The sequence below is a fragment of the Nocardia thraciensis genome (assembly GCF_054782435.1).
In genome coordinates this window covers 115,344-173,014 of the sequence record NZ_BAAGSM010000010.1, presented here as the reverse complement: position 1 = coordinate 173,014, position 57,671 = coordinate 115,344, and the positions used below count along the sequence as shown (strand labels likewise).

Sequence of the window (57,671 nt, the reverse complement as noted above, 5' to 3'; positions counted from 1 at the left end):
TTCAACGAGGACGAGTACCGGCAGGTCGCGCGCGTCCTGCAGCGGTACTACAACATCATCCTCACCGACTGCGGGACCGGGCTCATGCATTCGGCGATGGCGGGCGTGCTGGACCTGGCGCATTCGCTGGTGCTGATCTCGTCCTCCGCGATCGACGGCGCCCGCAGCGCCGCGGCCACCCTGGACTGGCTGTCGCTGCACGGCCACGACCACCTGGTGCGCAACGCCGTCGTGGTGATCAACCTGCCGCGGCCGGGGTCGCCGAATGTGGGCATTCAGCAGTTGCGCGAATACTTCCTGTCGCGCTGCCGCGCAGTGCACATCATCCCGTACGACCCGCACCTGTCCGAGGGCGCCGAGATCGACCTGGCGCAGCTGCACAAGAACACCAAGCGATCCCTGGTCGAACTCGCGGCCACCGTGGCCGACGACTTCGCCACCGACCATCGACGGTTCCAGCGGTATTGATCCCGGCCAAAAGCACGCCGGGAAATACGGAAGCCGGGGCACGCTGGGAAACGGAGGTGTGCTAGGGCGGGCCGTGGCCCTCGTTCCAGGAGAGAGGGGAGGCTCGGACCTCGGCGAGGCTGCGGTGGCGGCGGCGATGGAAGAGCGAGCGCAGGGTGCCCGCGTTGAGGTAGCCGACTCGGGTGGCGACCGCCTCGACGGTGAGCGAGGTCGTGCGTAGGAGGTGGGTTGCCCGCTCGAGGCGGATGTCGTTGGCGAAATCCCTTGGCGACATGCCTATCTCGGCCCGCGTAGCGCGTTGCAGGCTGCGTACCGTGACACCGAGCGCCCGGGCCGCGTCGGTGATCTGGAACTGCTCGGCCAGATGATCGCGCACCCAGCGCTCGAAGGCGGCGACCAACGAATCGCCGCGCGCTACCACCTCCGGGACAGCGATCTGCGCGCGCCGGTCCCCGATCAGGAAGTACCGCGAAACCAGTTCCGCCAGTGCGGGACTCTGCGCGGCGACCACCGACAGCGCGAGATCCAGATGTGACAGCACCGCGCCCGCGGTGGTGATCTGCCCGGCCCGGCACAGCACGCGGCCCTCGTCGAGTTCGACGCTGGGATAGCGGCGGCGAAACGCCGGGCCGAGCCACCAGCTGGTGGTGGCCGCGATGCCGTCCAGCACACCGGACTCGGCCAGGAAGAAGGTGCCGGTGCAGGCCGCGGCAACCTGCGCTCCGTCGCGCCGAACCGCCGAAATCCGTTCCAGCACCGCACTACTCGCCGGAGACGACACCAGATCGATCAACCCCTCGGCATCGGTGACCAGCACGGCGGGCACGATCAGCAGCCCGATACCGCCCGAAATCTCGTCCAGGGGCGTAGTCGGCACGAGGTGGCCGTGGCCGGTGCGGACGCTGGCGCCGAGCGAGACCGTCCGCACCCGCCACGGGTCCGGCGCGGTCTCGAGCTCGCTCAGCAGGCCGTTGGCCGTGTTGAACACCTCGAGCACGCCCGCCAGACCGAAGTCGGCGACACCATCCACGACGAACACTGCGACGTTCATGTCGCAAACAGTACTGAATGTGTCGGTTGCGACACTCAAATACCGACAATCGGACCTATACCGTTCGTGATGACTTTCACGCGACGGCGGCGGAGCCGATCGCACCTAAGCGACCGCGGAGTACTCATGACACTCGTCGCCACCACCGGCATCCACCACGTTCGACTGACTGTCACCGATATCGACCGGTCCCGGGACTTCTATCGCGATGTGCTGGGATTCGAGATCGCCGCCGAATCGCCGGGCCGCCCGGAGGATCCGCAGGTGCGCAGCGATCCGGCACAGCTGTACGGCGGCGTCGTCTTCCAGACCAACGGCATGCTGTTCGGGCTGCGGCCGGTCGCCGCCCGCACCGACCGGTTCGACTCGGAGCGGGTAGGGCTCGACCACCTCAGCTTCACGGTGGCATCGGTGGGCGAATTGTCCGCCGTCGCAGCCCGATTGGACGAAGCGGGCATCGAACACGGCGAAGTCGCCGAGCTGGAGGCATTCGGCATCGCGATCCTGTCGTTCAGCGATCCGGACGGCATCCACCTGGAGTTGACCGCCCCACTGGGGTGACTCCGCGCTCGATCGAGGGTATTACCGATGAGGATCTTCAGTAGCCGCTGTCACCGGTTCGAGTACCGGATCACCGCGGCGAGCCCGTGCGCGGTCGGCCTGGAGCCGTCCGACATCGGGGTCACCAAGCCGTTCGTCGACTGCCTGTTGCTGCTGGTCGGGGTGGAGCGCGGCGATCTGGCGCTCACCGGCGCGGCCGTCGATATCGTCAAACGCATCGCGGCGCACACCGGTTCGTCGTGCATCGTCATCGACGGCTTCGCGCAGTGGGCCGCGGACGACGGACTACTCGGCCCGGCAACCGAATTCGACGTGCTGGCGGGCCTCGCCGACGCCCTGGACGTGCTGGCCGACCTCACCGAGCGGCTGGAGGAACGCGGTGAGCTGGTGCATCTGATGCCGTTCGGCTGGAGCAAGATCCGGCGGGCCGACGTCCTGGACGGGCTGTGGACCCAGCACGTGACCGACGTCCGGCGCGACGCACCGGCCTGGTCCGGGCGGGGCGGTAAGGGATGGAGCCTCGCCCCGCGCATGCGGGTCCACTGCGCCGGGAGCCGCCACTGACGCCCCGCGCCGATCACCAAGCGGGCAGCCGCCGCCTTCCGGCGAGCACATCGCAGACGAGATCGTCGTAGGCGTCGGCCAATTCGGCCAGGTGGTGCCAGGCGCCGTGCAGGATCTCGTCGTTCGCGTGCAGGGTCATCAGGGCGTGATGGGCGCGGACCGAGGACTCGGCCAGGCGATCGATGACCGAGCCGATGGTCTCGGTGTGCAGGGTGGCGCCGAGGCGGTGCTGCGGCACGGTGCGGGCGACCCAGTCGTCGATCGCCATCACCAATTCGGTTCGGCGGCGCTCGATCTCGACGATCGCGGTCGCGTCCAGGTCGGGTACGGAGCCGCCGCGGCCGATCAGCCGGCGCTCGTGCAGCACCGCGAGATCACGGGCGAACCACAGTAATGGGCCGCCGATGACCCGGTGCCCGCGACAAGCGCGCAGCATCAGATCCGAACTCGGCAGTAAACCAGCCGTCAGCGATTGGACCGCCGGGGACGCGTGCTGCGCGTCGGGCAGTGCCACTACCACCGTCTGGGATGTCTCCGAACCAGCCACGTTGCCTCGCCGTCATCGCCGTTACAACACATTTGTTCAGGACGTTCCTTACAATAAACCTCTGAACCCGCGTGTCAAGGGTCACACGCCTGCGGGACCCACGGAGTAGACTTCTTTTTCTTGAAGCAACAACCGAGGAGCGAGATGGCGGACGGTCCGAGGTACCAGCGGATCGCAGACCTCCTCCGCGAGGAGATCCGCAACGGGACATGGAAACCGGGCGATCGACTACCCAGCCACAACGAGCTGGCCGACCAGATGCAGGTCTCGATCACCACCGCTCGCAACGCGATCCAGGTACTCGTCGCCGAAAACCTGCTCTACACCGCCACTTCCCGAGGCACCATCGTGCGCAGCCAGGAAGTGCTGGAATCGGTTGTCACCAACCATATCCGCCCCGACCGGCCCAAGTCGGCGCACGACATCTTCTCCGAGACGGCGCGCGCCGCCGGTCGGGAGCCCTCCAAACAGTTCAGTGCCCGGATGGAACCGGCCAGCGCCGATGTGGCGCACTGGCTGGGAATACCGCGGGATTCCTGGGTGGTGGCCCGCACCGTGCTGCAGTATCTGGACAACGAGCCGTGGTCGTGGGAAGTCAGTTTCTATCCACGGGACTTGGCGGAGGCCACCGGCATCGACTTCCCGCACGACATCCCCGAGGGCACCACGCGTCGGCTGGCCGACCGCGGCCATCCCGAGAGCGCGCACCGCGACACCGTCGTCGCCCGGCCCGCGACCGCCGAGGAGGCGGCCGTGCTCGGTGTCGGCACCGGCACCATGCTGCTGGACCATCTGCGCATCGGCGCCAACGAGGAGCGCATCACCCGGGTGACCCGGCACCGGTCCATCGCCGCGCGCAACCGGCTCGCCTACGAGCTCGGCGACGACGGCGGCACCGACGTGATCCGCAGGAGCCTCGGGACGCCGCATCCCCCGGGCAACTCTCATTCGTTCGGTAACTCCCTGGTGCCCGGTTCGCCATGACATCCCCTTCGCGAAGTAGCCCCCTGGCGGTGGAGATGCTATGACGATCCGCATCCGCCAGGCCCAGATGGCCGATCTCGGCAGCATCTGCCGACTACGGCTTCAGCGCACGGCCTGGCTTGCGGCTCGAGGCTCTGATCAGTGGACGCGACAGGGACGTGGCCTGCCCGTCGAAATATTTGCCCGCGAGGTCGGGCGAGCGGTGCGGGCGGGCGAGACCTGGATCGCCGAGATCGACGGCGAACGGGCAGGCACCATCACCGTGAACGAGCGTGCGGACGAAGGGCTCTGGTCGCCGGGCGAACTCGCCGACGCCGTCATCGTGCACTACATGATCGTGGATCTGCGCTTCGCCGGGCTGCGCGTGGGGTCGGCCCTGCTCGCACACGCCGCGGCGCTGGCACGCGCCCGCAACCGCACCTGGGTGCGCCTGGACGCCTGGACCAGCAACCCCGGCCTGCACACCTACTACCAGAGCGCCGGGTTCCGGCTGGCGCGCGTCGCCGGGCCGTCGGCGCCCGGACCCTCGGGGGCGCTGTTCGAGCGGCGCGCCGACAGCTGGCTGCCGACGCCCGTCCTCACGGTCGCCGGACCGGAACTGCGGGCCCACCGCAGCATCGCGCGCTGAGCGGCGGAAGACGGTGCGGCGCAGGCAGTCTCACAGCGGGGGCAGGTGCGCGATCTGGATCATCTCCTGTCCCCGGCTGCGCGATACCAGGGTGCCGCGGCCGGGCGGCAGCTTGGACGGGCGGACGTCGCCGATCAGCTTGCCCTCGTCGCGGGGGCCGCTCATGATCAGCGCGTCTACCGACAGGTTCTTCATACCGCCCAGGATCGGATCGTACAGCGCGCGGGAGACGCCGCCGATGCGCCGCGTCACCACCATGTGCATGCCGATATCGCGCGCCTGCGGGAGGAATTCCATCAGCGGCGCGAAGGGGTTGCCGCCACCGGCCACCACCATGTCGTAGTCGTCGACCATGATGTAGATCTCCGGGCCCTCCCACCAGCTGCGCTCGCGCAACTGCTGCGGCGTGATGCTCGAATCGGGAATGCGCTTCTGCAGGTACTGCGACACCTCCTGCAGCATCGGCCCGCACGTCTGCGACGAGGTCGAGTATCCGGCCAGGGCATCGCCCTCGATCACGCCGAGCATGGTGCGGCGGAAGTCGATCAGGACGATGCGCGCCTCCTCGGGCGTCGAGTTCTCGACGATACCCATGGCGATGTTGCGCAGCAGCGTGGTCTTGCCGCACTCCACGTCGGCGAAGGCCATGAAATGCGGGTCCGTCCCGAAATCCAGGACCAGGGGCTGCAATTCGGATTCGCCGAGGCCGACCACGACCCGGGTCCGGCTGAGCTGGATGCCCTGGTTCCGCGCGCTCGCCAGCAGTTCCTCGCGATCGATCTGCTGCGGCAGCATTCGGACCTCGGGCGCCCGGCGCTGGGGGTAGAGCTGTTCGAGGCCCTGCCGGGACCGCGCCACACCGTCGGCCAAGGTATCCGGGCTGGTATCGGAGTCCAGGCGCGGCAAGGCGACCAGCATGTGCAGTTCCTGCGGCGTGAGACCGCGGCCGGGGCGGCCCATCGGGACCTGGTGGGCGGTGCGGCGGCCCATCTCCGAATCGGACGGGTCACCCAGGCGCAGCTCCAGTTTGGTGCCGATCTGGTCCTTGACCACCGGCCGGATCTCGGCCCAGCGCGACGCGCCGATCATCAGGTGCACGCCGTACGAGAGGCCCTGCGTCGCAATGGCATTGATCTGCGGCTCCAGGGTATCGAACTCCTCGCGGATGGCCGCCCAGCCGTCGATCACCAGGAAGACGTCGCCGAACCGATCGGCGGCCAGCGGGTCGGCGGCGGCCGACTGCGACGGGGAGGCGAACTTGCGCCGCCTGAATTCGGCCATCGACTCGATGCCGAGTTCGGCGAACCGTTCCTCGCGCGCCCGCATCAGCGTGGTGAGTTCGGCGATGGTCCGCCGCACGCGATCGACGTCGAGGCGACCGGCGACCGAGCCGACGTGCGGCACGCCGACCAGACCGGCCATGCTGCCGCCACCGAAATCCAGGCAGTAGAACTGCACCTGGTCCGGGGTGTGGGTGGCCGCCGCGGCCATGATGATCGTGCGCAGCGTCGTCGACTTGCCGGACTGCGGGCCGCCGACGACGGCCACGTTGCCCTGTGCGCCCGCCAGATTGATGGTGAGCACGTCGCGGCGCTGCTCGTACGGCTTGTCGATCACGCCGATCGGCATCCACAGCTGTCCGTGGCGGTTCACCGGCGAGCGCCAATCCGGGTCGGGCAGCAGCATATCCACGCTCGGCGACTCCTCCAGCGGCGGCAGCCACACCTCGTGCGCGGGCCGCCCGTGCCCGGTCAGGCGCTGCACCACCACGTCGAGCAGGGAGTCCGGAATCCCCTCCTCCGGCATCGGCGGCGCGCCCGCCGCCGTGGGCGGGGGCGGCAGCTCCAGCAGCGGATTCGACAGTGTCGCAGGCGAAGCCACCTCCAGCTCGGTCGACTCCTCCTCGGCCTCGGGCAGCTCCACCGGCCCCGCGGTGAACAGCGCCGGACGTTGCCGTGAGACCGAGCTGCCGTCCTCGGTGACGGTGCCGGTGCGCGGCGCCACATACGGCCCCGAGACGTAGCTCGCGTTGAACCGCAACGGATCCGAGGCGTCGCTCTTCAGGTATCCGGACCCGGGCACGCTCGGCAGATGGTAGGCATCGGTAATGCCGAGCACCGCGCGCGATTCGTTGGCGGAGAACGTGCGCAGGCCGATCCGGTAGGACAGATGCGATTCCAGGCCGCGCAGCTTGTTCTCCTCCAGGCGCTGCGAGGCCAGCAGCAGGTGCACGTGCAGCGAGCGGCCCAGGCGGCCGATCATGACGAACAGCTCGGCGAAATCCGGTTTCTGCGACAGCAATTCGGAGAACTCGTCGACGACGATGAACAGCGCGGGCAGCGGGTCCAGCGGCACGCCCGCGGCGCGGGCCTTCTCGTAATCGGTGACGTTGGCGTAGTTGCCCGCCGAACGCAGCAGCTCCTGGCGGCGGTTCATCTCACCGGCCAGCGCGTCCTTCATGCGGTCGACCAGCGAGAGCTCCTCCTCCAGGTTGGTGATCACCGCGGACACGTGCGGCAGCGTGTCCAGACCGAGGAAGGTCGCGCCGCCCTTGAAGTCCACCAACACCAGGTTCAGCGCATCCGGGGAGTGCGAGGTGACCAGCGAAAGCACCAGGGTGCGAAGGAATTCCGACTTACCCGAACCGGTCGCGCCGATGCACAGGCCGTGCGGGCCCATACCGTTCTCGGCCGACTCCTTGATGTCGATCTCGACCGGCGTGCCGTCGGGGGTGATGCCGATCGGGACGCGCAGCCGTTCCCGCGCGGTGCGCGGGCGCCAGACCTTGGCCGGATCGATCTGCGCCGCATCCGGAATCTTCAGCAGCGCCATCAGTCCCGGATCGCTCGCGGTGCCGTCGCCGAGGCTCACGATCTGCGCGGCGGTCGCCAGCCGATACCGGGCCAGCGCGCGGCCGAACGATTCGGCCTCGGCCACGCTCACCTGATCGGCGGTGGCGAACTTCTCCACTCCCGCAGCGCTTTTCGCGGAGATGTCGCCGCCCGCGGCGACCAGCTGCAGTCCGCGGCGGGCGGCCAGGCCGGTCTCCGGCGCGGTGAGATCCAGCACGGTCACCGAGTCCAGCCCGGACTCGCTGACCAGCCGCTCGTTGCCGTTGACATACCCGTCGTCGATGATCACGACCAGGTGCAGGCGGCCCTGCGTCGGCTGCGGATTGCGCATGAAGCGCCCGCGCTCGAGCAGTTCCGCCGACAGCGCCGTCTCCAGCTCGCCCAGCGACGTGTACATCATGCGCGCCGAGCCCATGCCGTCGCGGTGGGTCGGATGCTGCAGGTGCGGAATCCATTTCGCCCACGCCCAGTTCGGGCCGTCCGGATCGGCGCAGACGATCGCCACCGCGAGATGGTCGGGACCGTGGAAGGCGACCAGCTCCATCAGCATGGCCCGTGCCAGCATGCGCGAATCCTCGCCGGGCCCACCGATATTGATCGCCGGGAAGGCGCGCAGCGAGACGGCCGTCGGCAACCGGTGCACCACCGAGTGGGTGCGCACGAACCGGCGCAGCGCCACCGTCGACACCGGCTCCAGATCCTCCAGCGGCCCGGTCTCCGGGCGGGCCAGCTTGGTCGCCAGGCGATGGCTGCCGACGCCCACCCGCACATGCCCGAAATCCGGGTCGTTGGGGCGGCGTTCCCACATCCGCCGGGTCCCGATCATCGACGGCAGGTCGGCGGGCTCCGGATGGCTCCAACCCAGCGTCTCCCACTGCTTGCTGCCGGTGCGGCGGACATCCTTGCGGATCTGGTCCAGGTAGCGGAAGTAGTCCTTGCGCTCCTCGTTGAGTTCGACCGCCCGCTTGCCCGACCCGCCGCGGAAGCCCGCCATCATGCCGACCATCGACATCAGCATCATCATCGGGAACATCAGCATGAACGGGTTCTGCAGCATGTTGCGACCCATCATCGCCATCATGGCGATCATGCCGACGACGGCGACCACCATGACGACCGGCATCAGCTTCATCATCAGCGGCGCGGGGACATTGCGCGGGATCTCCGGCGGGGAGGTCAGCGCCACCTCACCGCCGGGCGCACGCGGCGGCGCGATGCGCGGGCGACGGACGAAACCTTCGGTAACCATGACTCCCTCTACTGCTCCAGATCAGGGTCGAGTTCGGCACGGGAGCGCCGGAACGGAATCGCCAGGGCGACACCGATTCCGAGGCCGACCAGGCAGGTGACGGACCCGATGACCGCGATCCGGCGCGGCCGCGGGTCCGGGCCGGGCGGGGGTGCGGGCGCCGCGATCTCGCGCGGCACGGCGGCCCCGCGGGAGACCGGCTGATCGGGCAGCGGGTCGGTCAGCGCGGCCAGCGGATCGATCAGGCCGTGCCCGACCCGCTCGTCGCGACCGGCCCCCGGCGCGTGCGCGGTCCGGGTGATGCGGTCGATCACCTGTCCGGCGCTCAACTGCGGGAACCTCGCCCGCACCAGCGCGGCCAGCCCGGAGACGTACGGCGCGGCGAAACTGGTGCCCTCGACCGGGCGCACACCCTCGGAGGTCTGCACGCCGTCGACGAGTCCGGCGCCGCCCGGCCTGCTGTCCAGCGATACGATCTTGCGCCCGATCGCGGCCGCCCCGATCCACGGGCCGCGCAGCGACAGTTCCGAGGGGCCTCCCTCGGGATCGACCGACGCCACCGACAGCACATAGGGCGAGAACCAGGCCGGGGTCGCGACGGTGGAGACCGAACTCCAGCCGCCGCCCTCGTTCTGGCTCTCGCAGGGCCCGCCCTGCTGGACGTTGCCCGCCGCCGCGACCACCACGACATTGCGGTCGTAGGCGTACTTCACCGCGGCGCCCAGGGGGGCGTCGGCGCCCTGGGACCCGGCCGGGGTGCACGCGACCTCGGAGATGTTGATCACCCCGGCCCCGAGATCGACCGCGCGCACCACGGCCGCGGCGAGGGTCAGCACACTGCCGTACCCCGCGCTGGCGATCTTGTCGGGCCGCTCGGCCGCGCCGCGGTCCTTCGCCTCGTACGCCAGGCTCAGCTGCCGGATGGTGAGCAATTCGGCATCGGGGGCGACGCCGGAGAATCCGTCGGCCGGATTCGGTTGCGCCGCAATGATTCCGGCGACCAGGGTGCCGTGACCGTCGCAGTCGACGGTGCCGTCGCTGTCGGAGACGAAGTCACCGCCGGGCTGCAGCGCCCTCAGCCGCGGATGCCGCTGCACGCCGGTGTCGATGACCGCCACCTTCTGTCCGGCCCCGCGGCTGAACTCCCAGGCGGCGGGCAGATCGAGCACCTGCTGCGCGACCGGCGGTTCGGTCGGCGGGCCGCCGACGAGCATGGGCTCCGCGCATTCCGACTTCCGCTCGGTCGGTTCCAGCGGCGCCGGGCGGTGGCTCAGATCCAGCGCCGGGCCGAGTGCGCCCATATCTATCACCGGCGGCGAGACGGCCGAGGCCGAGGGCAGGCCCGGCAGGCAGACCGCCGCGCCGGTCAGGGCGGCCGCACAGGTCAGCCGCAGCGTGAGGCGAAAGGGCCTGCCACTCATATGTTCCGGGCCATCGAGTACACGCCCATGATCCACAGCACCAGCGGCATCACGGCGATGATCAGCAGGTACTCGAAGATCTCGATCGCGCGCCGGGTCACCGGTGTGACCTCGATGTGGGGGCCGATCACGCCGAACCCGACGGTGCCGAGGGCGAAGATCACCAACAGCCCGGCCGCCAGCAGTTCGAGGTCGGCGTCGCCGAACGCCAAGCCGACCAGCAGCAGGACGAAGGTCACGCAGCCGCCGACGATCAGGGTCGCCGCCTGGGCGAGATCGGCGAAGGACCGGCCGCGCAGGCACAGGATGATGGCGGTGATCACGGCCAGCGTGATGCCCTGCCACTTGGCCGCGCCCAGCGGATCGGCGGCGCCGAACGCGCCGACCACCGCGGCTGCGGTGAAGGCGCCGACCAGTCCGGTCTGGAACTGGTTGGCCGTGCGGGCCCGCTGCCCGAGTCCGGCGGCCGACGGCAGCGCGGTGGCGCCGATGGCGCCGATGCCCTCGATGGTCGGTCGTGGCTCGTGGTCGGCCGGATCGATCGCGCCACCGGCGGTCGGCACCGGCGGAATCGGCAGCCGCGCCAGCAACGCCGCCAGCCGCGGCACCGCGGACAGCAGCAGGATGCCGCCGACCAGCAGCCCGGCACAGAGCTTGGGCAACGCCGGATGCCACACCATGTAGACGGCGGCGCCGACCAGACCGATCACGCCACCCGCGCCCACGGCGGAGAAGAGCGTCGCGCCACTGCCGACGATGCGGTACCCGACGACCGACGCCACGATCGCTACCGACACGCCCAGCAGCACGTGCGGGCCGCCGAGCTGCCCCGGCACCAACAGCGCCGCCCCGCCGAACAACAGCAGCAGACCGTCCAGCGACACCCAGTTCGCGGTCGTCTGATCGAAGTACTTGCGCGCCGCGATCCCCGCGGCGGCGAAGGCCACCGCGCCCATTCCGAGCAGCGCGAACCCGGGCCACAGCGGATCGCCGTGCCGCCGCGACACCGCCAGCAGCAGCAGCGCGGTCAGCACCGTCAGCACCGACGCCACCAGTCCGGTCCAGCGCGCGGACGTGCCGGACCAGCCCCGGAAATCGTCGGCGACCAGACGCGAGACCGCATCGATCACGTCGTCGAACAGGGCGGGCGCCTCCTTGGCCGACACACTGCGCAGCACCAGCAGTTCGCCGTCGTACACCTCGGCGTCGGTCAGCGAGCGGCTCGGGGCGATCGGATCGCGGCCGAGCCGGGCCAGCGTCCAATGCTGGGCCCGCAGCGGCAGCGCATCCTCGTCGTTCGCGGTGATATCCGGGGTGCGGGACTCGATCAGGGCAACCAGGTCACCGATGAAGCTCGCGATCGGCACGGTCGCGGGCAAACCCACATCGACTTGTGTGTTGCCGCCGATAACCGAGACCCGGCACAGCTCGGGCTCGCTCGCTTTGGTACTCGTTGTCGATGGATCCGTCACCGGAGTCGATCTCCCACCCTCGTCTTTCCGAATGCCCAGCCTTCTAGAATGCCCACAGCGACCGGGACGTCAATGCTCCGTGAGACAGCGTGAGGACGAACATCTTTCGCACTTCGAGAACCCTCATATCTCGACAACGCTCACGTTGCGACCCAACGGCGGCTAACCCTAATCTAACTGACGGATCTCCGGCGTGCGGTCGGTAGTCTGGTCGCACGATGAACGTATACACAACCACAATCGAAGGCTTCGGGGTTCGACAGCAATGAGCGGCAACCGTCAGGCACAACGCGCATTCGATGCCGGAGTCTTATCCCTGGGCCTGCCCATCGAGGGGCAGGAATCGGCCCGCGATCTGGAATACGCGAAGCTGGCCTTCCAGCGCGCCACCGAATGGGATCCGACAATGTGCGATGCCTGGCTCGGCCGGGCCGCCGCCGGCGAGGTCACCAAGGAGGTGCTGTTCAACCTCCACAAGACCAGCGCCAGCACGCTGTACCGGGAACAGCGCCGGGTGGGCCTGTCCGCGCGGGCACTGGCCGGGCGTTTCCTGCCGGGGCTCTACATCGACTACCCGCTGGCCTCCTACACCGAGGTCTGGCTGGCGTGGGCGGCGCATCTGATCTCCGAGAAGGAATACGACGAGGCCGAGCGCACGCTCGACGAGCTCGAGTCCTACCGCAAGACCCTGCTCAGCGACCCCGACCGGGAGGCCGACAACCGCATCAGCGCCTACGTGCGCGCCGTGCTGCACTACAACACGCAGCGCTGGCCGGATGTGATGACCGTGCTGGCCGGGTCCGCGGAGTGGGACGACCCGTACCTCGCCGCCGGGGCCCACGTGATGGTCGGCACCGCGTGTGCCCAGCTGGGATTGTTCGGTGAGGCGATCCGGCGCATGGAACAGGCCGAGGCCGGACCCATTCCGGCCGCCCGCACCACCGCCATGTTCTGCCGGGGGCTGTGCCTGCGGGAGACGGGTGGGGAGGACGAGGCGCAGGCGCTGTTCGAGAAGGTGTATTCGCAGGCGCCGGATTTCGAGGCCAATACCGCCGCCATGCGCGACCGCACCTTCCGGATCACGGTCACCACCAGGGAGTCCCTCAAGGCGCGCACGGATCGGTGGGATCCGGCGTCGGCGCCGTCGATGGAATCGATTCAGCAGGCCGAGGTCGAGGACCGGGCCAAGACGATCCTCGCCGAGGCGCGCGCCGAACTGGACCGTCAGATCGGTTTGGACGCGGTGAAGAACCAGGTCGCGAAGCTGCAGTCGACCGCGCAGCTGGCGAAGATCCGCGCGGAGAAGGGGCTGTCGGCCGCGCCGCGCGGTCAGCATCTGGCGTTCACCGGGCCGCCCGGCACGGGTAAGACGACCATCGCGCGGGTGGTCGCGAAGATCTATTGCGGCGTGGGGATTCTGCGGACCGACAAGGTGGTGGAGGCCAAGCGCGGTGATTTCGTCGGCCAGCATCTGGGGTCGACGGCGATCAAGACCGAGAAGCTGATCGATACCGCGATGGACGGGGTGTTGTTCATCGACGAGGCCTACACGCTGATCCAGACCGGGCTCTCGGGGGGTGACGCGTTCGGCCGCGAGGCGGTGGACACGCTGCTGGCGCGGATGGAGAACGACCGCGACCGCCTGGTGGTCATCATCGCCGGATACGACGGCGAGATCGACCGGCTGCTGCAGGCCAACGACGGTCTCTCGTCCCGCTTCTCCAAACGGCTCCAATTCCCCTCCTACAAGCCCGAAGAACTCGGCCGGATCGCCGAGCTGATCGCCGAGTCGCGGGATTCGGAACTGTCCGAGGAGGCGCAGACGCTGCTGGTGCGGGCGTGTGACCAGCTGTACAACCTGGAGAGCACCGATCAGAGCGGCGCGCCCCGGCGCGGGGTCGACCTGGCGGGCAACGGGCGCTTCGTCCGCAATGTGATCGAGGCGGCGGAGGAGGAGCGCGAATTCCGCCTCGCCAACGACGATTCCCTGGATCTCTCGGCCGCCGACGAAACCCTGCTGATGCGCATCGAGGCAGCGGACATGCGCGCCGCCCTGACGGAGATCATGGCCTCGCTCAACGTGGGGATCACCGACTTCTGAGACTACTGACGTACCCACGCATTTCCGGCGGGCGGCTACCCTCCGGCGACGGCTATCGAGTCGTGGCTGGTCAGGGCCTCTTCGGGGGAGAGGGTGGGGCCCGGGACCAGTTGGCCGATGATGGGCCAGGGGGCCAGGCGGGGCTTGTCGCCCAGGCCCAGGACGTTCGCGGTGGCGAGGTCGGGGACGCCGTAGCGGATTCCGTTGTCCGCCACGTAGAACAGGCTGTCGCGACGGCTGCTGCCCGATTCCATGCCGGTGGCCTGGACGAATTCGCCGTGGCCGGGCGCCAGGTACACCGCGTCCACGCGGTCGCCGGTGCCGTCGGCGGTCACCAGTTCGACCGGCTTCGCCGAGTTGGCGATCGGCAGGCGGGTTCCGGCCAGAATCGAGACCGCGGCCCGCTCGCCGGGGCTCTCCACCGACGAGCTGCCGGTGCCGGGCGTCTTCGACCAGGACACGCAGGCGACCGGGTTGTCGTCGGTGACCAGCAATTTCGGCACCTGCACCGGGAACTGGTCGACGCGCAGGGTGCGTACCTGCGGCACCTCGTCGAGCACGTCGGGGGTCACGGTGGCGGCGTCGCTCATCCCCTGCGAGTTCGAGTTCCGGATCACCTGCGCGGCGAACGGCGTCACCGGCTGCAATCCGTTCTCGAGCACCACGTACAGATCCGGGCGGCCCGCACCCAGGCTGGGCACCGAAACGATGCCGCCCACAGGGATCTTCGACAGCGGGCCTGGCCCGGGCTGACCCGCCTTCTCGATCTGCGGCGGCGCCAGCGGCGGCACCTCGGAGGTGGCGCTGACGAACCCGGCGCCGACCGGGCGCGGACGCGCCGCGGCCAGGCCCAGCGAGCGCGACATCACCGAATTGTTGGTGTCGACCTCGGCGCGCTTGCCGTCGAAGATCAGATAGGTCTTGTCGGCGTGGCGGACCAGCAACGCCGAATCGGCGCCGGTGGGCCGGATCCGATCGCCCAGCTCCGGGGCGCCCGCCACCACGGTCGTCGTGCCGCCGGACGCCGAACGCGCACTGCCGCCGAGGGATTCGCACAGCGCCCACTGCGAGCTGCCGCCCTGTCCGGACCCGGGCAGCGCCGCCGGCGCGCCCGGTATGCCCAGCAGCGGCCCGCGCGCGAAATCGTCGAGCTTGTTGTCGGCCACCGCGTGCGGGGCCGCATTGCTGCCGGTGATCAGCCGCGCCGAGGCCAGGTTCAGCACCGGGTGCAGGCGCGTGGAACCGTCCTGGGAGTGCACCACGACATACAGCGCGCCGCTCTGCTTGCCGGACACGATCAGCTGGTCACCGATCGCGCCCTGCGGCCGCAGAAACGCCAGAATGGCGGCCCCCGCCACGATCAGAATCCCCAGCACCGCGCCGACCAGCAGCGACCGGGTCTGGGATCGCATCGGATCGTGCAACATCCGCACATCGCGGCGGATCAGCGCGTGATCGAGGCGGCGCAGCAGAAATCGGTACCCATTCACCTGGGCACGGGTCGTCAGCTGTGCTGGCACTCGGTCTCCATCAAGCTATCCGTCACTATCCGTAGCCGACACGGTACCGTAATTCCGCATGCGGCCCGAACCGATGAACGGCCGCATCGGTGTTGCGGAGTTCCACGGTGACCGCGCGAATGCGAAGCAGGGCAACAATTGTGAACGACACGATGAATAACGGGACAATAGACAACGTCGGAAGCAATAGCAGCAAACAGGTGGCATCCACCGGTTCGGCATACGATACGTTAAGAGATCCAGAATTCTGGCTGTTCCGAATCTTTCCGCTGCGGGTGGTCATTCCGGTGGCGGCGGCGGCCGCGATCGTCGCCTGGATCGTGCTGGCATTCACCGATCTCCCGCTCGCCGCGGCGGGCGCCGCCGCGGCGGTATTGCTCATCGGTCTCACGCCGATCCGGGGCCGCTCGCTCGCCGGACGCATCGCCTCCCGGCTCGGCCGTCGAAACCGGCCACCGGTCGACCGCGTCGCGGAACCCGCCATCGACGTGCCGCTCGACGAGGGCGGCAGCTACGGCGTGCGCTGGGACGGCGACCTGCTGGTCACCATGCTGCGCATCGATCCGCCGCCGGACACCCTGACCCTGCTGCGCCGCGGCTCGCTGAGCACCGACCAGCTGCTGCCGCTGACCGAGGTCGCCAAGTGCCTGGACCAGTTCGACATCACGCTGGCGGGGATCGACGTGGTGAGCACCGGCGCGCGCACCGCGGGCACCGGCGTCGTCGCCTACCTGTACGACCGCATCCTCGGCCCCCTCCCCGCCATCGCCCACCGCACCGTCTGGCTGGTGCTGCGGTTGAATCCGCTGGCCAGCGCCGAGGCCGTGGAGAATCGCGGCGGCGGGGGCGCCGGCGCGCTGCGTACCGCCATCATCGCCACCCGCCGGGTGGCCAATCGGCTGGCGGCCCTCGACATCGCCGCCTCCGTCCTCACCGCGGCCCAGATGAATACGGCGGTGCGCGAACTCACCCACGGCTTCGACGTCACGCAGTTGCGGGAGACGCCGCACTACCTGGAGGACCGGGGCCGCCATCTGGCGTTCTACCAGCTCGGCGCCGATATGGTCGGTCCGCGCGGGCTCGCCGACATCTGGGCGGTGCCCAGCCTGTCGACCACGACCGTGCTGCGCCTGCGGCCGGGCGCCGACCGCGGCGATCGCAGCGACCACGCCGGTACGGTGGTGCTCAACGCCGTCGTCCGCTTCGACACCGGGGCCCCGCCGGAGCGGCCGCCGCTGCCGGGCCTGCGCGAGCTGACCGGGAACCAGCTGCGAATCCTGTTGGACACCTTGCCGATCGGCGCCGGGGGGCAGTGGGGCGCGGACGTCGCCTACCGCGGGACGCTCGCCGCGCTGACCGACATCACCGTGCCGACGGCCGGTTGCGGGCAGCTGATCGGCGCCGACGAAACCGGCCAGGGCATCGCCGTGCCGCTGATCGGCGAGGGCACCCGGCATCTCGAGGTGATCGGCAACGTCGACCTCGCGCAGCAGATGATCCTGCGGGCCACCGCGCTGGGCGCCCATGCGATCGTGCATACCAACCGGCCCGAGGCCTGGCACACCATGGTGGCCAATCTCAATGCGCCGCATGTGCTTTCGATCGCACCGCGATCGGCCGGGGCCAGCTACCACCCGCCCGCACCGCCGCCGCCGCACGCCGCGGCCTATCCGAGCACCACCGTCGTGGTCTTCGACGGCATCCAGCCCACCGCGCTGACCGGCGGCGCCACCATCGTGCACGTGCGGCAGCCGAATCAGCCGGAGAGCCACTTCGAGGCCGATGTCACCCTGAGGCAGGATCCCGAGGCGCCCAACCGGATCACCGTCCGCACCGCCGCTGCCTCGGCCACGGTATTCATGGTCACCACGCCGGACGAGATGCAGTACATCGGCGAATCACTGGTCGCCACAAGGTAGTTCGAGAAACGACGACAGCCGGTCGGGGCGATCCCCGACCGGCTGTCGTCGTCGGTACCGGCTCAGAAGTCGGCGAAACCGTCGCCGACGCGACCGTCGGCCTCGAGGGCGGCGTGCTTGGCGTTCTCGACCTTCTTGGCCAAAGCGTCGAGCCGAAGCTTGGTGTCCTCCAGCGCCTCGTTCATCTTGTCGCTGGCCTTCTGGAAGTTCGCCTGGGCCTGCTCGCCACCCAGGTTGTCGTGGAACGCCTTGGCGGCCGACTTCAGCGCATCGATCTCGCCGCTGATCTTGCTGCCGTTGGTCTGCAGCTCGTCGAACAGCCGGTCCATGGCCTTGGGGTCGTAAAGAATTTCAGACATGTTCTCGATTCCTCTTGGGTCGAATGGGTCGAATGCAACACACGGGGCAGGTCTAGACGGGGGTCTCGTCCATCTTCACGAGCTGGCTCTTACCCGAGGTGACAGCCTCCGACAGCCGGTTGAGCATGTTGTTGAGCTCGGCCGACTCATCACTCCATTCGTCCATGATCTTCTTGAACTCGTCCTGCGCCTGGCCCTTCCAGCCCCCGCGCACCTCGTCACACGCCGCGTCCACGGCGTTCACGGACTGGCGCAGGTTGTTGATCGACGTTTCCATGTCGTTGACAACCTTGTCGATACCAGCGGTCTGGACACCGACCTTGTCTCCACCGAACATTGACATATCTCGGATCCTTTCGTAACGAATGAGTTGGGTCGGAGATCGACTTGATCTCCGTGAATGGATAGCGGGTCGAGAATCGCTACGGCGGCAGCCACCTCCCCCCGGGCAGCCCGTCGATCAACGCCGTAATCGCCTGCGTGACACGATGTTCGGTGCCCGGCGTAACCGTGGACCAGACCTGCTGATCCGGGGCGACCATGGGCGCGACGACGATCCGCCCGCGGGCGGTGTCGTACACCGCGACGGCCCCCGGGATCCGGGTGGTCAGTCCGTCGTGATGTGTCGACGCGACGATTTCGGCGAAGGTATGGCAGGACCCGAATGCCAGGCCCAGGATTGTGGCGTCGCGGTCGGCGGCGCCGAGCGCGTACATCGCATCGGTGTACTCGCTGGCGGTGGTGGCCGCGTTCAGCCGGTCGGCCAGTTCGGCGGCCGGTGCGCTGACGCTCGCGACATCGGCCGCGGGGCACGGGCCGAGCGCCGCCAGCAGCGGTGCGGCCAGCGCCGGGCCGGAGCCGTCCACCCAGACCGACCGCACCTCGAAGCTGTCGCCGCGACGGACGGCCACCGCGTGGGTGCCGCCGCGGCGCACCAGGCAGGCGCGACGCGTGCCCTGCTCGGAGTAGACGCGGACGGACAGCTCGTATTCGGGCTGCGCCAGCGTGAACAGCGCCTGCGCCAGCTCCGTGTCGACCTCGCCGTGCGAGTCGATCACGCCGCCCGCGATCAATCCGGCGACGGCCTCCTCGTGGGCGCGCTGGAACTCCTCGAACGAATCCTGTTGCGGCCCTACCGACAACGCCAGCGGCAGGGTCTGCACGCCGAGCCGATCGGCCACCGCGAGCAGCGCGTCGTTGGTCAGGGTCGTCATCCGGCGCCCCCGGTCTGCCGTCCGTCGGGCGCGGCGGGCTCGCCGCCGCCGAGGACCGCCGGGGCCGCCTGGATCTCGCCGTCGAGGTAGTCGCCCGCCTCGCCCGCGAGGCTCGCCCGGGGAAATCGCGGGACATCCTGCGACGCACCGCCCATGCCGCCCGGACCGCCCGCGGCCGGACTCATCGGGACGGCCTCGGCGCTGGCGCTCGAGGCGTTCACCGGCACCGGCCGCGCGGTGATCTCGCTGCTCGCCCCCGACTGCGAATAGACCGGCGCCTGATAGGCGGTGCGTACCCGCGGCACCGCGGTCGGCATCGAGGGGATCGCCATCCGGCCCATCGGCGCCATGCCGGGCATGGCGCCGGCCCCCGACGGCACCGGCGTCTGCCGGGCCGCCTGCTCGGCGGCCAGCGGACGCTCCGGCGCCACCGACGGCGGCTGCTCGTGCTGCCACGGCGTCGCCAGCGGTTCCGTGGCCGATTCGTAGCTGCGCATCACCCGCGAGGCCACCGCCTTGGCGACGTCGGCCTCCGCATCGGTCTCGACCGCCACCGCGCGGATCGGCGCACCGAGCATGCCGCCGACCGACTCCAGCACGCGCTGCACCTGCTGGATGGATTCGATATCGGCGGTATTGGGCATCGCCAGCCGCGCCACCTCGTAGGCGGCCACCTGGGCCTGCATTCGCGCGGCATTCTGCGCGGCCGCGCCCGCGGCCTCGGCCAGCCAGTCCCGCAGCGCCGAAACCCGTTGCAGCACAGCATCACTGCGACCGGACTGCCAGGCGCCGCGCAGCGCAGCGAGGATCTGCTCGTATTCCACGACCGCGGCGCCGAATCCCGTAGCCAGCCGCGACCACGCGGCCGCGGCCTCGGCCATCGGCACGGAGCCCGGGCCCGTGGCGAGGTCCTGCGCGAGCCGCTGCGGCTCGCGCGCTTCCCACACCACGCCCGTGAACCCCGGCTGTGGCATCTCGATCATCTGCTGCGCAATACCTTTCAGGCCGAACCTTCGACCGAGCCCAGATTCGCGACGTTGTCGGCCTCCATCCGACCGAACTGGTCCGTATTCAGCCGTAGCGTCGCCGCCAGCTTGCGCATCTCGTGCACACTGGCCTGCGCGCTCGACAGATACGACGTCGCCACCTCGTTGGAGGTCTGCGCGGCGCGGCCCGACACTTCGTCCACCCCGGCGGGTTCGACCGTCAGCGCCTCCTCCGCGGCCCGCAGGTCCGAGGCCAGCCGATCGGCCAGCGCGTCCAGACCCGTTGCCGCCCTCCCGGCCGACGCGGGGTCGAACTGTACTCCGTCGTTAACCTGACCAGCACTCATGACGTCCTCCTGTTGTGCTCGGCACCCGTGTCAGAGAGTGAGTTCTTTATCCGGCGGTGGTTCCGGCGATGTGTCGGTCGCGCCGACCACCGGCAACGTGACCCCCTCGATCCGGCCGACCACCTCGTCGCCGTGCTGGCTGGTGACCATGTTGGCCTTGACCACCGCATCGGAGCCCGCGTCGTCGGCACGGGCCGCACCGGCGGCGCCCGCGGCACCGCCCATCGGCATGTACGGGCTGCTGCCGCCGGACCCGGTGCTCGACATGCCGCCGCCCGGCATCGCCGCACCGGCACTCGCGGCGGCCGCGCCGCTGATGCCGCCCGCGGCCCGGGTGCCCTGCCAGGGGCTCAACGGCTGCGCCGCGGTCCCGGCGGCCGCGCCACCGACTCCCACAGCTCCGCCGCCGCCACCGACGCCGCCGCCCTTGCCGCCCGCCGCGCCGCCGCCACCGATTCCGCCACCGGCTCCCGCCGCGGCGTCCTCCGGTTCGGCGACCAGCGTCGGCGCCGACATCGACGTATTCGCCTTCGCCAGTTGTCCGATCGCCTGCGCGCCCTGGGTGCCCATGCTCATCAGCGGGCCCAGCAGTTGCAGCATCTTCGTCACATCCTGCGAGGACTTGACGCCCTTCGGAGCACCGGTGATCGGAATCTTGGTGCCCGCCTTGGTCATCCGGCCGCCGTGGACGGCGAGCTCACCCTTGGTCTTGGCGGTGATCGCCAGCGCCTCGGTGATCGACTGGATGGTCTGCTGCACCAGGAAGGCCTGGCCGACGCCGCTCACGATGAACAGCGGCGCCATCGCCATGGTCATCGCCTGCTTCGCCACCACGCCGCCGATCTGGATCTGGCCCGTGGCGACGCTCCCGGCCGCGCCGATCAGCACGTCCTTCTGCCCGGCGCTCTGGGCGCCCAGCGCGGCCGAATCCACATCCGCGGCGGCGGCCTTCTTCGACGCCTCCTGTGCCGCCTGCCCCTGCCAGAGGGTCATGGCGATCTGCAGTGCCGAGGTGCCCAGCGACATCACCGTCTGCAGCACGCTGCCCACGTTCGACAGCATCTGGGTGGGGTCCATCGGCGGCGGAGCGGCCACCGGCTGGGCCGCGGGAACACCCGGATCACCCTGTGCCGCACCGCCTTCCGGTGCCGGTGCGGGCGCCGGCGCCACGGCGGGCGTCGGCGCGAACTGCCCGGTGCCGAACGCCGAGGCGAGATCGGTCAGCGGTCGCATCAGTGCGCTGAGATCGATCACCGGAAGCGGCGGCATGCCCGGAAGCGGCGGCAGCCCCTGCAGGTCAGGTAGGCCCGGCAGCCCCATGTCCTGCAGGATGTGATCCACCGGCTTGTCCAACATGGGCGCCAGCGCGCTGCCGCGCAGTAGCTCCAGCACCGTCGGATCCGGTGGCTCCGCGCCCGGCGGCGGAGTCACCCCCGGCAGGCTCATTGCCGCGTGCCGACTGACCCGATATCCGCGCCGGACGCGGCATCGGTGGTCTCGTAGGTGGCGGCAGCCTGATGCGACGTGAGGGCCGTGCCGGCGTGCACGGCGGCCAGCTGCGCCACGGAGGTCAGATGATTGGCCTGCGCGAAGGCGAAGGACAGCAGGAATTCCTGGCCGATGAGCCCGAATACCGGAACCGCCGCGGCCATTGTCGCCGACTGGTCGACCGCACCGGCAGCGGCGACCTCGGAAGCCATCACGGCCGAAGTGTCGCCGTATCGGCGCAACGCGTCCGGCACTACTTCTACGTGATTCATACCCTCATCCAATCTCAAAACGTCGCACGGCGTTTCGGTCTCAACGGTACCTTTACAGGTTCATAGGCTGCGATCTGTGCGGGGTTAACATTCGGTGACTACCCGGCGTTCTCCTCGTTGTAGGCGGTCACCAGATCGGCGCGTTCGGAGAAGGCCTGCTCGGCCGCGGCACGAGCCGTGCCGACCAGCGTTTTCTCGAATTCTTCCGGCGAGAGTTTCGAAATCCGGCCGGAAAAGCTCAGCCCGACCAGTGCGCCGTTGCCGTCCACCTCGGCGGTTATCGCGCCGTCTTCGGAGGTGACGCTGGCCCGCACGCCCTTCATCGCGTCATCGAGATCACGCAGCCGGTACAGCTGCTTCTGCACGCGTGCGATCAGCTCGTCCATCGTGTCGACCATGGCTACCTCGCGTTCCCCTCGACGGTCGGCCGAATCCGCAGCTCAGACCGAGCGCAACCAGCTCTGTGGCTGCGTGTCGTATTCCTGTTCCTCGATGATTTCCTGGCGCGCGACATCCGCCTCGGTGGGCAACCCGGTCAGCGCCAGCATGTCGGGGCTGAACCCCGCCTCCTGCAGTTGCTTCCGACGTTGCAGCCCCGCGCGGTTGGCCGCCCGGCGGCACAGCCTCAGGATCTCCCCCGCCAAACTGTCCGGGTCGCGGCGCAATTCGTCGGCATCGACCCGGATGCCCAGCGGCAGGCCCTGTTCGGTGGTCCGCACCGCGATCGCCCCCGTTACCGAGGCCGCGCTGAACTCGGCAGGAAACTCGTCCTCCGGCCCGCCCTGTCCCTCATGCGGCGCAGTCATCGTGACCTCTCGTGAAAAAAAGTGTCATGGACAGCATCTCATGCACGTCAAGCCTGCTATAGGAATTGCACGCCAGCCGCCGACCACTCCCGTTCACCTGCATGATCTGCGCTCCCTCCCGGTGACACATCCTACCCAGCACCCCGCGCGGGCGCCGACCGATCGGACTGTCGACCGCCTACTGAAGGGTAGGATAACGGTGCCGGAGTGCGCTCGGCAGCGGGTGTTTCGGTGGCAGGCGTCAGGCGCCGATCTGTGCCAGGATGTCGGCGAGGGGTCCGTGGATCGTGAGTGCGCGCGCCGGTCGCGAGTGCCGACCGCGGGCGGCAATACCGGCCGTCGCCGTTGTCGTGTCGACGTGGAGCGTTCACAGTGGGTGACGATGAGGTACGCGATATGAGACGGGGTGGACCACGTGGGTGAGTTGGATGACACCTTCAAGGGGCTGACGCAGAAGGCCGAGGGCAACAAGTTCAGTTTCGACAACACGATCGCCCGCAACATCGCCGAACTGTGCACATCGATGCTCTATACCCTCGATCAGATCGAAAAAGGCATGGAACCGGCGTCCACCGTTCCGGCCTTCAGCTCGCTGCCGTCCGGTCCCAAGCTGGCCGAGAAATTCAAGAAGGCAGCGAAAGACTTCCACGAAGTCTCGATAAAAGGCCATCGAGAGACCATTACGAACATGGCCGATCTTTTCATCAAGGCCGGTAAGGTCATCGTGGATGATGACCGCAATACCGGCGAGGTAATCGGCAACATCAGAGACTACCAGGTCCGCGACAAGAAATACTTCGACTCGCATCAATTCAAAAAGCAGTCCTTCAGTGCGCTGAACTACAGTGGAATTCCGGATGACAGCAAGAAGCTTCTGCCCAAGGATGGGGGCGGCGGACCCTACGGCGCGGCGGCAGATCTCGAGGGTGTCAGCACCAGCGTCCCCTCGACGCCGTATGTGGAACGGTCACCGAAGGCAAACGGAAAATTCGGTGACCAGAAAGAAATCGACGCCCTCAAGAACATTGCAGGCAAGGACCTGGACAAGTCCGGCTATTACGAACCTGAAGACGGTCACATGCTGACCCTGAAAATGATGAAAGAGCATTACACCTTGATGAAGGGAAATATCCCGAAGATCGAGGATGTGGCTCAGGTTTGGAATGGCGGGTTGTCGCTGCTGGCGAATGAGATATCGGATTTCAAGGCCAAGACGGGCGAGGCGATAAACGGAAGGGGCGCGACCACAGCATGGGAGGGGGAGTCTGCCCAGCAAGCCAAGGGAGCGATCCTGCGATACTGTGGCGAGCTGACCAAGCTGCAGAACGCAATGCAGGCGACCTTCGACAACTTGAGAATCTCGGCCGGTTGGCTGCGAGGTCTGCAACCCTACATTCCGGAATATGACGAGGACGATTGGGCTCGAATGGGTTACGAACCCAGTTTCGCCCGATCGATCCGAGATATCGCTGCTGCTAAATGGAATGATTTCTACCTCCCCGGGTATGCGTTTTCCCGGGACACCGTCGTTCAGATGCCCGAACCGGCGCCAAAACCCAAAGCATCGACACCGCCGGAAGACCGACGCCCAACCAGTGGCAATCCCAACAATGGCAATCCCAATAGCGGCAACCCCGGTAGCGGCAACCCCGGCGGCGGTGGCGGCAATCAAGCCTCGCAGCTGGCTGCTCTCGAGAAGCAGCAGCAAGAGAACGACAAGCGCATGAAGGAAGCCCAGGAAAAGCTGGACAGAGAAGCCAAGGAGAAAGCCGCCGAGGACAAGAAGCGGCTGGAAGATTTCAAGAACGAACAAGAAAAGGCCGACCAGCGAAATAGGGAGCAGGCGCAGCAACAGGCCGCGCAGCAAGCAGCACAGCAGGGGATGCAAGCCGCGCAGCAGGCTGTCCAACAAGGCATGCAGACGGCACAGCAAGCGGCACAGCAGGGGATGCAGGCGGCCCAAGCGGAAGCGGCCAAGGCCGGACTACCGTCGATGGGCCGACTCGCCGAGTCGGCGCTCAATGCCGCCAAGGGCGCCGGTAGTGGCGCCGGTAAGGGCGGCGGCGCCGGTGGCGGCGCGGGTGGCGGCATAGGTGGCGGTGCCGGGCCGCGGGAGAATTTGCAGGCATCTCGATTGTTCCCGCGCGCGTCCGTCGCCGCCGAAGGCGGTGTGGCATCGACCGGACGGGCCGGGGTCGCCGCGGGATCCGCGGGCGCGCCCGGCATGGGTGGGCCGATGGGTGGCGGCGGCGCCGGTGGCGCCGGTGGCCAGAACAAGGAGCACAAGCGGGCCGACTATCTGGACTCCTCCGAACACCTCGAAGAGGCACTCGGCGAAGCTCCCGTTGTCGCCAAGCCGGTCGTGGAGCAATGAGGTCCTGGGAACTCACCGAAGCCGAGTTCTTCGTCCTGTGGAAAGACCACACCGATGATGTACTGCCGATACCGATATCGTTCACCTCACGCGCCGAGGTGTACGAGGATTTCGTAAGAGAGAAAGCAACAGCGAGAGCTCGTCTGGACGAGATATTGGAACCGGCGTTACACGATGCGGTTCGCACTATTATTCGGTCGGATTTTTATATTGTCGTGACCGGCTGGGACGAGAGCCGTCCGCTCCGCCACGAGGGGGAGATTCGCGTGCTGGCAGCAAGACAGGGAGCGCACGGCTATACCGCGACCCAGGCGCCCGGTGAATCGTTCTGGCTCGGTGGCGGGATCACCATCACCGAATGTGATCCGCTGCGTTTGGCCGACAAGGCGGTGGCAGCTTTGCCGGATATGGCGGCCGGTAAGCGCGGCCATATCGCGATAACCGACGATGAAAAGGCCGAGCTGGACTACAACTACGGGAGTTCCGCGGTTCACGACTCGTTCAGCGAATCCGTCCAGGTGCGTGCGAAGAATTTCATCGATACGACGGCGATACGCGCAGGGCAGATCACCATAGCCCAGGGGCAGTCGATCTTCGGGCCTCGTGGCCTCACCGAGCACAAGCTGAGATGGCGCGATATCGACAACGACGGACGTTATGTAATCACCGATGAGCACCCGCCGGTGGCGGTGCCCGCAGACACCGGGAAGTTGACGGCGATGATCAACAGCCGGAGCGCCGATATCGTCCGCGCGATCAAGGAAGAGCGAGCGTTGTGATCCCGGGCGGCAATAGCGGCCGGGCAGCCCACGAAACGCTGGGGTAGGCCGCCGGGCCCGCCGCTCACCGAATCGGGAAGTCGGCGGCGGCGCTGGTCCGGCGCTGGTGGAAGCGCTCTTCGAAGCCCTCGGTGTAGGTCGAGGGTGCGACCGAGGAGGAGGACTGTTCGATCACGCCGTCGTCGGCGATGTAGAAGATGGCGCGGCCGACGGCGATCTCGCCGGGCTGGGTGGGGACGAATACCATCCAGCCGACGTTGAGCCGCTCGGCGACCAGTTGGTCGACGGGATAGCGGGAGGTGTCGATGCCCAGGCCCAGGATGTGCTCGCGGACGCGGGTGATCGCGCGCTCCTCCGAGATCGGTTCCGGCACAGTGGTTACCAGCCCGGCCAGCGACAGCTGGTACAGCGCGCCGTCGATATCGTCGGACGGGTCGGTGAACAGCGCCGTGAGGGTGTTGCGGGTGACCACGCCCGCCTCGGCCGCGGCCACCAGATTCGCCGCGGTGGACCGCAGTTCCTCGCTGGGCTCGGCGCTCAGCACGCCGCACACCACGTCGATGACCGTATCGGCGGTCCACATGCCGGGCACGGCCGCGCTGATCCGGTCGGAGGCAGGTGACGCGCCGCGGTACCAGCTCCCGCGCTCCCACCAGTAGCAGAAGGAGAGCATGCCGCGGGCCGCGCGGGGGTTGAGCACCTGGTTGGCGACCCAATCCGGGGCGCCCGCGTACAAGGCGGGCAGCGGGGCGCCGCTGTTGTACGCCGAATCCAGTTCGGGCGAGTCCCAGACGCCGCCGGACAGCACCGCGCGACCGCCCGGGAGCACGTACAGCGTCGAGCCGCTGCGGGAGGAGCCCTCGAAGACGCCCAGCGCGGGCAGTACGCGCGGGCCCCACTCGGAACCGACGGCGACGAAGGCCGCCGCGACCGTCGCCCACCGCGCCCACAGCACCGGCAGCACGGGGAAGCCGTCCGCCGACGGCACCGCGGCGACCCCGGCCTCGCGGTCGGCCCGCGCTTGCTGCGCGGCCTGCTGCGGCGAACGCCACTGCCGGTTGTCGTGGCCTATATATGCGGCGAGCCAAACGGGCAGCCGGTTGCGCGGATAGGTCTCCAGATCGGCCCGGTAGGCCTCGGGGATCAGCAGTTCGTCGTCCGGGAACGGGTCGTCGCCGTAGTCGTAGTCGGCCTCGAGCTGACCGGTGGCCTCGAGCCGCAGTACCAGGCGCCACCACGGACCGTCGCCGAGCTGTGCCGAGACCTCGCGCTGCAGCCGCACCAACTCCACGACCTCTTTCGAGGGGTCCGCCCGGACCACGCGGTCGGCCTCGTCGAAGTACTGCACATACATCACCCCGCCCGCGACGGTGATCGAGAAGACCGCCCGCAGCCTGCGCCAGCCCTCCGGCCCGGCGACCGCGAGTTCTCGCGCGATGGTGTGGGTGAGCTCGGTGGCCTGCTCCTCGACCGACTTTTCGGCCGGAGGCGTCTCCGGGTCCTCCGCAGAATCCTCCGGCGCCATCCGGAAGGCGCGGTCAGGCGCCTCCTCGCCGTCCTCGGGCTTGTTCTGCTGCGGGTCGTTCATGCGGTCAAGCCTTCCTCATCGTTGCGATGGGTGCGCGGCACCGGCAATTTGCCGTGCGGGCAACCACGGCACCAGCCGACAATATCGGGGTTCGAAACGGGGTTGCGAGATGGTCAGTGACGGAAGATCCCCTCTCGTCGCTGGGGATCGGACAGGATCTCGCTGATCATGCGTCCGACGTCGCGCCCCTCGCCCGGGAACGGGTAGCGGGCGTCGACGATCGCCATGCCGCCGCGGCCGACCTGCAGCCAGGTCTGGACCGGGTCGGTGCGGCCCCAGTAGACGTCCACCGCGGGATCGTCGAGGTCGACGACTTGGCCGTCCGCCCACAGCCGCAGCCGATCGTCGCGGCGATAGAACACCACGGAGATCTCGCCGAGCCGCCCGTACACCCCGTTCACCGGGCCGGTCGCTGTCGACAGCCATTGCACGGCACCGGTATTCGGGTCGAACATCGCCGGGCCGCCGCTGCCGTCGGCGGACTGCAGCACGATCCGGCCGTCAGCCGGGCGAGTTCCGGTGTCCCACCGCCGATCCACGCCGCGCGGCCCGCTCCCCAAGGCCGGGGCCTGGGGCGGAACCGGAGGCGGCAGCACCGGAGGAACCTGCGGTTGCGTGTCCGAGGAGACCGATCCGTGAGGCGCGAAGCCGGTCGGCACGTCCGCTGTCGGCGGATACGGATAACCGGGCCCGCCCGCGTGCGGTACGGACCGCTCCCCCGGCGGCACACCATCCCGGACCGATCCCTGAACACCCGGTGGCACAACGCCATCCGAGACCGGAGGCAGATGGCCGGGTGGTTCAGCGGCATCCGGGAGGGATGCCTGGTTGTCCGGCGGCACGCCGTCACTCGGCGACATCGGCTGGGCCGAGGGCGCCGGGGATTCGGAGTTCGGCGGTGGCGTCCCGGGAGGTAGCAAACCGTCTGCGGGTGGCTGCGCGGTTGCGGAGGGGGGCCACGGGCCGTTCGACGACGGCACCTCCGGCGGCGGCATCTTCCACGGCGGCGAGGTCGGCTGCGGTGGGACGGGCGCACCGGCCTCCCCCGTGGCCCATGGCAACCGCGGCTGCTCGGGCGGCTGCCCTCCCGGCCACCGCGGCGGGGTCGACCCAGCAGGCTTCCGATGTGGCGGGTCCTGGGGCTGTGGGTCCGCGGGCGGTTGCGGCGGGGTGGGGTACGGCGGCTCCGGGGTCGGACGCCTCGGCGGTTGCGCTGGGGACTGGTGGTGTGGCGGGTCTTGCGGTTGTGGGTCCGCGGGCGGTTGTGGGTGGGTGGGGTGCGGCGTTTCCGGGGTCGGCTGGTGCGGGTTCGACGACTCCAGCCACTCCGATACATTCACGTCGGGCGCGCCGAGGTGTAGGGGCGGTAGCTTACCGTCGGGCAGTTCGACGTCGAAGAAGTGCGGCGGATGCGGGACCCGCGACATCAGGTATGGCGCAGGGCTTTCCGCACCGTCGGCCGAGGGCGGACCCGCCTCCGGGCCGCGCCTCCCGCCGTCGCCGGTCCCCCCGGACCTGTCCGACCCACCGTCGTCGGTGCGCGACCCACCGAATCCGTCCCCGTCACCGGACGGACGCCACCGCACCTCTACACCCGACGAACCATTTCCGGCGCGACCCGTCCTCTCTCCGGCGCGACCCATCTCGCCCGCGACACGACCCGCCTCATCCCCGGTCGGGCCCGTTTCATCCTCGGCCGCCTCGGCTGGTTGTTGGGCCGCACCGGCTTCCATGGGTGAAGTGGGGTCAGCCGTGTCGTCGCCCGTGCCTGTGCGGATGTCATGCCCGCTGCCGATCGGGCGTCCGCTCCCCGGGGTGGCAGCATCGGCCACAGGGCCGGGCTGTTCCTGCTCGGCGTCCGTGGCCAGCACACGGTTCCGCCCGGTGCCCGGGTGCCGGGAAGTCTTGTCCGCGAGCGATTCCGGAGGTGATTCGTTCGATGCTCGGGGGGTGTGGCGCGACGGAGGTGCGGCCGGTGGCTGTTCCGCTGCGGGCTCGCCCGGTCGGCCGGGGACGGGGGACGGAGTGGCGCTGGAGCGGCTGAAAAGGATTGTTACCGCGGTGTTTTCGCCGAGTGGGCCGCGCAGTTCGCGGAAGGATATCTCGGTGAAGCCGAACTCGGCGACGATGCGGCCGGTGAAGGTGTTGCGGGCGGCGTCCTCGGGCGTCAGCCGCAGCTCCTGGATACCGGCGTTGAACGAGTCGAGGTTGTCCGACAGGACGCCGCCCGCGTGCCAGCCGTCCTCCAGGCATTGCACGCGGTCGCCGAGTTCGCGCAGCACGTCACGCAACATGGTTGCGCCGCTGGGAGTTTCGGGACCCACCCGGACCTCGCCGCGCAGGATGCCCTCGCCGTCCACCCACATGTACACACCGTGGTCGTCGTCACCGCCGTACCGATGCACGTAGGAGACTCCGATACCGGCGTCGGTCACGATCGGCCCCGGCGCCGCCGGAGACGGGTTCGGGTCGGCGCCGAGCGGCGTACCGGCGGTCGCGTCGCGCGCCAGCTCATCGGTCCGCGAGAGCGCCTGCGCGAGTTCGTCTTCCAGGCGTGCCACCGAATCCCGGGCCCGCAGGTATCCCCGGGCGGCGGCCTCCAGCGCACGTCCGCGCTCGCGCCACAGGTCGGGCTGACCGGGCTCGGGCGCCTGCCGGGTCCGGGCCACCAGGTCGTCGACCCATCCGATGACGTGATCCTCATCGGTCAGCCCGGCCCGCGGATCGTCGGTGAAGTACTGCGCCGCCTCGTCGAGCCGAGACTCCGCCTCCCGCAACAGGTCCCGCTCCTCGTCCAGACGCGCCCGCGCCTCCTCGGCCTCGCGCAACGCCCGCGCGAGCGCCACATCACGGTCGCGCGCCACCGCCCGCCACTCCGCATCGCCCTGCGACGCACGTTGCCCACCCTGTCCCTCCCCACCACGCCCCTGACCACCCTGCACCTCACCCCCACGCTCCCGGCCGCCCTGCTGCTCAGACCCGTGATTCTGGCCGCCGCGTGGGCCGGGGCGGTTTTCCTCGTCGCCGGCTCGCGGTCCAGTTTTCGGGTGGGGCGCCGACGATTCGGCCTCGGCCGCGTGCGACTCGGCCGTTTCGGGCCCGAGCGATGCGGCCGGGCGGTGTTCTTGCGGAGCGGCCGTCTCGAGTTCCGGCGCGTCCGCGTCGGGCAGGGCGGACGGTTCGTCGCCGCCCCGGGCGGTGCGCTCCAGCGCCTGCTCGAGAGTCTCGAGATGCTCGTCGGCCGCCGCGTATTCGCGCACCGCGAGCTCGAGCGCGTCGACGCGGTCGCGTCCGGCCGCGTCCGGTTGCCGGTCACGCAGCGTCTCGAACCAGTGCTCGCCACCGACCTCGCGCCCGAGCAGCGCCTCCAGCGCGTCGATGCGCAGCGGACCGGCCGCGGCATCCAGCGCCGCCGACGCCTCCCGCCAACGCTGTTGTGCCGCAGGCAATTCCAGCTCGTATCGATCCCGCGGCAGGAACCCGGCGAGTTCGCGCTGCCCCTCGTACAGCGCCGAGCGCCGCAGATCCCGTTCGACGCGGGCGAGGTGCGCATCGGCCTCCACGCATTCGACGAGCGCGCGGGCGAGCGCGTCGACCCGCTCCCGGCCCGCGGCGTCGGGCTGCCGCCCCCGCAGCTCCTCCAGCCATTGATCGCGATTCGAGGACCGGTGCGCCGCCAGCGCGTCCTCCGGCGCGAAGCGCAGTTCCCGGGCGAGCCCGGCCAGGACGTCCGCGGCCCGGTCGGCGCATTCCTGTGCCCGCGGCAGCGCCAGCAGGTCCGCGAGGTAGGAGTTGTATTCCAGGTCCCGTCGCCAGCCGGTGAACGGGGGACGGGCGGCGTCCCAGTGGTAGCCCGCGGCGATGGCATGCGCATTGGCGTCGTACCAGGTCTTGCCCGACCGCCGGTTGGCCGGATCGCGCTCGTACTCCGATTCGGTCAGCGCGTCGTGCAGTAGCACCAGATCCTGCTGCAGCGGACGGCGCAGCCGATCGATCACCTTGTCCGGCAACGGCTCCACGGTCAGCAGCCGCTGGAACGCCTCGGCCACATCGGCGACCTGACTCATCCGCCGCCACACGAACCGCCCGGCCGAGTCCGCGTGATCGCGAACCAGATGCTTGTCGACCATCAGGTGGTCGATGATCTGCCGCACCTGCTCGCGGGTGAACGTCGGCGGCCGCAGTTCGTCGGCGCCGGTCATGTAGTCCTCGCGCAGCGTCGGCGCCGACGGGTCGTCCACCAACGCCTGCGCCACCCGATTGATGGCCTCGTCGGTGACGCGACCGTTCTCCTGCAGCTCCAGCAGGCGCAACCGGATGTCGTAGACCGCGTCGCGACAGGCCTTGCGGTCGGTGGTGGCGAAGGCCCTGGCCACGGTGCGCAGATCCCGGTCGGAAGCGCGGTGGATGTACTTCCCGATGTAGTGCTCCAGCCGCCGCGCCGCATCGGGACGGGTCAGCTCCAGCGGCACCTCCTCGATCAGGTCCACCTTGACCCGCCGCACCACCTCGCGCGCGGCCAGCACCTGCTCGTTGCGCCGGTGCTGCGCGAGCCCCTCGAGAATCCGGTCGGCCAGCCGCGGATCGGCGCGGAACCGCTCGTACTGCCGATCCGTCCAGGACAGCAGCCGCCACTGGTCGGCGACCTCGTCCCCGGCGGCGAAATCGTTGCGCACGTGGGGAATGAGATCCGACACGATCGCCGCGAGATCCGCGTCCGCGACCCGACCGTCGTCCTGCAGGAGCAGTAGGCGCTGCTGCACATCGGTGATGATCCGGCACATCTCACCGTGGTCGTCGGTGCGGAAGGCATCGGCCAGCTGCCGCGCGGCCGCCTCGATGTATCCGTCGACCCGCTCGACCTGCGCGGGCAGATCGTCACGGGTCGGGTCGATCCGAGACAGCCCGTCCACCAGCTCCCGGCGGATGCGGTCCACGACCTGCTCGGCACACCGCACGCGCTGATCGTCGCGGAACCGGTCCAGGCCTTCGACGGTCCGATCGATGACGCGCCGGGTCGCCTCGGGCAGTTCGGCGCGCTGCGGATCCAGCGAATGTTCGGCCGGGTCGCGCCGCGGGAACATCGGCTGCTTCTCGTACTGGGACTTCAGATGCCATTCCACCGCGGACCACACCGTCGAGAACGGCGGGATCTTCTTCAGCCACGGCCGAGCCTCGAGATAGTCGCCGATCTCCGGATGCCGCTGGATCCACGCCTCGACCCGTGGATCCTGCAGCGTGCTGAGCAGAATGCGGATGGCGCGCTGGGTCGAGTTGATCTCGCTGCCGATATCCAGGCTGTAGATCGCCTCCTCCGGAAGATCGCCCGTGAAGAAGTAGCCCTCGACGCTCATGGCGTTGAAGGGCAGCAGGTCCTTCGCGATCATGCCCGGCGGGATATCCGCGAAAGGCAGCGCCAGCGTGTTGATGTAGTGCACCAGACCGCCCCACCAGTCGGGGTTGCCCGGATCGTAGATGTCGGGTGCGTTGTCTTCCCGGTTGGTGCGCCAGAAGGGGCGGGTGGGGTCGACGTAGTGCCAGTCGCCCGGTTCGCCCCATCGGATGGTCCTGGTCCCGAGGTCGCCGCGGACCCATCCGCTGTCGTGCACCTCGACGGTCGGGCTGCCGCGCAGCGGTTCGCAACGCACCGCGCCCGGGCCACCGATCATCTGCCGGTACTCGATCAGCGGCTCCCGCGTCATGGCATGTGCGACAGCACGATTCGTGTGCGTCGCCTCGATCAGCGTCGCGGTGAAATCGGCCCACGGATGGTCGAAGTCGGCGCGCGGGCCGAGCACGATGATCTTCGGCCGCTCCCCGTCGGCGATCGCGCACAGATCGGTCACCACCCGTGCGCCCTCGGCCTCGAGCACCTCGCGCCAGGTTCCGGCGGCCCGTCCGGTCTCGTCCGCCAGGCGGGCCATGGCGTTGTCGACCCGGATCACGTCGTGCGCGGCCGCCCGCAACGCCCCGAGCCAGCGTTTGTTCTGCGCGCGTATCTCCTCGTCCTGGCGATCGACGAGCTTCTGGCACCGCATCAGCTCCCGGTTCAGGTCCTCCGGAGTCGGCCCGAGCCTGCGACGGTCGACCGGGACGCCGTGCGCGCGCAACCGCTCGCACAGATCCACCATCATCGACCGGCGGGCCTTGTTGTAGGTATCCCGGAACAGTTCGCCGCGTTCGGCTTCCAGCCGCGTGATCTCGCGGGTCGCCTCCGGCGAGAGCGGCCTGCCGCCGCCCACCCCGGCCCGTTCGAGTTCCGCCAATCGCGCCTCGATATCGCACACCGCCTTGTCGACGCGGTTGAACTCCTCCACCGCCTCGACCAGTTTGCGGATACCCCGGCGCCGCAGCGCGACCTCGGCCGGGGGCATCTGCACGTGCACGACCCGTTCCGGGGTATCGAGGGTGCCCGGGATCCGGATGGTCCGGGCCTGCGTCGTCTCGAACAGTTCGAGGATCCTGCGCTCCAGCGCCTCGCCGGTCAGTCCGGCCGCATCGCGCAGCTCGGCACGCTCATCCCGCTTGGCGCGCAGGAACTCTCGCTCGCGCATCAGTTCGTGCCACCGCTCGATCAGCCGCTCGTGCTCGGCCTGCGGCGATTCGTCGCGCCGCACCGCGACGATCTCGCCCTCGACCCAGGCGAGGTACTCCTCGGCGCCGTCGAGCCGGTTGCACACCTGGATCAGCTCGACGACGTGCTCCAGCTCGTCGTGGTCCTGCACGCCGTGGCGCTCGCGCACCTCGCGCAGCGTGTCGCCGAGCCGGTCCGGCCGCAGTGCCACCCATCCGTCGTCGGGCGGCACGCCGAGCAGCTCCGCCAGCGTGTTGCGTCGGCGCAGCAGGACCTCCCGCTCCCGGATCGCCTCCTGCCGCCGCTGATTCAACTCCTCGAGCCGCGCACGCGCCTCGGCGTTGTCCGCCTCGGAGCGGGCGCCGCCCTCGGGAGACAGGTCGGGGGCACGCAGGTCGTAGACGGTGGCCCGGCCCTCGCCGTCCACCCGGACCTGCCGGTAGGAAACCTCGGACCCGTACTCCGCCAAGATGTTTCGCAACTCCGAGTGGGCTGCCAGCAGGCCCTCCGGGTCCGGCGCGACCAGCAGCGCGCGGGGCGGGTCGCCGGGCAGGCGGCACACCAGGTCGTGGCCCGGCAGCGGCGTGCCCCGCGCCTCGGCGAGCAGGTCGCGGGCGACCTCCCGCGCCGCCGCGTCGCGCAACCGCGCCTCCTCCAGCAGCGCGGCGCTGTGCTCCCACAGCTTGTCGGCCACGGCACGGACCTGTTCGTCGGCATCGGCGGCACGGCCGCGGGCGAGCAGGTCGTCCTGCGCCCGCCGCACCACGCGGTCCAACTCGTAGGCGTTCGGGCCGTCCTCCGGCCGCACGCCCAGCGGCCGCGCCAGTTCGGCGGCCTCCGCGAGCAGTCGATCGCACACCGCGCCCTGTTCGGCCACCCGGGCGAGGGCGGCGTTGAACTCCGCGACGCGAATCGTCGGCGTGTACGGGTGGTCGTCCACGACCTCGAGCCGCGACGGCGGCGCGCCGCCGTCGGCCCGATCATCGTCGGAACCAGGAGATTTCGGACGCGGTCTGCGCCCGCCCTCGCCGCCCACCGCGGGTTCGCCGTCGCGACCGCCCCGCGCTTCCGATTCGGATTCGACTGTGCCGGAGTCGGATTCATCGGGGCTCGGGAGACGCTGGGCGCCGCCGCCCGAGCTGGGCGCGTCCGGCTCCGGCGCCGGGGCGAGTTGCGGCGGCTCGTCCGGCGGATCCTCCCGGCGCACCGTGACCCGGCCGTCCTGATCGACGCTGATGCGCAGCACGACGATCCGGTCGCGATCGGGACCGGCCAGCTCGCCGATCACCGGATCCAGCGCGACGGCCCGGTCGAGTGCCTCGCGCGGGTCACCCGATTCGCCCCACACCGCGACGGCCACGCGGCCCGGCGCACCCTCGATGAGGCCGACCCGGGGCTCGCCGACCAGCACGTGCGCCCCGGCCCCGGTCAGCGCGTCGTGTTCGATCGAGCGTGCCAGCTGCTCACCCGCGCCGGTCAGGGCCGCCGCGGCCTCGTCCGACGCCTGTGCCGCGCGCCGGTGTTCCGCCGCGGCGCTTTCCAATTCGTCGAATGCCAGCAGCCGTTCCCTCGCGTGCGGGCCGACGACCATCGTCTGGTCGCGGAGCCTGCCGAGCAGGTCGGCCAGTCGCGCCGGATCCGTCACCGCATCCCAGGTCGGCGCCTCCTGCCCCGCGCGCTCGCCGCGCTGCCTCGCCTCCCGCTCGACCTGTTCCACCCGGTCCATGGCGGTCCGCAGGCGCCGCTCGGCCTCGTTCTGCGCCCACGCCGCCTCCAGCAGCTGCGTCCGCTCGTCCTGCACCAGCGACCGCCGCCGTTCGGCGAGCAGGTCGGCCAGCCGGTTCAGGTCCTCGGCGCGCCCGCGGACCTCGGCGCGCAGCTCGCCGTGCACCTGCGCCAGCTGCTCCGCGGACGGGCGTTCGTGCTCCTCGATCACCCCGTCGCGGAAGGCGTCGTACACCTCGACGTACCTCTCCACCAGCTGCTGAAGTTCCTCGCGCAGTGCGAGATCCACCGCCTCGCGCTGCTCCGGGGTCAAGCCGCGATGCTTCTGGCTGTCGCCCGCGCGGAATTTGTCGTACGCCTCGACCTTGGCGGCCAGATCGCCGATGTCCAGGCCCATGATCCGCGCCCAGTCACGGTTCACGCCGTCCTTGGTGGGCGGCCCGGACGAACCGTCCAGCCTGCCGACGAACTCGACGAGATCGCCGACCACCTCGCGCAGGTGCGCGACGGCGGAATCGTCGCGGATCGGGTGTTCGGCCCGCACCGACAGGCCCGAGTCGGCGCCGGGCCGGGGTGCGGGTTCCGCGGCCAGGATCGCCCGGGTGAACTCCGTGAGGCGGTCGACCACCTGCCGCGACGCCCCGTCGCCGCGCATCAGCTTGTACAAGGCGCGCTTCAGCTTGCGCGTGCCGATGCTGCGCGGATCCGGGTGCCGCCGGTATTCGCGGTCGTAGCGGTGGCCGTAGAGATCCTGCGGCCGCAGGCCCAGCGGTTCCGCCAGCCGCCCGCGCGCGACGATCACCGCACCGCGGTCCCCCTGCCGCAGCTCGTAGAAGCAGTCGGTCACCTTGTCGAGCAACGCGTTTCGTTCCTGCTTGCCCAGCGCCGGATCGGTGAGCAGCCGCGCGACCCGCGCTGGCGTCGGCTCCCGCGTCCCGGCCAGCTCGGCGAACGCCGTGCGCAGGTCCGTGAACGCGGTCTCGCTGCGCATCGGCGACCCGCCGCCCACCAGCCGCGGATCCGCGGCGAGGTCGCCCTTCCACACCCTGTCGGTGGGATCCAGCCGGAGCAGCGCGTCCGCGAATTCCCGCAGGTGGGCCCGCAACCGATCGGTCTGCGGCACCGGCGCGCCGTCGACCTCCGCCGAGCGGTGCACCGGATCGGCGATTGCCCGCGCCAGTTTCTTCGGGTCGATCCCGTCCGGATCCCGCACGACCTTGCCCTGGTCCTCGTCGTATTTGAGCGGACTCATCGCGTTCTCGTCGTGCGCGCGCCCGAGCAGCCTGCGGGCCAGCCGATCTCGGGCGGCGTCGACGGCGTCGGCGTCCACCTTGCGCGCCTGCGTCGCGTAGTCGGCCAGCGCTTTGACCGCCCGGTCGCGCTTGGTCGGGCTCAGCTCGGGATCGCACAGCGCCCGTGCCAGACGTTCCGGGTTCAGCTCGCCCGCAGGGATGTCCAAGCGCCGGGCCAGCGCGCCGCGCGCCAGCCCGATGTCGTTGAACTCCTCGATGGCGCTCGCGCTGCGCACGTAGTCGACCAGGGCCTCGATCTGCACCGCCCGCACCGCGTTCTGCCGCCGCTCGGTCTCGACCGCACCGGGCTCGCGCATCAGCGCCTCCGGGTCCAGGCCGAGCCGTTCGGCCAGCGCCCGCACCTCCCGCTCGACCTCGGCACGTGAGCGCGGCTCGGGTTCGAGGTGGGCGGCGGAGGCCGGATCCGGTTCGGGCGCAACCGGATCCGCGGCGCGCGGCTGTACCGGACGCCAGGGACCGTCGCCCTCGCGCACCAGCAACGCCCGCACCGGGCGGCCGTCCAGCTCACCCTCGAAGAACCGCGCCCGGGGCGTGTCCACCGTGCCGATCCGCACCGCGCCGTCGGCTTCCACCCACCCGATTCGATAGTCGGGCACCAGGTCTCCGCGGTTGAGCGCGACGATCTGCTCGCGATGCCGCGACAGCGCCCCGGCCAGTACCCGGTCGTGGTTCAGCTCGGCATCGATGACTACCAGGCGGCTCGGATCCCCGTCGACGAGCCACACCCCCGGCTCGAGCTGCCGGGCGCCCTGGCCGTGCCGCAGCCATTCGGTGGCGGCCAGGTCGATCAGTGCCGTCCCCGTCTCGCGGTAGCGGTCGTCGACGGCGCGGTACTCCCGCGCCAGCGTCCGCATCCGCTCCAGCGCCTGCTTGCGCGCCTCGGTACCCTCGCGCAGCGCCTGCACCGTCTCCACCAGCCGCACCGGATCGCGGGAGACATCGTCGGGGAACAGGTCCTCCCAGGTAGCGAGCTGATCACGAATCTGCTCCCGCCGCAACGCCTTTTCGAACAGCAGCCGCAGGCCGCCCTGCTTCGGCCTGCCGTCCTCGTCGAACAGCTCGAACCAGCGCGGCGGCGGCGCGGCGGTCTTGTTGTTGACCCCGAGCCACTCGAGCAGGAAGGGGTCGCCGTTGTCGGCACGCACCAGTTCCTGCAGCAGGCGGCCCAGCGGATCGTCCGCGTGCGAGTTGATTTCGCGGCTGTAGGGGACGAACGCGTCCTCGGCGTTGTACCACCGCAGCGCGTCGAGCAGCCCCTCGGTGGCCGCGCCGCGGCGGCAGATCTGATATTCGAGATGGTCGATCGCGCGCCGCACCGACTCGTGGGTCAGGTCCGGCAGGTCCACGCCGTAGCCGCGCGCGAGTTCGACGATGGCCTCGGCCGCCGCGACCCGCTGCTGTTCCAGCTCGTCGATATCACCGAGCCACTCGCGCAGCGCATCGCCCTCCTCGGTGCCCGGGCGGTACTGCTCACCGGCCTCCGGGCGCGCGAAATGCTCTGGCGGCGTAGGCCCTTCCGGTCGGGGCGGCGCGGGCGGTTCCTTGTCGGCGCCGCGGCGACCCCACCGCTCGGCCTGGTCGTAGCTCAGGTCGACCTGCCGGACGAGCCGAGGATCGGCCTGCTCGTGCCAGGGTTCGTACACGGTGCCGTCCGGTCGGCGAGCGGGCGGCAGCTCGCTCTCGTGGTGGCGGCCGAGGAAGAAGTCGCCGAGCCGCTCGCGGTTCTTGAAGAAGGTCAGCACCTCGACGGTGAGGCCGATCGGCAGCTTCTTCACCACCTCCGAGGCGCCGTGCAGCCCGCCGAGATAGTCGCCGACGTCATACCCGTGGCCATGGTGCTGAGCGGGCGGGTGCGCGGTGGACGGCGCGGGCGCCGTGGACTCCGGCTGCTGGACCGCCGACGCCGAACCGGACGGCGCCGCCGGGGTCTCCAGGACGCGCGGCGCGCGGACGAACTCCCACAGCCGGCGCAGCACCGATTTCCTCGTCTGGGCCGGATCCGCTTCCGGCTCCGGGGATTCGGCCGGATGCCTCCGCTCGTCCGGGACCACGCGCCAGCCGCCGTCGCCGTCGGGCTCCGCCCGCAGCAGCACTCGATCCGAGCCGATCTCCAGGACGAGTTCGCGCGATCCCTCCGGCGGTCGCTCCCGCGGTGCGGTCAGGACGGCCAGGTCGGCGAGATCGACGGCCTCCCTCAGGGTTTCGGCACGCAGTTCGGCGAGCACCCGCGCGGTGGCCGCCGGGGGGGCGAGACGTTCCGGATCGACGCCGAGGACCCGCGCCCAGCCGTCGCGGGTGGCTTCGATCTGCGCGCGGTGCTCCGGACTCGTGGCCTCCTCCACGCGGGCCACGTGCTCGGCGAGAGCCTCGATGGCGCCGGCCCGCAACGCGTTTCGGTAGCGTCGCCGCTGCAGGACGCCGTCGCGGTCGGCGCCGGTCAGATCCTCCTCGCGCAGGCCGAACCGGTGCAGTAATTCCTCGCGCAGCTCCGCTTCGAACAGCAGGCGGGGCTCGCCCGGCTCTGCGGTGTCAGGGCGGGGCGCCGGACGCGGTGCGCCGCCGGATTCCGGCGGCCGCACCGCACCCCCGGGCCGGTCAGGGGCCGCGCCGGGCAGCCCGGTACGTGCGGGCCCGGAACCCACCTGCGGCAACAGCTTCGGGTCGGCCTCGAGCAGCCAGTACTGCTCGACCGTGTACGTGCCGTCCGCGTGCTGCCTGCCGTACTTCTCATCGAGGTTCGCCCGGGCCATATCGTCCGGATACCGCATCGCCCGCGGCTGCTCACCGGGGGCGTCGCCGAGGAATCCACGCGCCCTGGCGATTTCGGCGAGCTCCTGCAGGGCGGCCAGCGGGTCCGGGTGACCCGTGAACGCCTCGTCCAGGCGCAGCGCGCGAATCAGGCCGTGCGCGTACTCACGGTCGGAGTCGGTGCGCGACTCCGGTGGCGCGTCGTCGCGGTGCTCGGCGGCCAGGGCGTCCAGGAACTTGCGCACCGAGTCGAGCGGGCGGCGATCGTGCGCGGCCGAATCATCGCCGCTCGCACCACGTTCCGGTACGGGCAGCGCGGCGGAATCGTCGTCCACGCCGTCACGCACCGAATGGTCACGCAGCCATTCGGCGAGTTCGCCGTGCTGCCGCGCCGACCATTCCGCCTGCTCGGCCAGCTGCCGCTTCAGCCAGCTGCCGGGGTCCGCTTCGGCCGCCCGGCGCGCCTGCTCGGCGCGCGCCCGCGCCTCCTGCGCCGCCCGGTCCGCGGGGGTGTCGCCCTCGCGGGCCTGACCCACTGTCTCCCGCCGGGAACCGGCCGGTTCGGCGCGGGCCTCCTGCGCCAAGCGGCGGCGGGTGGCCTCGGCGACCCGATCGACAGGCTGTCCGGTGCCGTCGAACAGGATCGACTCGGTGCTCCGGACGCCCCGCGCCAGCCGGGACAGGTCGCCGGACTCCCTACCGGCGGCGACATCGCGGACGACCACCCGGCCGCCGCCCTGGTGCACGAGCAGATAGGCGTGGCCGCCGACGCCGTGGCGATCGGATCTGCCCGCGTACATGTCGACCACGAGGGCGGCCGCCCCGGGCCCCAGCGTCCGCAGTTCGGCCGCGATCGCCTCGTGGTCGGTGAACGCGCGCAGCCATCCGCCCGCGTCGGCGATCAGCTCGCCGCGCGTCATGCCCTCCGGCCCGATGATCCGGTCGGGCAGGCGGATACCCGACCCGGCGCCGAACATCTCCAGCAGCTCTCGCAACGTCAGCTCGCCGCAGCGGCCGCGATTCAGTTCATCGAGCAGGGCGTCTCGGGACAGCAAGGCACCGTCCGAATCCCGAAGCACCGCAGCATGTTCGGCCTCACGGCGCGCCTCCCAGCCCGGATCGGGAGCGCGGAGCTTCGCCGACCGACCGTCCTGAGGACGCGATCCGTCGCCCGGGTCCGGGCGCGGCGGACGGACCACGTCGTCGTCGCGAACCCGCGCGTGCGCGTCGTCCCAGGCCCGACGGTAGAACTCGATATGCGAGACATCATGCGGCGCATGGTCTTTCACCTGCTCCCGCAGAGCGTCCAGGGCGGCGTCGTTGGCGATGCGATCCAGCACCGGCGCCAGTTCGGCGGGAATCGGGCGGTCGGCGAGTCCGGCGTTGCGCCGAACCTGCGCCCGCGCCTCATAGCAGGTCTCGGTGTATTCGCGGGTGCCGACCGGTTCCGGAACGTCGTGTCCCGCGGCCCGCAGCTGCAGCGCCGCGACGATCTCCATCGCGTGCGCGCGCGTCTCCTCGTCCAGCATGCGGTCGACGTAGGCGTCGCGTTCCAGCAGCATCAGGTCCCGCGCGACGCCGCGAACGTCGCGGTCCCGCGCCGTCTCGACGTGAATGGCGTGGTGCACCAGCGCCGCCATGTATTCGGCGTCGGACATCCCGACGTCCAGCACCAGCCGGTTCCGGTACGGCTGATACCCCTGCGCACCCGGGTCCGTGGTGTGCACGATCTCCACCCCGCGCAGCATGCCCGTGGCCCACGCACCCACCGGGGTCTGTGCCAGCGCCTCATCGGTCGCGCGTAGGCGCTGCGCCGCGGCCGTACCCGCCATATCCACCGGGAAGGTGTTCTGCGGCCGGGCGAGCGGATCTGCCGTATCCGCGGCGACATCCAGATGGATGCGCCCGATCCCGTCCACTTGCACGGTGACGTGGTCCACGTGTTCCGGGCCGAGATATTCCACCTCGTCGGCGATCTCTTCGCGCCGCAGCAGTTCGTGGTGCTCGCCGCGGGCGGCGGGAATCACCAGCCGCTCCGGCGGTCCCGGCAGCCACACCGCACGGTCGTCCACGAGTTCGGCGTCCGGGTCCTCCCGCAGCCTCGCCTCGAGCACGTCGCGGACCGCGATGGAGTTCACCGCGTCGTTGGCGAAATACATTCGCGCCCGCCGGTTCTCGAAATCGATGCGCTGATCGACCAGTTCACGCAGCTCGTGCTGGGCGCGGCGAAGCTCGGCGCGGCGCTCGGGCGAGGTCGCCGGATCGCTCAGTTCGGCATCGGCCTCGGCGATCCGCCGCACCACCTCCTGCCGCAGCGCCAGATGATCCTGCGCGGAATCGAGGTCGTGCCGCTCCGCTCGGCTGTCGATCTCCTGGGCGAGCGCGCTCAGCCGGATCCCTTCGGCATGCCGATGCAGCGCCTCGACGCGCAGCCGCTCGGCGACCTCGGGGTCGCGCGGGCGATACGGCCTCCCGTAGCCCGCCTCCGGGCTCGTCGGCGCGCCGTCGGCGCCCGCCTCCGCGTGCGCCTCGTCCCAGATCTCGGCGGCGATCTGCAGGTAGGTCTTACCCTCCAGGTCCGGATAGAACTCGACGATGTTCCGGACGGCGCGCTCCGCCTCGGATTCGGCCTGGGCCCGCACCTGCTCCGGGCTCAGGTCCGGGTCCTCGCTCAGATAGTCGAGGGCTCGCTCGTACCGGTCGCTGTAGGCCACCTCCACGTCGGCGGGCACCGTCCGCGCGTCGTATCCGAGCGCCTTCAGCTCGCGCGCCAGCTTCGCCTCGCGGACAAAGCATTCGACCTCCTCGTCGATCATGGCGTCGACGAACTCATGGCTCGCCATCGACTCGATACGATCGTCCACCAGCGCCGTGCGGCCCGCGAGGAAGTACTCCGCGTGGACGACCTCGTGCGCCAGCGCCAGCGCCTGCGCCAGATGGTCGCGACCGGCGGTGTACACCGTCGCGGTCAGGTCCCCCGCGGTGAACTCGCCGTGCAGCCCTTCCTCGGCAGCCGACTCCAGCCGTTCGCGGATCAGCCCGTTGTCGAGTGTGCGCAATAGTTCGCGGCCGGTGCCGGTCTGCGACAACAGATCTCGCAGCTGCGTGGGCACGGGATCCCAGGCGCGCCCGATCCGCGGCGCCGGATCCTGCGATTCCGACTCCCGGACCGGCACGGGCTCTCGCGGGCGAGAACCGTCGCCGCCGGATGTTCTCGGCTGGCGCACCAGCTCTCGCACCTGATCCGGCACGCCGTCCAGCGAGCGCCCGACGCCCGCCCACCGCGGGGTGCCGAGCGCGTCGACGGCATCGCGGGCCAGCCGGTCGCGCGTCACCTCGTCGACCCGATCGACCGGGCTTCCGGCCGGGTCGAACAGGATGGCCTCCGGGTGGCCGCCGGGCGGCAGCAGCGACAGGTCCTCGTGCTCCGCGCGCAGCGACGGATCTCGCACCACGAACCGGCCGTCGCCCTCGTTCACCAGCAGGTAGGCGTGGCCGCCGACCCCGTGGCGGTCACTCGGCCCGCCGTAGCTGTCCACGATCAGCGCGGCGGCCCCGTCTCCCAGCGCCCGCAACCGATCCACGATCGCCCGATGGTCGGCGAACACGTGCATTCGACCACCGGCGGCCGCCACCAGTTCCTCGCGTGACATGCCCTCGAGGCCGACCGCGCGACCCGGCAGCCGAATGCCGGTGCCGTCCCCGAACATCCGCAACAGCGTGCGCAGCGACAGCTCGCCGCAACGGCCTCGGGTCGGGTCGTCCACGGGCGTCAGGTCCTCGGCGCCGCGGGGCGCGGCGTCGGGCCGGGCGTGTGCCTCGATCTCCGCCAGGCGTTCCAGCACCAGATCGTGCCAGTCCTCGCGGCCGAACCTGGCGAACTCCGGACGCAGCTTCGCCACCCGCTCGCGATAGGCGGCGACATCCGATCGAAGCATGTCGTTGTCGATGAACTCGACCCGGCCGTCCGGACGAACCCGCAGGAACCGCTCGGCGAACCGGCTGACATCGCCGGGCGTGAGGATCCGGTTCTCGAACGCGCCGCGGTGATTGCTCCAGTTCGCCTTGCCGTCCGGGCCCGCCACCAGCCGCTGTCGCTCCGGTCCCGCCACACCGGTCAGGGCGTCGTGCAGGCCGAGACCGGCGAAGCCGAATCCCGGCCGGGACAACTCGATTCGCAGCGCGCCGCTCGGCGGTTCCAGGAACACCGTGGTGTCCTCGACGTGCGCCCGCGGCAACTGCACGCCCAGCGCGCGGCCCAGCGCCGACGACAGCGCCTCGGCCTGCGCGTCGCGAGAGGAGAAGTACGTCTTGCGGACCAGCTCCAGACCGTTCTTGTAGATCACCGATTCCGCACGCGACAGGGCGGGCACGGCGGACCGTTGCGGCAGCGGACGCACCGACCGCGCACCGATCCGCTCCGCGGAGACCACCCGGTCGCCGAACGACTGGATGCCGTGCACGGCGTCCCAGGCCGCGCCGTAGCTGTCGCGATAGGACTCCCCGTGCGGCGCATACGCTTCGATCTCCGGGCGCAGGGCCGCCAGGGCGGCGTCGCTGGCCCGGCGATCCAGCTCCGCGATCGCGTCGGGCGGCACCGGGCGGCCCGCCTGCTCGATCAGGGACTCGCGCGCGGCGACGTAGGCATCGCGGTAGGCGCGCAGGCCGACCGGCTCCGGCACGTCGAATCCGGCCGCCCGGAGCTGAAGCACCGCAACGATTTCCATCGCATGCGCCCGGGTCTCCTCGCCGAGCATCCGATCGATGTAGTGCTCGCGCCGCAGCGTCAGCCGCTCGTGCAGCGCGCCGGGGGTGACCCGACCGCGAGCCAGCTCGACGTGAATGGCGTGGTGTACCAGGTCGGCCATGTGCTGGCCGTCGGACTTCCCGACGTCGAGCACCACCCGGTTGAGCGACGGCTTGAATCCCTCGTCCCCCGGCTCGGCGGTGTGCACGATCTCGACGTCCCGCAGCACCCGCAGCGCCCACTTGCCGACCTCGGTGTGCGCCAGTCCGGCCCGGACGGCGCCCAGCCGCTGCCGAGTCGCGGCGCCGACGAGATCCGAGGGCGACAGGTGCGGGGGCGCCGCCGAATTCCGCGGGCGCGGCTCGGCCCACATGGTGACCCGGCCCTGGTTGTCGACCCGGACGGCCCGGAACTCGACCTCATCGGCGGCGGGTGTCAGCTCCGCGATCCGCCGATCCGTCAGCGCCGCCCGCTGCTCGATCGGCGCGGCCAGCACGATCAGCTTCCGGACCGGCCCCGCCGTCAGGAGCGCGTTTCCGGAAACGCGCTGTGCGCCAGGGTTTTCCCGCAGCAGGCGGTCGGTCAGGTCGGTCACGGCGATGTCGTGCATCGCCTTCACCCGATCCCAGCGGGCGCGGACCTCGTACGCGTCGTAGGCGTCGGCCAGATCCGACAGTTCGCGCAGCCGGTGCTGCTCGCGCCGCAGGTCGGGAAGGCGATCCGCACCGGCGCCCGGAAGCTCCGCGTCCAGACGGGACAGCTCGCGCAGCAGCTGGGCACGCAGTTCGGCCGTGGTCCCCCAGGTGAGGCCGCGTTCCCTCGACCGCGCCCACAGCCGCTCCCCCAGCGCCTGTACGTGCGCCGTGTCGTGCTGCTGATGTAGCGCCGTCTTGCGCAGCGCGTGCCAGGCATCGTGCGACAACGCCTCGTACCGTGGCGGCGGCGCGGCCGGAGCCTGCGGCGCGGGCTGCTGCTTGGCCGCCTGGGCATCGGCCTCGGCCCGCATCGCGTCCCAGCCCTCGCCGTAATACTTGCCGTAGGAGCCGCCGTTCACCCACTTGGAGGTGCGGACCTGCAGATTCGCCGCGTCCAGCGCCGACTGCCGCGCCAGCGCGGGCGCCTGGTCCCCGGCGGTCCTGCCGAACAGTTCGAGCGCCTGCCGGTACGCGTCGCGGTAGACCTGCTCGGTCTCCCGCAGCGGGATGCGATAGCCGCGGGCACGCAGTTCGTCGGCCAGTTCCGCCCCGCGCAGGATGGCGTCGGTCTCCTCGGCGATCCGGGCGCGGACGTACTCCTCGCGCGTCATCGACAGCGGATCGGCGATATTGCGGCCCGCGGCGAAATATTCCGCGTGCACGATCTCGTGCACCATCGTCACGGCCTGCTGCAGGTGCTCGCGCCCGGACGTGTAGACGGTGACTTCCCGCAGGCCGGGATGGAATTCGCCGCCGCGGGTACCGTCCTGCGGGATCGCCGCGAAGTGCTCCCGCACCGGTAGCCGCTCCAGTGATGCGAGCGCTCTTCGCCCGGTCTCGGTGCTGCGCAACAGCTCTCGGACCTGGTCCGGCACGGCGTCCAGGACGCGGCCGACGCCCTCCCATTCGGGGTGCCCGAGCCGTCGGTTCGCCTCGCGTCGCATCCGGTCGCGCGTGGCGTCGTCCACCCGGTCGATCGGACGGCCGTCGCGATCGAACACGATCGCCTCCGTGCTGCGCACCCCGCGCGAGGGCGGGAACACGCGCGTGGGCTCGATCCCGGCCGCCGGATCGCGCAGCACGATCCGGTCCCCCTCGTTCACCATCAGATAGGCGTGGCCGCCCACGCCGTGCCGGTCCAGCGGGCCGTGGTACATGTCCACCACCAGCGCGGCGGCGCCATCGCCCAACTGGCGCAACCGATCCGCGACGGCGCCGGGATCGGCGAATCCGTGCAGCCTGCCACCGGCGCCCGCCTCCAGCTCGCCCCGGTCCATGCCCTCGAAGCCGATCAGGCGCTCCGGCAACCGGATACCCGACCGCTCGCCGAACCGGCGCAGCAGCTCGCCCAGCGACAGTTCGCCACAGCGGCCGCGAACATCGTCGTCGCGCCGGGGCGGATCGTGACGCACGCCAGGCTCGATCGGTGGCCGCGGCCCGAGGAGCAGCGCGCCGTCGACGGCCACCGGCTCGACGGGTCTGCGGCCGGCGAGTTCCGGCGCCCCCCGTGCCGCCTCCCACGCCGCATCCCGCGCCCAGCCGGGGTGTACCGCAGCGGATTCCGGCAGCGCCACGCGGTTCGTTCCGTGCGCTTCCCGGAATACCAAGGGCGGCAGGGCCGTTCCGGGACCCTGCCCTGCGGTGCTTCGGCGTCCGATCGGCCGCGTCGGCAGATCCTCGATGTCGCCGCTCGAGGGCCGCAGCCTCCTGGTCGGCCGATCCTCCGGTCCGCCATCGGATTCCGGGCCACGCGGCGCCGAACCGTCCGGCCGCGGCGCCGGTCCCCGGCGCAGCACCGGCCCGGTCGGCGTGTCCTCCTCGAACGGGTCGAGCCGCCGCACCCCGCGGGCCTCGTCCGAGGCGAGGGCGTACTCGTCGCGGTAGCCGCCGCCCGGCGGCCGATGGGCGTCGACCGCACGCTCCAGGGCGGCCAGCGCGGCGGCGGTCGCACGACGTTCGAGATCCGCCCGCTCCCGGACCGGCGCCTCGCGCATGCTGTGATAGCCCCGGTCGGCTACCTCGCGCGCCAGCGCGCTGTGCAACGCCTCGGTGTAGACACGTGCGCCGACCGGCTCCGGCACATCGCACCCGGCGTCCCGAAGTTGTTTCGCCGCAATGATTTCCATAGCATGCGCGCGCGTCTCCTCGGCGAGCGCCCGATCGGCGAGGTCGGTGGGCCCGAGGCGGGACTGCGCCAGCGGCGACAACCGCTCCATCCGGCCGAACGGCGTCTCCCGGCCCCGTGCCACCTGCGCGTGGATCGCGTGATGCACCAGCGCGGCCAAGTGCTCGCCGTCGGACATGCCGACATCGAGCACCAGCCGATTGCGGCCCGGCAGATACCCCTGTTCGGCGGGCTCGGCCGTGTGCACGATGTCGACGTCGCCCAAGGCCCGCAGCGCCCATGCCCCCACCGCGGTACGCGCCAGGTCGGCACGAATTCCGGCCAGCCGTTCGGTAGTCGCCTTCCCCACCGCGTCCAGCGGCGCCACAGGCGGCGTGCGCTCGGGCGGCGCCTGCGGCTGATCGATCCGCGTCAGGGCGACGTTGCCGCGGCCGTCCACCTCGAGCAGCTGGTGTTCGATACGGTCGGCGCCCAGACGTGCGGCTTGCTCGGCGACGCGCGGGTGCTCCAGGGCCCGCTGATGCTCGCCCCGCGGCGCCACCACGATCAATTTCTCGGGCGGACCGGGCACCCTGACCACGTGGCCGGAGAGACGTTCGGCCTCGGGGTTCACCCGCGCGATCGTCTCCACCTGGTCGCGAACGGCCAACTCGTGCAACGCTTTCGCGCTGCCCTCCGCCCCGGCGAGCAGGTTGTTCCGCCGATCGGCGAGGTCCAGCAGTTCGCGCAGCCGGTGTTGTTCGCGACGCAGTTCGGCGGCCTCGTGTGCGGACCGGGACGGATCGGCCAGCCGCGCTTGCGATGCCTCGAGCCGCGACAGCAGCCGATCGCGGATCTCGAAGACGTCGCCCGAGCTCACCCCCCGACGGACCAGCTCGGCCGCCACCTCCCGCGATCGCAGCACGGCGTGGGCGTGGTGCAGGGCGTTCTCGCGCAGCCGCTGCGCCACCTCCGGCGTCAGCAGCTGGTGCACCGCAACCGGCTGGCCGTCGTCGCGCACCGCCGCCCACCGGGTGCGGTAGTAATCGCCGTAGTAGGACTCCTCGACCGCGACGCGGGCCGCCGCCACCCCGGCCGCGTGGGCCCGCGCGTGCGTCGCCGCGTCCGGGGGCTCACCGTGGTCTCCGAGCGCCCGCGCGTACGCCTGGTCGTAGGCCCGCTCGGCGGGCTCGGGATCGACCCGGTACCCGGCGGCGCGCAGTTCTCGGGAGAACTCCATCTGGTGCAGGAAGCAGTCGGTCTCCTCGGCGACCATGGCGCGCACGTAGTCCTCGCGCGCCATGAACTTCTCCCACCCGTAGGCGGATTCGCCCTCGAGGAAGCGGCGGCCGTGCAGCAGTTCGTGCACGATCGTCAGTGCCTGGCGCACGTGGCTGTTGCCGGACCGGAACACGACGACGGTGTGGGCGCGGTCGTCGAAGTGACCGGCGTGGCCGAGCGGATTCTCCTGCTGGAACTGCTCTCGCACCGGCAGTCGTTCCAATGCGGCGAGGGTCCGCTGCCCGATCCCGGTCTGCCGCAGGATCTCTCGCACCTGATCGGGCATGCTCTCCGCGGGCCCGGCGGACCGCAGGCCCAACTTCGGAGCTCCCGGCGAACGCTGTTCTCCCGCAACGGGGTTCGCCTCGTGCCGTGGGGTCTCCGGTCGTGCGCCGTCCGGAACGTTCGCCTCGTCCCACGCCCGGCCGTAGATCTCCCGATACGTCTCACCGTGTGGCGCATACCGTTCCAGCTCGGGGCCGAAGGCATCGATCCCGGCCCGGAAACCGATGTCCTCCAGTTCGGCAGGGTCGGTGACGCCTTGTTCCCGGGCCCGGTCGACGGCGGCATCGTAGGCATCGAGGAAGGTGCGTTCTCCCACCAGTGGCGGCAGCTCGAATCCTGCCCGGGTGCGCAGCTTCTCGGCCGCGAAGATCTCCCAGGCGTGTGCCCAGGCCTCCTCGGCCAGCATCAAGTCCACGTAGTCCGACCGCAGCTGCGTCATGCGCTCGTGCACGGCGCCGGGGGTCGCCCGGTACTCGGCCATCTCGACGTGGATGGCGTGATGCACCAGCGCGGCGGCGATCTCGCCCTCCGACAGGCCCGCGTCCAGCACGAGCCGCCGCGGCGAGGGCTGGTAGCCGTGGTCGCCGTCGAGCGTGTGCAGCACCCGCACGCCGTGCTCGTCCAGCATCCGGTAGACCCAGGCGCCGATGTCCAACGGCTCCAGCCGTTCCCGGATCGCCGCCAGCTGCCGTTCGTCGGCGGACCTGGCGAAGTGGCGCGGCTCGACCAGGGTATGCGGCTGCACGGGCTCGTCCGGTGTCGGAAGGACCTGGGTATCGATCCGCCCGTTCCGGTCGACCTCGACATTCACGTATTCGATCCGATCCGGCCCGACCCGCCGCACGATCTCCGCGATCCGCGAGTCGGCCAGCACGTCCGCGTGGCCGCCCGGTTTCGCCGGGATGATCAGCCGTTCCGGTTGGCCGGGCACCAGCACGGCGAGGTCCGCGACCGAGCGCGCGTTCGGGAATTGCCGTGTGCGAGCGGCGAGCACGTCGGTCACCGCGCGCCGGTGCGCCGCGTCCTTGCGCTCGTCGATCTCCGCGTGGATGTTCTCCCGGATGTCGGCCAGGTCGCCCACGTCGTACAGCCGCCGCCGCACCCGCCGCAGATCCGCCCGGCGCGCCGGATCGGCGGCGGGGTCGGACAGCTTGTCCCGCACCGCATCCAGCTCCCGCTCGACCTGCCGCAGCAGATCCGCGTGGTCGGCGTCGGCGTCCAGGCGTCCGGTCGCCGCGTGATCGTTGTGGGTGTCGACGAGGGCCTCGAGCCGATCCGAGATCTCCCAGGCCCGTTTGACTTCCAGCTGCCAGTGCAGCACGTCGAGATGCACCGCACGGGCGATCTCGGGATCCACCGGGACATGCCCTGGATCCGGCTTCGACAGCACACCACCGGGATTGGCCTCGTCCCAGAATCGGCCGTAGGTGTCGCGGTAGGTGCCGTCGTGCCATTGGTAGTGCTCGAGGTGCTCCCGCGCGGCCCGCAGCGCGATAGCGTCCGCCCGCTGCCGGGCCTCGGCCTGGGACAGCGCGGGATCGGCGCTGAGGCGGACGAATTCGATGCCGTACCGCTCGTTGTATTTCGCCTCCAGCGCGTTGGCCTCCACCACGTACCGGCCCGCATAGCCGTCGAGGGCCCGAAGCTCCTGGGCGAAGCGCATTTCCCGCTGGAAACACGCGAACTCCTCATCGATTCCGGCGCGGATGTAATCCTCGCGCGGCATGGTCGCGGGGTCCGGGGAACGGCCGTCGACGAAATGTGCGGCGTGAATCAGCTCGTGCACCAGGGTCAGTGCCTGCCGCACGTGATTGTGGCCGGAGGTGAAGACGACCGCGGCGTGCTCGTCCGGACGGAACTGGCCCTCGAGATACTCGCCGTGGCTCGCTGGTTCGAACAACTCCCGCACCGGCATCAGCTCCGACAGCGCGAGTATCTCGCGGCCGGTCCTGGTCTGCCGCAGCAACTCCCGCACCTGCTCGGGCGCCGAGTCCAGCGAGCGGCCCACGCCTACCCGCTCCGGACTGTCGAGGTCGCGCATCGCCTGCTGCGCCAACCGCTCCCGCGTCGCCGCGTCCACTCGATCGACCGGAGAGCCGTTGCGGTCGAACAGGATTGCCTCTGTGCTGCCGACGCGCGCCGGGAGTCCGGACAGCTCGTCGCGGCCGGAGCCCGCCGCCGGATCCCGCACGACGATCCGGCCGCCCTCGTTCACCAGCAGATACGCGTGACCGCCGACGCCGTATCGATCGGTCGCGCCGTGGTACATGTCGACCACCAGCGCCGCCGCCCCGTCCCCGAGCCCGCGCAATCGATGCGCGATCGCCTCGTGATCGGCGAACCCGTGCATGCGGCCGCCCGCGGCCGCCTCCAACTCGCCCCGGTCCATGCCCTCGAATCCGACGAGGCGCTCGGGCAGCCGAATGCCCGACCGCTCGCCGAACATCCGCAGCAATTCACGCAGCGACAGCTCACCGCAGCGCCCGCGCGTTTCCGGGTGGTCCGCGATCGGCCGGTAGCCCCGCCCCGGTGCGGAACGATCCACGGGCGCAGCGCCCGGCCGGAGATCGGATTCGTTGCCGGAGTGCCGGATACCCGCATTCGGCCGAACGCCTGAATCCGCTTCCCCGGCAAGGGATCCGGCCCGGCTCGCGGATTCCTGCGAGCCGTCCCGGAGCAGTTCGCCCACCGCGATCCGGCCGGTGGCTTCCGGTACGCCCCGCACACCGCGCCACGCCGGGTCCTCATACGAACCACGAAGCACCGCAGGCATGTTCGGCCCGGCCGGTCCGTTGCCGAACGAGTGCTCGCGGGGCGGTGCGAACGGCGCCGGTCCACGGTCGGGCGGCCGGGGAGCCGGTCCGCTCCGGCCCAGTTCGCTCGGCGGCCGGGAGCCGTCCCCGTGGGACGGCCGCCCGCGGCGCGGACGGCCCGACGGCTGCCGTCCCGGAGCCTCGTCCGGAGCGGGGCGCGAGACCGCATCGTCGGGTCGAGCGTGCGCTTCTATCCGGGCCAGTCGGTCCAGGACGAGGTCGTGCCAGCGCGCCCGCCCCAGTTCCTCGAATTCCGGGCGCAGCCGCCGCAACTGGTCGCGCACCCACGCGACCTCGGACCGGGACAGCCCGTGGTCGATGAAATCGACGCCGCCGTCGGGGCGGGCCCGCAGGAACCGAGCCGCGTACCGGCTGACCGTCTCGGGCGTGAGCGTCTGGGCCTCGAACGCGCGGTGATGATTACTCCAACCGGCACGACCGCCGGGTTCGGCGACGACTCGATGTTCGCCGGCCGCCGGGATGCCGAGCAGGGCATCGTGCAGGCCGAGGCCGACGGAGCCGAAACGACCGCGCGCCAGCTCGTTCGACAGCGCGTCGCCCGCCTTCTCCATGTACACCGCGCTGCCGTCGGCGGCGACGCGCGGCAGCGGCAGGCCGAAGGCCCGGCCCAACAGCGAGGACAGCGCCTCGGCCTGCGCGTAGCGGGGATTGAGCAGAGTCTTGCGGACGAACTGTGTGCCGTCCTCGAAAGTGACCAGCTCGACCCTCCGGACGCCCGGGACCGCCGGGCGCCCGCCCAGCACCTCGACCGAGCGCACACCGAGCGCCTCGATCGCCCGGACCTCCGCCAGGAACGGCAGCTTCCCGTGCGCGGCGTCCCAGGCCCTGCCGTACACCTCGCGATACGACTCGCCGCGGGGCGCATGCCCTTCCACCTCCGGGCGCAGCGCCGCGAGTCCGGCGTCGTTGGCCGTCCGGTCGAGGACGGGCGCCAGCCGCGGCGGGATCGGCCGCCCCGCGAGACCCATGTTGTCGATCATTTCCGCGCGCGTCCGGTAGTACGCCTCGGTATAGGCACGGATGCCCACCGGCTCGGCGACATCGTGTCCCGACGCCCGAAGCTGCAGTGCCGCTTGGATTTCCATGGCGTGGGCGCGAGTCTCCTCGCCGACCATGCGATCGATGTAGGAGTCCCGGGGCAGGTCGTGCAGATCGCGCAGGGCATCGATGGTGTCGCGCCCCTTCGCCACCTCGGCATGGATCGCGTGGTGCACGAACTCGATCATGTGCTGGCGGTCGGGCAGCCCGGCATCGAGCACGAGCCGGTTGCGCACGGGCTGGTAACCGGCCTCGGCCGGATCCGCGGTGTACACGATCTCTACGTCGCGAAGAATGCGCAGCGCCCACTCGCCCACCGCGGTGTCGCCGAGTTCGGACCGGACGAACTCGGCGCGCTGTCGCGACGCCGACCCCGCGAGATCCAGCGGCGACAATTCCGGCGGCGCGGACGGTTCCTCGAGACGTGCCGGGGTCCACAGCCGGAGGTCGCCGTTCTCGAGCACCCGCACCGCGCGGTATTCGACCTCGGCGTCGCCGCGGGCCCGCACTACCCGGGGATCGGCCGCGGCGGCCCGGTGCCCGCCCTCGGCGGCCACCACCACCAGCCGGTCGGGGGAACCGGGAAGCAGCACCACGTGATCGGAAATACGCCGCGCCCCAGGCGTTTCCCGCACCATCCGGTCGACGACATCGGCGGCGACGAGATCGTGCATCGCCCGCATCCGATCCCACCGGGCGCGGGCGTCGAGCCGGTCCCGCGCGTCGGCCATATCCGACAGCTCGCGCAGCCGATGCTGCTCGCGCCGCACCTCCGTCGCCCGGTCGGGCACCGCCGTCGCCGACTCCGATTCCAGCGCGGCGAGACGCCGGAGCACGTGATCCCTGATCACCGGCGTCTCGCCGGACGGGATGCCGCGTTCCGCCGCCAGCCGCGCCAAGCGCCGGTCCAGGTCGCTCGCCCGGACCAAATCGTGGTCCCGGTGCAGTCGAACGTCCCGAATCCTTTGGGCGGCTTCGGTTGTCGGCTCGTATCGATGCGGATGCGCGGCGAGGTCGGGAGGCGCCGGGTGCCGAGCGGCGTGTGCCTTCAGCTCGTCCCACCCCTCGCTGTAGAACTTGCCGTAGTAGCCGCCGTCGCGCCACCGGTAGGACTTGGTGTTCTGCTCGGCCGACCGCAGCGCGGATTCGTGGGCCTGCTCGTGTATCTGCTCCGGCGTGAGCCCGGACTCGGCGCGGCGCTCCACCGCCTTCCGATAGGCCGCCTCGTAGGCCAGCTCCGTCGAGTGGCGGCGGATGTCGAACCCGAGGTCACGCAGTTCCTGCCCCAGTTCCCCCTGCCGCAGGATGCAGGCGGTCTCCTCGACGACCATGGCCCGCACGTAATCTCGACGCGACATCGAGAGCGGATCGGCGACGCCGCGACCCTGGGTGAAGAACTCGGCGTGCACGAGTTCGTGGAGAAGGGCCGAGGCCTGCCGGACGTGGTCACGCTCAGCGGTGAACACCGTGGCGACATGCTCGTCCGCGATGAACTCGCCCGCGTGCACCCCTTCCCTGGCCAGCAGCGCGAACCGATCGTGCACCGGCATCCGCTCGAGTCGCGCCAGCGCGTCTCGCCCGGTTCTGGTCTGCCGCAACAACTCCCGGACCTGATCGGGCACCGTGTCCAGGGCTCGCCCGATCCGCCCGGCGGCCCGGGGATCGAACTCCTGCTGCGCCAGGTAGCGCCGCGCCGCCTCGTCCACCGGCTCCGTCGCGCGGCCGCGACCGTCGAACATGATCGCCCGCGGCTTGCCGTCGGTCTCCGGCGGGACGCGCACGGCGCCCGGTTCCGTGGGAACGGTGACGTCCCGGACCACGATACGGCCGCCCTCGTTCACCATGAGGTACGCGTGTGCGCCGATTCCGGTCTTCTTGTCAGACATGGTGTAGGTGTCGACCACCAGTGCCGACGATCTGTCACCCAGCTGGCGCAACTGGTTGGCGATGGCCGTGTGATCGACGTGCGTGGTCAGCTTGCCACCGGCAGCCGCGACGAGTTCGGCCTCGCTCATGCCCCGCTCGTCGATCACCCGGCCCGGCATCCGGATGTCGGTGTCCTGGCCCGGCAGCCGGATCAGCTCGCCGTTCTCGTCGATCACCATTCGTGCGGGCGACTCGGAATCGTCTGCGCCGCTGTACATCCGGATCAGTTCGCCCAGCGCGCCCACACCGCAGCGCCCACCCGTGTCGTCACCGAGTGGGCGGAAGGTCTGCGGTACCGGCTCGCCGAGGGATTCCAGCAGCTCCCTGCCGCGCTCGGTGGCCGCCAGGAATTCCCGCGCCCGCGCGCTCTGTTCCGAATCGCCCAGGGCTTCGAGGATTTCGCGGCCCAGCTGGGTCTGCGACAGCACCGCCCGCGTCCGCTCCGAGTTCAGGTCGAATCTGAGCCCGCCCTCGCGGGCCGCGGCCGCCGATTCGGCGCCGTCGCGCATCATCCAGGTGCGGGCGCGGTTGCTGATCGGGTCGACCGCGCGGCCGTTGTGGTCGAAGACGATCGCCTGGCTGCGGGCCAGTTCCCGGGTCAGGCGCGGCGGGAACCCGTGCTCGGCCGCGCGGGCCAGGTCGTGGACGACTATCCGGTCGCCCTCGCGCACCAGGAGATACGCGTGGGCGCCCACCCCGTGTTTATCGGTGGGGCCCCGGTACGTATCGACCACCAGCGCCGTGGCGCCGTCCTTCATCGAACGCAGCAGGCTCGCGATCTCGGCGTGCCCGCCCGCGAAGTTGCGCAGCCTGCCGCCGGCGGCCGCGACGAGTTCGCGGGTGCTCATCCCCTCGGCGCCGATCTCGCGCTCGGGCAGACGGAAGGGGCGGCCCGGGAACCGGTCCATCAGCGCGCGCAGCGACAGCAGGCCGCAGCGGCCCTGGTTGTCGTCGCCGCGCGGGGCGGAACTCTCGCCGCCGGGAAGGGCACGCGGCCGGGCGGCACCGTCGCCCGCGGCCGAGGGTCTCGTATGGACGGACGGATCCGGGTGGACGACGGGGGCAAGCAGCACACCACCGGGCTCGCGGTTGCGATCTACCGAATCATCATCGGCACGAACGGGTTTCGGTTCTTCCGTCGCAACAGATTCGTCTCGCTGCGGCGCACGCTGCTGCCCCGCCGAGTTGCCCTGCCCGCCTGTGCGATCCTCTCCCTCCGACCGCTGCTCGCCATCCACGCCGCGGGTGGGCCGCACCCGCGACTCCTCCACGGCCTGCGCGCTGCGGTCGGGCCGCGCCTCCGCTCGGTCGGGTACTCCCGCGCCGCGATCCTTCGCTGCGGCCGGGTCTCGGGACGCGTCATGTTCGCCGCGAAGCGGGGCACTCTCGTTTCCGTCCGGGCGTGCGTGTATCGGCTCGCCCACTCGATCGGCCGTGCGGCTCGAGGCGCGCGGCGCTTGTTCGCCACTCGACTCAGCCCGCACCCGCGCCGCCGCATCAGGCTGTGCACGACCGGTATTCGACTCAGCCACACCGGCTCGCGACGACATCGGAGACCGGTCCGAGGCCCTCGCGTCCGGCGCACCGGCCTGGGGGCGAGGATGTTCGGCGCCGGGGCGCGCATCGCCAGCACGGGACGAGGACTCACCACCGGACCGGCCGGCGTCGCCGCTGCCCGGGGCATCCGATCGCATCGGCGAGGAGCCGCCGGAATCCGGTCGCGCCGTGGACATTCCGGAATCCGCGCGCGCGGGCGTGACGCCGGGGTCGGACCGCACCGGAGTCGCGCCGTGGTCCGCGACCGGAGCGTGCATCGCGGCACCGCGGTCGGCGCCGTTCGCGCCCGCGGTATCGGATCCGACAGGTGATCGACCGGGATCCGATGCGGCACTGTCGCTCCCGGCATGAGACCGGCCGGAATCCTCCGCACCGGTGTGCGGTCGATTCGAATCCGTCGGGCCGCCATGGCCCCCGGTGTGCGACGGAGTCGTATCCGATGGATCACCGCCCGGATGCGTTCGGCCACCATCGACAGGTGCGTGGTCGACATCGGCGGCGGCCGGTCGCGGCGATCCGTGTTCGCCTGCGCCGGAAGGACTTTCCGACCGAGACGAACCACTGTCACCCTCGCCCGGAGGGACCTCCGTGCGCACCGACGAGCCGTCGGATCCCGAGGGGCGCGCCGAGGCGCCGGAACCGTCCTGGGAGCCCGGCAGGCCCGCCCGGGGCGCCGCGCCGTCGGAACCGCCCAGCCCGGTGGGCCCGTGTGCACCGGCGGACCCGTAGCCCGCACCCTCGCCGCCCACCCGGGGGGCGTTGGAGTAGACACCCGCGTCCTGCCCCATCCCCCAGTGCTCCGACATCGCGTAGTGCCGCGTGATCGAGCCCTTGAACATGCCGGAGATCGATCCGCTGGCGACGCCGCCGGTCAGCATGCGCGGATCGAAGTTCTGCACACCCTTTTCGAGGTTGTTCCAGGCCTTGCCCCAGTCACCGCCGCTGCGGTACATGTCGATGCCGAACTGCGTGCCCAGTCCGGCGACCCACCCGGCGCTGCCACCCATCAGCCCGCCCGCCTTGGCGGCGATGACGTCCTTCAAGAACGGGCTCATCGCGTTGTTCGCGAGCCTGCCGCCGATCGCCTCGCCGAACTTGCCGCCCGCGCCGCCGCCGATTCCGGACGACACCGTGGTCACCAGGAACCGATCCATATCGAATCCGTGCTTGCGATGCCCCTGGGCGATCTGAACGGCCTGGATCACGGCGTCCTGTCCCGCCCCGATGAGGGTGTTGATCATGACATGCCGCAGCACGAACCGGAGCACGACATTCGAGATCTTGGTGGCGACCC

General features: G+C 70.6%; 26 protein-coding genes (2 of these 26 cut by a window edge). 9 read left to right on the top strand and 17 right to left on the bottom strand.

The window, feature by feature from the left end; all coding sequences use genetic code 11:
- On the top strand, positions 1 to 468 hold the 3' end of the coding sequence (locus ACYVLQ_RS03905; protein ID WP_460695975.1) for a MinD/ParA family ATP-binding protein. The gene continues 2,430 nt to the left of window position 1, outside the view; only the last 468 of its 2,898 coding nucleotides appear in the window; its start codon lies beyond the left edge, outside the window; it ends in the stop codon at positions 466 to 468.
- A 61-nt stretch (positions 469 to 529) separates the two neighbouring features.
- On the opposite strand, the gene ACYVLQ_RS03900 is transcribed toward ACYVLQ_RS03905, so the two are convergent.
- Positions 530 to 1,519, bottom strand: a complete 990-nt coding sequence (locus ACYVLQ_RS03900; protein ID WP_460695974.1) for a GlxA family transcriptional regulator — start codon at positions 1,517 to 1,519, stop codon at positions 530 to 532.
- 126 nt (positions 1,520 to 1,645) lie between these two features.
- Here ACYVLQ_RS03900 and ACYVLQ_RS03895 point away from each other — a divergent pair, with 126 nt between their 5' ends.
- Together ACYVLQ_RS03895 and ACYVLQ_RS03890 are read left to right on the top strand one after the other, a co-directional pair.
- Positions 1,646 to 2,080 (top strand): VOC family protein, encoded by a 435-nt coding sequence (locus ACYVLQ_RS03895; RefSeq protein ID WP_460695973.1) that lies wholly within the window; start codon positions 1,646 to 1,648, stop codon positions 2,078 to 2,080.
- 27 nt (positions 2,081 to 2,107) lie between these two features.
- Positions 2,108 to 2,644: a hypothetical protein gene (locus tag ACYVLQ_RS03890; protein WP_460695972.1), complete on the top strand. Its 537-nt coding sequence runs from the start codon at positions 2,108 to 2,110 to the stop codon at positions 2,642 to 2,644.
- A gap of 13 nt (positions 2,645 to 2,657) precedes the next feature.
- Here the strand turns inward: ACYVLQ_RS03890 and ACYVLQ_RS03885 are convergent, their stop codons facing one another.
- Complete coding sequence (locus tag ACYVLQ_RS03885) at positions 2,658 to 3,164, bottom strand: DUF4254 domain-containing protein (protein WP_460695971.1); 507 nt, start codon at positions 3,162 to 3,164, stop codon at positions 2,658 to 2,660.
- A gap of 171 nt (positions 3,165 to 3,335) precedes the next feature.
- Between ACYVLQ_RS03885 and ACYVLQ_RS03880 the strand changes: the two genes are divergently transcribed.
- Together ACYVLQ_RS03880 and ACYVLQ_RS03875 are read left to right on the top strand one after the other, a co-directional pair.
- Positions 3,336 to 4,175, top strand: a complete 840-nt coding sequence (locus tag ACYVLQ_RS03880) for a GntR family transcriptional regulator (protein WP_460695970.1) — start codon at positions 3,336 to 3,338, stop codon at positions 4,173 to 4,175.
- 40 nt (positions 4,176 to 4,215) lie between these two features.
- Positions 4,216 to 4,803 carry a GNAT family N-acetyltransferase gene (locus ACYVLQ_RS03875; RefSeq protein ID WP_460695969.1) on the top strand — a complete coding sequence of 196 codons (588 nt, stop codon included), beginning with the start codon at positions 4,216 to 4,218 and terminating at the stop codon, positions 4,801 to 4,803.
- 30 nt (positions 4,804 to 4,833) lie between these two features.
- On the opposite strand, the gene eccCa is transcribed toward ACYVLQ_RS03875, so the two are convergent.
- The 3 genes from eccCa to eccD are packed head-to-tail and all read right to left on the bottom strand — an operon-like array spanning position 4,834 to position 11,797.
- Positions 4,834 to 8,904 carry a type VII secretion protein EccCa gene (gene eccCa / locus ACYVLQ_RS03870; protein WP_460695968.1) on the bottom strand — a complete coding sequence of 1,357 codons (4,071 nt, stop codon included), beginning with the start codon at positions 8,902 to 8,904 and terminating at the stop codon, positions 4,834 to 4,836.
- Positions 8,905 to 8,912: 8 nt separating this feature from the next.
- Positions 8,913 to 10,325, bottom strand: coding sequence for a type VII secretion-associated serine protease mycosin (gene mycP, locus ACYVLQ_RS03865; protein WP_460695967.1), 1,413 nt, complete (start codon positions 10,323 to 10,325; stop codon positions 8,913 to 8,915).
- Positions 10,322 to 11,797 (bottom strand): type VII secretion integral membrane protein EccD, encoded by a 1,476-nt coding sequence (gene eccD / locus ACYVLQ_RS03860; protein WP_460695966.1) that lies wholly within the window; start codon positions 11,795 to 11,797, stop codon positions 10,322 to 10,324. Before eccD ends, mycP begins: the two co-directional genes overlap by 4 nt.
- 265 nt (positions 11,798 to 12,062) lie before the next feature.
- On the opposite strand from eccD, the gene eccA reads away from it, so the two are divergent.
- Complete coding sequence (gene eccA, locus ACYVLQ_RS03855; RefSeq protein ID WP_460695965.1) at positions 12,063 to 13,898, top strand: type VII secretion AAA-ATPase EccA; 1,836 nt, start codon at positions 12,063 to 12,065, stop codon at positions 13,896 to 13,898.
- A 35-nt stretch (positions 13,899 to 13,933) separates the two neighbouring features.
- Here eccA and eccB read toward each other — a convergent pair whose 3' ends face one another.
- The gene (gene eccB, locus ACYVLQ_RS03850) at positions 13,934 to 15,418 is read right to left on the bottom strand and encodes a type VII secretion protein EccB (RefSeq protein WP_460695964.1); all 1,485 of its coding nucleotides are present in this window, start codon (positions 15,416 to 15,418) and stop codon (positions 13,934 to 13,936) included.
- 275 nt (positions 15,419 to 15,693) lie between these two features.
- On the opposite strand from eccB, the gene eccE reads away from it, so the two are divergent.
- Positions 15,694 to 17,337 carry a type VII secretion protein EccE gene (gene eccE / locus ACYVLQ_RS03845; RefSeq protein WP_460695963.1) on the top strand — a complete coding sequence of 548 codons (1,644 nt, stop codon included), beginning with the start codon at positions 15,694 to 15,696 and terminating at the stop codon, positions 17,335 to 17,337.
- A 62-nt stretch (positions 17,338 to 17,399) separates the two neighbouring features.
- Here the strand turns inward: eccE and ACYVLQ_RS03840 are convergent, their stop codons facing one another.
- The 9 genes from ACYVLQ_RS03840 to ACYVLQ_RS03800 form a co-directional block, all read right to left on the bottom strand.
- Positions 17,400 to 17,696: a WXG100 family type VII secretion target gene (locus ACYVLQ_RS03840; RefSeq protein ID WP_460695962.1), complete on the bottom strand. Its 297-nt coding sequence runs from the start codon at positions 17,694 to 17,696 to the stop codon at positions 17,400 to 17,402.
- Between the two features lie 52 nt (positions 17,697 to 17,748).
- A complete protein-coding gene (locus ACYVLQ_RS03835; RefSeq protein WP_460695961.1) occupies positions 17,749 to 18,039 on the bottom strand; it encodes a WXG100 family type VII secretion target in 291 nt (96 codons plus the stop codon).
- 79 nt (positions 18,040 to 18,118) lie between these two features.
- Positions 18,119 to 18,910, bottom strand: coding sequence for an ESX secretion-associated protein EspG (locus ACYVLQ_RS03830; protein WP_460695960.1), 792 nt, complete (start codon positions 18,908 to 18,910; stop codon positions 18,119 to 18,121).
- Positions 18,907 to 19,893: a PPE domain-containing protein gene (locus tag ACYVLQ_RS03825; RefSeq protein ID WP_460695959.1), complete on the bottom strand. Its 987-nt coding sequence runs from the start codon at positions 19,891 to 19,893 to the stop codon at positions 18,907 to 18,909. The genes ACYVLQ_RS03830 and ACYVLQ_RS03825 overlap by 4 nt, the downstream gene beginning before the upstream one ends.
- A 17-nt stretch (positions 19,894 to 19,910) precedes the next feature.
- Positions 19,911 to 20,243, bottom strand: a complete 333-nt coding sequence (locus ACYVLQ_RS03820; protein WP_460695958.1) for a PE family protein — start codon at positions 20,241 to 20,243, stop codon at positions 19,911 to 19,913.
- Between the two features lie 30 nt (positions 20,244 to 20,273).
- Entirely contained in the window at positions 20,274 to 21,674 is a 1,401-nt protein-coding gene (locus tag ACYVLQ_RS03815) for a hypothetical protein (RefSeq protein ID WP_460695957.1), read from the bottom strand.
- Between the two features lie 11 nt (positions 21,675 to 21,685).
- Positions 21,686 to 22,003, bottom strand: a complete 318-nt coding sequence (locus ACYVLQ_RS03810) for a type VII secretion target (protein WP_460695956.1) — start codon at positions 22,001 to 22,003, stop codon at positions 21,686 to 21,688.
- 98 nt (positions 22,004 to 22,101) lie between these two features.
- Positions 22,102 to 22,401 (bottom strand): YbaB/EbfC family nucleoid-associated protein, encoded by a 300-nt coding sequence (locus ACYVLQ_RS03805; protein ID WP_460695955.1) that lies wholly within the window; start codon positions 22,399 to 22,401, stop codon positions 22,102 to 22,104.
- 42 nt (positions 22,402 to 22,443) lie between these two features.
- On the bottom strand, positions 22,444 to 22,809 hold the full coding sequence (locus ACYVLQ_RS03800) for a hypothetical protein (RefSeq protein WP_460695954.1): 366 nt from the start codon (positions 22,807 to 22,809) through the stop codon (positions 22,444 to 22,446).
- A gap of 415 nt (positions 22,810 to 23,224) precedes the next feature.
- Here ACYVLQ_RS03800 and ACYVLQ_RS03795 point away from each other — a divergent pair, with 415 nt between their 5' ends.
- Both ACYVLQ_RS03795 and ACYVLQ_RS03790 read left to right on the top strand, forming a co-directional pair.
- Positions 23,225 to 25,183: a hypothetical protein gene (locus ACYVLQ_RS03795; RefSeq protein WP_460695953.1), complete on the top strand. Its 1,959-nt coding sequence runs from the start codon at positions 23,225 to 23,227 to the stop codon at positions 25,181 to 25,183.
- Positions 25,180 to 25,962, top strand: coding sequence for an ESX secretion-associated protein EspG (locus tag ACYVLQ_RS03790; RefSeq protein ID WP_460695952.1), 783 nt, complete (start codon positions 25,180 to 25,182; stop codon positions 25,960 to 25,962). Before ACYVLQ_RS03795 ends, ACYVLQ_RS03790 begins: the two co-directional genes overlap by 4 nt.
- 64 nt (positions 25,963 to 26,026) lie before the next feature.
- Here the strand turns inward: ACYVLQ_RS03790 and ACYVLQ_RS03785 are convergent, their stop codons facing one another.
- Both ACYVLQ_RS03785 and ACYVLQ_RS03780 read right to left on the bottom strand, forming a co-directional pair.
- On the bottom strand, positions 26,027 to 27,550 hold the full coding sequence (locus tag ACYVLQ_RS03785) for a hypothetical protein (RefSeq protein WP_460695951.1): 1,524 nt from the start codon (positions 27,548 to 27,550) through the stop codon (positions 26,027 to 26,029).
- A 113-nt stretch (positions 27,551 to 27,663) separates the two neighbouring features.
- Positions 27,664 to 57,671: the 3' portion of a WXG100-like domain-containing protein gene (locus ACYVLQ_RS03780; protein ID WP_460695950.1), read on the bottom strand. It continues 493 nt past the right edge of the window; 30,008 of the gene's 30,501 nt are visible here — the last part of the coding sequence; its start codon lies beyond the right edge, outside the window; the stop codon is at positions 27,664 to 27,666.

Coding starts and splice junctions, on each gene's coding strand:
- ACYVLQ_RS03900 (WP_460695974.1), bottom strand. CDS start 1,519: ATGAACGTCGCAGTGTTCGTCGTGGATGGTGTCGCCGACTTCGGTCTG.
- ACYVLQ_RS03895 (WP_460695973.1), top strand. CDS start 1,646: ATGACACTCGTCGCCACCACCGGCATCCACCACGTTCGACTGACTGTC.
- ACYVLQ_RS03890 (WP_460695972.1), top strand. CDS start 2,108: ATGAGGATCTTCAGTAGCCGCTGTCACCGGTTCGAGTACCGGATCACC.
- ACYVLQ_RS03880 (WP_460695970.1), top strand. CDS start 3,336: ATGGCGGACGGTCCGAGGTACCAGCGGATCGCAGACCTCCTCCGCGAG.
- ACYVLQ_RS03875 (WP_460695969.1), top strand. CDS start 4,216: ATGACGATCCGCATCCGCCAGGCCCAGATGGCCGATCTCGGCAGCATC.
- eccCa (WP_460695968.1), bottom strand. CDS start 8,904: ATGGTTACCGAAGGTTTCGTCCGTCGCCCGCGCATCGCGCCGCCGCGT.
- mycP (WP_460695967.1), bottom strand. CDS start 10,325: ATGAGTGGCAGGCCCTTTCGCCTCACGCTGCGGCTGACCTGTGCGGCC.
- eccA (WP_460695965.1), top strand. CDS start 12,063: ATGAGCGGCAACCGTCAGGCACAACGCGCATTCGATGCCGGAGTCTTA.
- ACYVLQ_RS03840 (WP_460695962.1), bottom strand. CDS start 17,696: ATGTCTGAAATTCTTTACGACCCCAAGGCCATGGACCGGCTGTTCGAC.
- ACYVLQ_RS03835 (WP_460695961.1), bottom strand. CDS start 18,039: ATGTCAATGTTCGGTGGAGACAAGGTCGGTGTCCAGACCGCTGGTATC.
- ACYVLQ_RS03830 (WP_460695960.1), bottom strand. CDS start 18,910: ATGACGACCCTGACCAACGACGCGCTGCTCGCGGTGGCCGATCGGCTC.
- ACYVLQ_RS03825 (WP_460695959.1), bottom strand. CDS start 19,893: ATGATCGAGATGCCACAGCCGGGGTTCACGGGCGTGGTGTGGGAAGCG.
- ACYVLQ_RS03820 (WP_460695958.1), bottom strand. CDS start 20,243: ATGAGTGCTGGTCAGGTTAACGACGGAGTACAGTTCGACCCCGCGTCG.
- ACYVLQ_RS03810 (WP_460695956.1), bottom strand. CDS start 22,003: ATGAATCACGTAGAAGTAGTGCCGGACGCGTTGCGCCGATACGGCGAC.
- ACYVLQ_RS03805 (WP_460695955.1), bottom strand. CDS start 22,401: ATGGTCGACACGATGGACGAGCTGATCGCACGCGTGCAGAAGCAGCTG.
- ACYVLQ_RS03800 (WP_460695954.1), bottom strand. CDS start 22,809: ATGACTGCGCCGCATGAGGGACAGGGCGGGCCGGAGGACGAGTTTCCT.
- ACYVLQ_RS03790 (WP_460695952.1), top strand. CDS start 25,180: ATGAGGTCCTGGGAACTCACCGAAGCCGAGTTCTTCGTCCTGTGGAAA.
- ACYVLQ_RS03785 (WP_460695951.1), bottom strand. CDS start 27,550: ATGAACGACCCGCAGCAGAACAAGCCCGAGGACGGCGAGGAGGCGCCT.